Source organism: Bosea sp. (in: a-proteobacteria) (genome assembly GCF_023953965.1).
GTDB lineage: Bacteria > Pseudomonadota > Alphaproteobacteria > Rhizobiales > Beijerinckiaceae > Allobosea.
In genome coordinates this window covers 1,269,000-1,326,670 of record NZ_JAMLIX010000002.1, presented here as the reverse complement: position 1 = coordinate 1,326,670, position 57,671 = coordinate 1,269,000, and the positions used below count along the sequence as shown (strand labels likewise).

Annotated in this window: 45 protein-coding genes and 1 tRNA gene (2 of these 46 cut by a window edge); 28 read left to right on the top strand and 18 right to left on the bottom strand. The window is 68.0% G+C overall.

Annotation, left to right across the window (positions count from 1 at the left end):
- The 3 genes from M9917_RS21390 to purU form a co-directional block, all read left to right on the top strand.
- Window positions 1–32: the 3' portion of a DUF6522 family protein gene (locus M9917_RS21390; protein ID WP_297257027.1), read on the top strand. It extends 271 nt beyond the left edge of the window; only the last 32 of its 303 coding nucleotides appear in the window; the start codon falls outside the window, past its left edge; the stop codon is at window positions 30–32.
- 147 nt (window positions 33–179) lie between these two features.
- On the top strand, window positions 180–1,406 hold the full coding sequence (locus tag M9917_RS21385; RefSeq protein ID WP_297257026.1) for a pyridoxal phosphate-dependent aminotransferase: 1,227 nt from the start codon (window positions 180–182) through the stop codon (window positions 1,404–1,406).
- Window positions 1,407–1,458: 52 nt separating this feature from the next.
- The gene (purU, locus tag M9917_RS21380) at window positions 1,459–2,343 is read left to right on the top strand and encodes a formyltetrahydrofolate deformylase (RefSeq protein ID WP_297257025.1); all 885 of its coding nucleotides are present in this window, start codon (window positions 1,459–1,461) and stop codon (window positions 2,341–2,343) included.
- Window positions 2,344–2,428: 85 nt separating this feature from the next.
- Here the strand turns inward: purU and M9917_RS21375 are convergent, their stop codons facing one another.
- Complete coding sequence (locus M9917_RS21375; protein WP_297257024.1) at window positions 2,429–4,129, bottom strand: MBG domain-containing protein; 1,701 nt, start codon at window positions 4,127–4,129, stop codon at window positions 2,429–2,431.
- A gap of 33 nt (window positions 4,130–4,162) precedes the next feature.
- Between M9917_RS21375 and istA the strand changes: the two genes are divergently transcribed.
- Together istA and istB are read left to right on the top strand one after the other, a co-directional pair.
- Window positions 4,163–5,662, top strand: coding sequence for an IS21 family transposase (gene istA / locus M9917_RS21370; RefSeq protein ID WP_297250232.1), 1,500 nt, complete (start codon window positions 4,163–4,165; stop codon window positions 5,660–5,662).
- On the top strand, window positions 5,659–6,522 hold the full coding sequence (istB, locus tag M9917_RS21365) for an IS21-like element helper ATPase IstB (protein WP_465246306.1): 864 nt from the start codon (window positions 5,659–5,661) through the stop codon (window positions 6,520–6,522). The genes istA and istB overlap by 4 nt, the downstream gene beginning before the upstream one ends.
- Window positions 6,523–6,700: 178 nt before the next feature.
- Here istB and M9917_RS21360 read toward each other — a convergent pair.
- Together M9917_RS21360 and M9917_RS21355 are read right to left on the bottom strand one after the other, a co-directional pair.
- A tRNA-Gly gene (locus tag M9917_RS21360) sits at window positions 6,701–6,774 on the bottom strand.
- Window positions 6,775–6,885: 111 nt separating this feature from the next.
- Complete coding sequence (locus tag M9917_RS21355) at window positions 6,886–9,006, bottom strand: caspase family protein (protein ID WP_297257023.1); 2,121 nt, start codon at window positions 9,004–9,006, stop codon at window positions 6,886–6,888.
- Window positions 9,007–9,374: 368 nt separating this feature from the next.
- Between M9917_RS21355 and M9917_RS21350 the strand changes: the two genes are divergently transcribed.
- The 3 genes from M9917_RS21350 to M9917_RS21340 all read left to right on the top strand — a co-directional run bounded on the left by M9917_RS21350 (window position 9,375) and on the right by M9917_RS21340 (window position 13,096).
- Complete coding sequence (locus M9917_RS21350) at window positions 9,375–10,928, top strand: methyltransferase domain-containing protein (protein ID WP_297257022.1); 1,554 nt, start codon at window positions 9,375–9,377, stop codon at window positions 10,926–10,928.
- Between the two features lie 66 nt (window positions 10,929–10,994).
- Entirely contained in the window at window positions 10,995–12,761 is a 1,767-nt protein-coding gene (locus M9917_RS21345; protein WP_297257021.1) for a transglycosylase SLT domain-containing protein, read from the top strand.
- A gap of 56 nt (window positions 12,762–12,817) precedes the next feature.
- A complete protein-coding gene (locus M9917_RS21340; protein WP_297257020.1) occupies window positions 12,818–13,096 on the top strand; it encodes a hypothetical protein in 279 nt (92 codons plus the stop codon).
- Between the two features lie 11 nt (window positions 13,097–13,107).
- Here the strand turns inward: M9917_RS21340 and M9917_RS21335 are convergent, their stop codons facing one another.
- From M9917_RS21335 to tssK, 6 genes are read right to left on the bottom strand one after another with little or no spacing between them, the layout of a single operon-like run.
- Window positions 13,108–15,228: a serine/threonine-protein kinase gene (locus M9917_RS21335; protein ID WP_297257019.1), complete on the bottom strand. Its 2,121-nt coding sequence runs from the start codon at window positions 15,226–15,228 to the stop codon at window positions 13,108–13,110.
- On the bottom strand, window positions 15,225–16,019 hold the full coding sequence (locus M9917_RS21330; RefSeq protein ID WP_297257018.1) for a PP2C family protein-serine/threonine phosphatase: 795 nt from the start codon (window positions 16,017–16,019) through the stop codon (window positions 15,225–15,227). The genes M9917_RS21335 and M9917_RS21330 overlap by 4 nt, the downstream gene beginning before the upstream one ends.
- A gap of 10 nt (window positions 16,020–16,029) precedes the next feature.
- A complete protein-coding gene (gene tagF, locus M9917_RS21325) occupies window positions 16,030–16,737 on the bottom strand; it encodes a type VI secretion system-associated protein TagF (RefSeq protein WP_297257017.1) in 708 nt (235 codons plus the stop codon).
- Window positions 16,738–16,740: 3 nt separating this feature from the next.
- On the bottom strand, window positions 16,741–20,379 hold the full coding sequence (gene tssM, locus M9917_RS21320) for a type VI secretion system membrane subunit TssM (protein WP_297257016.1): 3,639 nt from the start codon (window positions 20,377–20,379) through the stop codon (window positions 16,741–16,743).
- An 11-nt stretch (window positions 20,380–20,390) separates the two neighbouring features.
- Window positions 20,391–21,818: a type VI secretion system protein TssL, long form gene (tssL, locus tag M9917_RS21315; RefSeq protein ID WP_297257015.1), complete on the bottom strand. Its 1,428-nt coding sequence runs from the start codon at window positions 21,816–21,818 to the stop codon at window positions 20,391–20,393.
- Window positions 21,815–23,152 carry a type VI secretion system baseplate subunit TssK gene (gene tssK / locus M9917_RS21310; RefSeq protein ID WP_297257014.1) on the bottom strand — a complete coding sequence of 446 codons (1,338 nt, stop codon included), beginning with the start codon at window positions 23,150–23,152 and terminating at the stop codon, window positions 21,815–21,817. The genes tssL and tssK overlap by 4 nt, the downstream gene beginning before the upstream one ends.
- A gap of 174 nt (window positions 23,153–23,326) precedes the next feature.
- On the opposite strand from tssK, the gene M9917_RS21305 reads away from it, so the two are divergent.
- The 3 genes from M9917_RS21305 (at window position 23,327) to M9917_RS21295 (ending at window position 25,092) form a co-directional block, all read left to right on the top strand.
- Window positions 23,327–23,827 carry a PAAR domain-containing protein gene (locus M9917_RS21305; protein ID WP_297257013.1) on the top strand — a complete coding sequence of 167 codons (501 nt, stop codon included), beginning with the start codon at window positions 23,327–23,329 and terminating at the stop codon, window positions 23,825–23,827.
- 69 nt (window positions 23,828–23,896) lie between these two features.
- Window positions 23,897–24,679, top strand: coding sequence for a hypothetical protein (locus M9917_RS21300; protein ID WP_297257012.1), 783 nt, complete (start codon window positions 23,897–23,899; stop codon window positions 24,677–24,679).
- Window positions 24,680–24,738: 59 nt separating this feature from the next.
- Entirely contained in the window at window positions 24,739–25,092 is a 354-nt protein-coding gene (locus M9917_RS21295; protein ID WP_297257011.1) for a RidA family protein, read from the top strand.
- 120 nt (window positions 25,093–25,212) lie between these two features.
- Here the strand turns inward: M9917_RS21295 and tagH are convergent, their stop codons facing one another.
- Genes tagH through M9917_RS21280 form a run of 3 tightly spaced genes read right to left on the bottom strand, consistent with a single transcriptional unit; the run spans window position 25,213 to window position 29,059 of the window.
- A complete protein-coding gene (gene tagH, locus M9917_RS21290; RefSeq protein WP_297257010.1) occupies window positions 25,213–26,598 on the bottom strand; it encodes a type VI secretion system-associated FHA domain protein TagH in 1,386 nt (461 codons plus the stop codon).
- A gap of 27 nt (window positions 26,599–26,625) precedes the next feature.
- Complete coding sequence (locus M9917_RS21285; protein WP_297257009.1) at window positions 26,626–27,174, bottom strand: DUF6931 family protein; 549 nt, start codon at window positions 27,172–27,174, stop codon at window positions 26,626–26,628.
- Between the two features lie 25 nt (window positions 27,175–27,199).
- Window positions 27,200–29,059, bottom strand: a complete 1,860-nt coding sequence (locus tag M9917_RS21280) for a type VI secretion system Vgr family protein (RefSeq protein ID WP_297257008.1) — start codon at window positions 29,057–29,059, stop codon at window positions 27,200–27,202.
- Window positions 29,060–29,178: 119 nt separating this feature from the next.
- Here M9917_RS21280 and M9917_RS21275 point away from each other — a divergent pair, with 119 nt between their 5' ends.
- The 10 genes from M9917_RS21275 to M9917_RS21230 all read left to right on the top strand — a co-directional run bounded on the left by M9917_RS21275 (window position 29,179) and on the right by M9917_RS21230 (window position 41,460).
- Window positions 29,179–29,736 (top strand): OmpA family protein, encoded by a 558-nt coding sequence (locus tag M9917_RS21275; protein WP_297257007.1) that lies wholly within the window; start codon window positions 29,179–29,181, stop codon window positions 29,734–29,736.
- A gap of 67 nt (window positions 29,737–29,803) precedes the next feature.
- Window positions 29,804–31,222, top strand: coding sequence for a type VI secretion system protein TssA (locus M9917_RS21270; RefSeq protein WP_297257006.1), 1,419 nt, complete (start codon window positions 29,804–29,806; stop codon window positions 31,220–31,222).
- 123 nt (window positions 31,223–31,345) lie between these two features.
- Window positions 31,346–31,876, top strand: a complete 531-nt coding sequence (tssB, locus tag M9917_RS21265; RefSeq protein ID WP_297257005.1) for a type VI secretion system contractile sheath small subunit — start codon at window positions 31,346–31,348, stop codon at window positions 31,874–31,876.
- A gap of 120 nt (window positions 31,877–31,996) precedes the next feature.
- Window positions 31,997–33,502 (top strand): type VI secretion system contractile sheath large subunit, encoded by a 1,506-nt coding sequence (tssC, locus tag M9917_RS21260; protein ID WP_297257004.1) that lies wholly within the window; start codon window positions 31,997–31,999, stop codon window positions 33,500–33,502.
- 142 nt (window positions 33,503–33,644) lie between these two features.
- Window positions 33,645–34,127 carry an Hcp family type VI secretion system effector gene (locus tag M9917_RS21255; RefSeq protein WP_297257003.1) on the top strand — a complete coding sequence of 161 codons (483 nt, stop codon included), beginning with the start codon at window positions 33,645–33,647 and terminating at the stop codon, window positions 34,125–34,127.
- An 89-nt stretch (window positions 34,128–34,216) separates the two neighbouring features.
- Window positions 34,217–34,765, top strand: coding sequence for a type VI secretion system baseplate subunit TssE (locus tag M9917_RS21250; protein ID WP_297257002.1), 549 nt, complete (start codon window positions 34,217–34,219; stop codon window positions 34,763–34,765).
- Window positions 34,766–34,777: 12 nt separating this feature from the next.
- A complete protein-coding gene (gene tssF / locus M9917_RS21245) occupies window positions 34,778–36,739 on the top strand; it encodes a type VI secretion system baseplate subunit TssF (protein ID WP_297257001.1) in 1,962 nt (653 codons plus the stop codon).
- 89 nt (window positions 36,740–36,828) lie between these two features.
- Window positions 36,829–37,800 carry a type VI secretion system baseplate subunit TssG gene (gene tssG, locus M9917_RS21240; protein ID WP_465246414.1) on the top strand — a complete coding sequence of 324 codons (972 nt, stop codon included), beginning with the start codon at window positions 36,829–36,831 and terminating at the stop codon, window positions 37,798–37,800.
- An 11-nt stretch (window positions 37,801–37,811) separates the two neighbouring features.
- On the top strand, window positions 37,812–40,553 hold the full coding sequence (gene tssH / locus M9917_RS21235; RefSeq protein ID WP_297256999.1) for a type VI secretion system ATPase TssH: 2,742 nt from the start codon (window positions 37,812–37,814) through the stop codon (window positions 40,551–40,553).
- Between the two features lie 22 nt (window positions 40,554–40,575).
- Window positions 40,576–41,460, top strand: coding sequence for a peptidoglycan-binding domain-containing protein (locus M9917_RS21230; RefSeq protein WP_297256998.1), 885 nt, complete (start codon window positions 40,576–40,578; stop codon window positions 41,458–41,460).
- Between the two features lie 46 nt (window positions 41,461–41,506).
- Here M9917_RS21230 and glpD read toward each other — a convergent pair whose 3' ends face one another.
- Complete coding sequence (gene glpD / locus M9917_RS21225; protein WP_297256997.1) at window positions 41,507–43,039, bottom strand: glycerol-3-phosphate dehydrogenase; 1,533 nt, start codon at window positions 43,037–43,039, stop codon at window positions 41,507–41,509.
- A 155-nt stretch (window positions 43,040–43,194) separates the two neighbouring features.
- On the opposite strand from glpD, the gene M9917_RS21220 reads away from it, so the two are divergent.
- The 3 genes from M9917_RS21220 (at window position 43,195) to tuf (ending at window position 47,666) form a co-directional block, all read left to right on the top strand.
- On the top strand, window positions 43,195–45,045 hold the full coding sequence (locus M9917_RS21220) for a TRAP transporter large permease (protein ID WP_465246413.1): 1,851 nt from the start codon (window positions 43,195–43,197) through the stop codon (window positions 45,043–45,045).
- 67 nt (window positions 45,046–45,112) lie between these two features.
- Window positions 45,113–46,387 (top strand): nicotinate phosphoribosyltransferase, encoded by a 1,275-nt coding sequence (pncB, locus tag M9917_RS21215; RefSeq protein ID WP_297256995.1) that lies wholly within the window; start codon window positions 45,113–45,115, stop codon window positions 46,385–46,387.
- A gap of 88 nt (window positions 46,388–46,475) precedes the next feature.
- Window positions 46,476–47,666 (top strand): elongation factor Tu, encoded by a 1,191-nt coding sequence (gene tuf, locus M9917_RS21210; protein WP_297256969.1) that lies wholly within the window; start codon window positions 46,476–46,478, stop codon window positions 47,664–47,666.
- 135 nt (window positions 47,667–47,801) lie between these two features.
- Here the strand turns inward: tuf and M9917_RS21205 are convergent, their stop codons facing one another.
- From M9917_RS21205 to M9917_RS21185, 5 genes are all read right to left on the bottom strand, one after another.
- Complete coding sequence (locus M9917_RS21205; RefSeq protein WP_297256994.1) at window positions 47,802–48,608, bottom strand: IclR family transcriptional regulator; 807 nt, start codon at window positions 48,606–48,608, stop codon at window positions 47,802–47,804.
- 128 nt (window positions 48,609–48,736) lie between these two features.
- Window positions 48,737–50,305, bottom strand: a complete 1,569-nt coding sequence (locus M9917_RS21200) for an AMP-binding protein (protein WP_297256993.1) — start codon at window positions 50,303–50,305, stop codon at window positions 48,737–48,739.
- Between the two features lie 59 nt (window positions 50,306–50,364).
- Window positions 50,365–51,174 carry an enoyl-CoA hydratase/isomerase family protein gene (locus tag M9917_RS21195; protein ID WP_297256992.1) on the bottom strand — a complete coding sequence of 270 codons (810 nt, stop codon included), beginning with the start codon at window positions 51,172–51,174 and terminating at the stop codon, window positions 50,365–50,367.
- Window positions 51,171–52,133 (bottom strand): serine hydrolase, encoded by a 963-nt coding sequence (locus M9917_RS21190; protein WP_297256991.1) that lies wholly within the window; start codon window positions 52,131–52,133, stop codon window positions 51,171–51,173. Before M9917_RS21190 ends, M9917_RS21195 begins: the two co-directional genes overlap by 4 nt.
- Window positions 52,117–53,472 carry an MmgE/PrpD family protein gene (locus M9917_RS21185; protein WP_297256990.1) on the bottom strand — a complete coding sequence of 452 codons (1,356 nt, stop codon included), beginning with the start codon at window positions 53,470–53,472 and terminating at the stop codon, window positions 52,117–52,119. The genes M9917_RS21190 and M9917_RS21185 overlap by 17 nt, the downstream gene beginning before the upstream one ends.
- Window positions 53,473–53,970: 498 nt before the next feature.
- On the opposite strand from M9917_RS21185, the gene M9917_RS21180 reads away from it, so the two are divergent.
- The 4 genes from M9917_RS21180 to M9917_RS21165 all read left to right on the top strand — a co-directional run.
- Entirely contained in the window at window positions 53,971–55,578 is a 1,608-nt protein-coding gene (locus M9917_RS21180) for an ABC transporter substrate-binding protein (protein WP_297256989.1), read from the top strand.
- Window positions 55,579–55,673: 95 nt separating this feature from the next.
- Entirely contained in the window at window positions 55,674–56,654 is a 981-nt protein-coding gene (locus M9917_RS21175; RefSeq protein WP_297256988.1) for an ABC transporter permease, read from the top strand.
- 1 nt (window position 56,655) lies between these two features.
- Window positions 56,656–57,570, top strand: a complete 915-nt coding sequence (locus M9917_RS21170; RefSeq protein ID WP_297256987.1) for an ABC transporter permease — start codon at window positions 56,656–56,658, stop codon at window positions 57,568–57,570.
- Window positions 57,571–57,572: 2 nt separating this feature from the next.
- On the top strand, window positions 57,573–57,671 hold the 5' end (the start) of the coding sequence (locus tag M9917_RS21165) for an ABC transporter ATP-binding protein (RefSeq protein WP_297256986.1). Its footprint extends 885 nt past the window's final position; only the first 99 of its 984 coding nucleotides appear in the window; it begins with the start codon at window positions 57,573–57,575; the stop codon falls past the right edge of the window.

Sequence of the window (57,671 nt, the reverse complement as noted above, 5' to 3'; positions counted from 1 at the left end):
CTCCCCCGCAAGGCCGCCGGGAGCGGCCCTGACGCGGGACGGCCAGCCGATATGTTTCCGCACCCCTCGATTTCCTGGATCAAACCGATACAAGCGATGGCGATTGTCGGACGGCCCCGTTCGACAGCCTGTCGCAATGACCGGCCCGCTTGCAGATCCCCGTTGAAGAGGCGCATTCGATGACGAACCCGATCCAGAAGAAATTCGCCGATCTGGCCACGGAGAACGCGCCCGGCCAGGAGGTGCGGCAGGCGGGGACGGCGGCCGGCTCCGGCCTGATCGGTGAGACGCTTGCCGGCCGCCCCGTCGATTTTTCGCATGGCGATGTCGATGCGTTCCTGCCGAGCGACGGCGCGCTCGAGACTTTCGTCGAAGGCTATCGCCGCGGCGGCTCGCAGGCCTATACGGAGTATCTCGGCGATGCCTCGATCCGGGCCGGGGTGGCGCAGCGGCTGGGCGATTTCACCGGCGCGGCGCTGACCTCCGGCGAGGATCTCATCATCACGCCGGGCACGCAGGGCGCGTTGTTCCTGGCGATGGGCGCTACCGTGACCCGCGGGACCAAGGTCGCGATCGTCGAGCCCGACTATTTCGCCAACCGCAAGCTCGTGCGCTTCTTCGACGGCGTGCTGGTTCCGATCGCGATGGATTATCTCGATACGCAGGGGCGCGCCGGCCTGAATCTCGACCGGCTGGAGGCGGCGTTCAAGGACGGAGCCGAGGTTCTGGTCCTGTCGAATCCCAACAACCCGACCGGCGTGATCTATTCTCCGGCCGAGATCGACGCCATCGCGACGCTCGCCGGCAGATATGGCGCGACCGTCATCGTCGATCAGCTCTATTCGCGCCTGCTCTACGAGGGCCAAGCCTATACGCATCTTCGCGCGACGGCCATGCCGCGCGAGAACCTGATCACGATCATGGGCCCCTCGAAGACGGAATCGCTGAGCGGCTTCAGGCTCGGCGTCGCCTTCGGCTCGGAAGCGATCATCGAGCGCATGGCCAAGCTCCAGGCCATCGTCTCGCTGCGCGCCGGCGGCTACAGCCAGGCCGTCCTGAAGCTGTGGCTGGCGGAGCCGGAAGCCTGGATGGCCGAGCGCATCGTCAAGCACCAGGCGATCCGTGACGACCTCATCGCGATCCTGCGGCGCATCGACGGCGTCAGGGTGCGCACGCCGGAAGCCGGGAGCTATCTGTTCCCGCAGCTTCCGAAGCTCACGATCGGCGCTCTCGATTTCGTCCGGGCGCTCAGGCTGCAGGCGGGCGTGACCGTCACGCCCGGCACGGAGTTCGGCCCGGGGAGTTTCCAGAGCATCCGCTTCAACTATTCGCAGGACCATGCGGCCGCCGTCGCTGCCGCCGAGCGCACCGTGGCGCTGATCGAGCGATACCGCGCCGGCGCCTGATTGGCGCGGCGCGTCGTATCGAGAAAACCCGCAAACGGATCGCTTATCGCCCATGAACAAATACGTCCTCACGGTCACCTGCGCGTCGACGCGGGGCATCGTCGCCGCGATCGCGGGCCATCTCGCCCGCATGGGCTGCAACATCCTCGACAGCGCGCAGTTCGACGACAGCGACACCGGCCGCTTCTTCATGCGGATCAGCTTCGTCAGCGAGGAGGGGACGCCGTTGCCGGTCATCGCCGAAAGCTTCGCCGACGTTGCCCGGCCCTTCGACATGACCTTCGAATTCCGTGACGAGGCTAAGAAGACGAAGGTCGTCCTGATGGTCTCCCGCTTCGGGCATTGCCTGAACGACCTGTTGTACAGGTGGCGCATCGGGGCCTTGCCGATCGATATCGTCGCGGTGATCTCGAATCACATGGATTACCAGAAGGTCGTGGTGAACCACGACATCCCGTTCCATTGCATTCGGGTCACCCGCGAGAACAAGGCCGCCGCGGAAGCGCGGCAGATGGAGATCATCGACGAGACCGGCGCGGAACTCGTCGTTCTGGCGCGCTACATGCAGGTTCTGTCCGACGAGATGTGCCGGCGGATGTCGGGGCGGATCATCAACATCCACCACTCCTTCCTGCCGAGCTTCAAGGGGGCCAACCCCTACAAGCAGGCCTATGAGCGCGGCGTGAAGCTGATCGGGGCGACCTCCCACTATGTCACCGTCGATCTCGACGAGGGCCCGATCATCGAGCAGGACATCGTTCGCGTGACCCATGCGCAGAGCCCGGAGGACTATGTCAGCCTCGGGCGGGATGTCGAAAGCCAGGTGCTCGCCCGGGCGATCCATGCCCATATCCACCGCCGCGTGCTCCTCAACGGCGGCAAGACGGTGGTGTTCCCGGCCTCGCCGGGCTCCTTCGCCTCGGAGCGGATGGGCTGACGGAGGCCGCCCGCGCCGCTGCAACCCGCCCGTCAGCTCCGCCGCGGCCGGGCCGCGACGGCGCTGATCTCCATCCCGCCCCTCGTCAGAAGCCGCAAACGACGCCCGGCCCGGAGAGCCGCGCTTGCCCGTCCGTGGCGAGCTCGGCCACGATGGCGGCGGGATTGCAGAACCTGAACCCCTCGGGCGGAGCCGTCTCGACATAGCCGGTGCCGGCGGCAGGCGCCTCCCCGGCCTGAACGGCGAACCAGGCCGGCTGCTGGGCGATCAGGGTCCAGATATTGGCCGCCGGCGGCCAATACGACGGCGAAGGCTGCGAGGTCGTCTCCGGAGGCAGCGGCAGCGCCTGCTCCGGAGGCGCCGGCGTCACGCGCGGCGTGATCGTGAAGCTCGCGCCCATATAGCTCAGCGCGTAGTTCGCGCCGAGGCTCAGCGTGCCCTGGCCGATGGCGTAGGCGCCGACGTTCTCGCCGGCCGCGCGGGCGAGCGCGCCGGTGAAGGCGTCCGTCCCGACCAGCGAGCCGGCCGTCAGGCTGTAGGCCAGCGCGGGGTCGGCATCGCCATAGGTCTTGCCCTGGCCGGCGGAGGCGGTGACCGTGACCGCGCGCGGGGTGATGCCGAAGTCCGCGCCGGCATAGGTGAGCGCGTAGTTCGATCCCAGCGCCAGCGAGCCCTGGCCTATCGCATAGGCGCCGACATTCTCGCCGGCGGCGCGGGAGAGCGCGCCGGTGAAGGCGTCCGTCCCGACCAGCGAACCGGCCGTCAGGCTGTAGGCCAGCGCCGGGTCGGCGTCGCCATAGGTCTTGCCCTGGCCGGCGGAGGCCGTGACCGTGACCGCGCGCGGGGTGATGCCGAAGCTCGCGCCGGCATAGGTGAGCGCGTAGTTCGCGCCGAGGCTCAGCGAGCCCTGGCCGATGGCGTAGGCGCCGACGTTCTCGCCCGCCGCGCGGGTCAGCGCGCCGGTGAAGGCGTCCGTCCCGACCAGCGAGCCGGCCGTCAGGCTGTAGGCCAGCGCCGGGTCGGCGTCGCCATAGGTCTTGCCCTGGCCGGCGGAGGCGGTGACCGTGACCGCACGTGGGGTGATGCCGAAGTCCGCGCCGGCATAGGTGAGCGCGTAGTTCGATCCGAGCGCCAGCGTGCCCTGGCCGATGGCGTAGGCGCCGACATTCTCGCCCGCCGCGCGGGTCAGCGCGCCGGTGAAGGCGTCCGTCCCGACCAGCGAGCCGGCCGTCAGGCTGTAGGCCAGCGCCGGATCGGCGTCACCATAGGTCTTGCCCTGGCCCGCCGTCGCCGAGACCGTCACCGCGCGCGGCGTGATGCCAAAGTCCGCGCCGGCATAGGTGAGCGCGTAGTTCGATCCGAGGCTCAGCGAGCCCTGGCCGATGGCGTAGGCGCCGACGTTCTCGCCCGCCGCGCGGGTCAGCGCACCGGTGAAGGCGTCCGTCCCGACCAGCGAGCCGGCCGTCAGGCTGTAGGCCAGCGCCGGATCGGCGTCGCCATAGACCTTGCCCTGGCCGGCGGAGGCGGTGACCGTCACCGCGCGCGGGGTGATGCCGAAGCTCGCGCCGGCATAGGTGAGCGCGTAGTTCGATCCCAGCGAGAGCGTGCCCTGGCCGATCGTGTAGGCGCCGACATCCTCGCCGGCGGCGCGGGAGAGCGCACCGGTGAAGGCGTCCGTCCCGACCAGCGAGCCGGCCGTCAGGCTGTAGGTGTGCAGGGCGGTGAGAAAACCATCCAGTGAAGCGCCTGCGTTTGTGCGGGCGCGGGCGGCGTAAAAGTCGTCCACTGGATAGGCTGATCCCTTTCGGGGTCGGCGGGGATGTTCGCTGTGGAGGTCTACGCGGCGGTTCGCGATTTCGTTTTCAATCAGAAGCAGAGCCGACGGGAAGCGGCTCGCGTGTTCGGGCTGAGCCGCGAAACGATCGCCAAGATGTGCCGGTTCTCGATCCCTCCGGGCTACACGCGCACGAAGCCGGTCGAGAAGCCGAAGCTCGGTCCGCTGCTGCCGGTGATTGAGGCGATCCTGGACGGAGACCGGGCGTCTCCGGTGAAGCAGCGCCATACGGCGAAGCGGATCTTCGAGCGGCTGCGGGACGAGCACGGCTTTGCCGGCGGCTACACGGTGGTGAAGGACCATGTGCGGCTCTGCCGGGCGCGGGGCCGCGAGACCTTCGTTCCGCTGGCCCATCCGCCCGGTCACGCCCAGGTGGATTTTGGCGAGGCGCTGGCGGTGATCGGCGGCGTGCGGCAGAAGATCCACTTCTTCTGCCTGGACCTGCCACAGTCGGATGCCTGCTTCGTGAAGGCGTATCCGCGCGAGACGACGGAAGCGTTCCTGGACGGTCACGTCTCGGCTTTTGGCTTCTTCGGCGGTGTGCCGCTGTCGATCCTCTATGACAACACCCGCATTGCGGTGGCGAAGATCTGCGGCGATGGCCGGCGCGAGCGGACGCGGGCCTTCACGGAGCTGGTGAGCCACTATCTGTTCCGGGATCGGTTCGGGCGCCCGGGCAAGGGCAATGACAAGGGCAAGGTCGAGGGGCTGGTGAAGTATGCCCGCTCGAACTTCATGACGCCGATCCCTTTGGCGGCGAGCTTCGCCGAACTGAACGCGATGTTGGCCGAGCGCTGCCGCCGGCGACAGGACGAGCGGGCCGGCCGGCATGCCCAGACGATCGGAGAGCGGCTTGTTGCCGATCTCGGGGTCTTGCGCCCTTTGCCGGCAGTGCCGCTGGAGCCGTGCGAGAAGCGTGGTGCGCGGGTCTCGTCGACGGCGCTGGTCCGATATCGGTCGAACGACTACTCGGTCCCGACGGCCTATGGCTTCCAGGACGTGGTGGTGAAGGGCTTCGTCGAGGAGGTCGTGATCCTGTGCCGGGGCGAGGAGATTGCCCGCCATCCCCGCAATTACGGGACGGGCGTGTTCGTCTCCGATCCGCTGCACTATCTGGCGCTAATCGAGGAGAAGCCGAACGCCCTCGACCAGGCCGCGGCCTTGCAGGGCTGGGACCTGCCCGAGGCCTTCCAGCACCTGCGCCATCTCCTGGAAGCGCGCATGGGCAATCGCGGCAAGCGCGAGTTCATCCAGGTGCTGCGGCTGCTGGAGGCCTTGCCGCGCGAGGTCGTGAGCTTCGCCGTCGGCGAGGCGATCCGGCTGGGCGCGATCGGCTTCGATGCGGTGAAGCTGATCGCGCTGGCGCGGCTGGAACGGCGCCCGGCCCGTCTGGATCTGGCGGCCTATCCGTATCTGCCGAGGACTACGGTGAAGACGACCTCGGCGGCCGATTACGCCGTGCTCCTGCCGGGAGCCGCGGCATGACGGGCTCGGGGAAAGAGACGATGCCGGCGGGCACGACCGCTGGAACGCCGCAGGTCCTGCTGGCGCACCACCTCAAGCAACTGAAGCTGCCAACCGTCCTGCGCGAGTACGACAAGGTGGCACGGGAATGCTCCCGCGACGGCGTCGATCATCCCCGCTACCTGCTACGGTTGGTCGAGCTCGAACTGATCGACCGGGAGCGGCGCACGGTCGAGCGGCGGATCCGGGCGGCGCGCTTCCCAGCGGTGAAGAGCTTCGACACCTTCGACTTCACGGCGATCCCGAGCCTGAACAAGATGCTCGTGCTGGAGCTGGCGCGCTGCGGCTACATCCTGCGCCGGGAGAACATCATCGCGCTCGGCAACAGCGGCACCGGCAAGACCCATGTCGCCCTCGCGCTCGGGCTGGCCGCTTGCCAGAAGGGCTTCTCCGTCGCCTTCACGACGGCGGCTTCGCTGGTCAACCAGCTCCTCGAAGCCCGCGACGAGAAGCGCCTGCTCAGGCTCCAGCGCGAGTTGCAGGCGGTCAAGCTGCTGATCGTCGACGAGCTCGGCTATGTGCCGCTGTCGCCGACCGGCGCCGAGCTCCTGTTCGAGATCTTCTCGCAACGCTACGAGCGCGGCTCAACCATCGTCACCTCGAACCTGCCCTTCGAGGACTGGACGTCCGTCCTGGGATCGGAGCGCCTCACCGGCGCGCTGCTCGATCGCCTGACCCACCACGTCAGCATCCTCGCCATGAACGGCGACAGCTACCGCCTCAAACAATCGGCCGGCCGCCGGCGCGCCTCCGCCGCGGCGGGGCAAAAACAGACCACCGCCAACGAAGCCGATCCAGAAACCGGCGAGATCATCCCCTGATCAATCCCGACAGCGCGATATGGCAGGGGCCCCGATCGGGGCCCCTGCCATATCCGCCACCCTCAACGCCAGTGGCCTGCTTTTACTCCGCCACGCTGGCCTGGAATCCGACCGCCGTTGACATCCGGCGAAGGTGGCGGTTAAAACGCTGATTCTAATGGCATTTTTTCAGAGGCGCTGGAGCGGGTGAAGGGAATCGAACCCTCGTATTCAGCTTGGAAGGCTGCTGCTCTACCATTGAGCTACACCCGCATCGGGCGCCAAATTCCCCATCGCGCCGGCCGGTGTCAAGAGGCGCCGATGCGGCAGCCCCCGCGTCGCCGCAGGCGCCCCGCCGCGGCGGGGGCTTCGCGAGGGCCGGTTTCAGAAGCCGAAGTTGAAGCCGGCCTTGACGATGTCGCCGGCCGTGCGGGCGCGCATGGTCGCAAACTGCGTCGGCGCGAGCCCGGTATAGTCCTGCAGCGTCAGCTTCTGGTTGCCGAGATCGTAATGGGTGTAGTCGAGCCTGAGCGTCATGCCGGGCGTGATCGCATATTCGACGCCGCCGCCGAGCGCCCAGCCGTTGGCGAGGCCGGAGCGGGAGGCCGTCGCGCCGGAGGTGGTCAGCGGATTGTCGGGCATGATCGAGCCCTTCTGGTCGACGAGGCCATAGGCATAGCCGCCGGAGCCGTAGATCAGGAAATCGCCGAGCACGAAGCCGGCGCGGGCGCGCACCGTGCCCAGCATCGACAGCTCGTTCTCGGCGCGCGTGGTGAAGCGGGTGCCGCCGGGGCTCGCGGAGGCGGTCTGGCCGCCGCCGAGGCGCGTCGCCGCGAGATCGGTCTCGGCGCCGATCACGATCGCGCCGATCTGATAGTTGAAGCCGAACTGGGCGCCGCCGATCATGCCGCTGCCGTCGGGCGACAGGCTGCGCGGCACGGCCAGCGGGTTGATCGCGCCGGGTGCCGGGATCGGCGCCCCGGTCGTGGTGGTGGTCGTCACGACGGTCGTCGGGAAGGGGGTCCCGGGGATCGTCTGCGTCGTCGTGGTGGTGATCGTCGGCGTCACGGTCGGGCCGCCGAAGGGGCCGGCGACCGTCGTCCGCTCGCTCTGCCGGCCGCCGCCGAGCGAGCCGCCGGCGTAGAAGCCGGTCCAGCGCGGGCGCTCGGGAAGGAGCAGCGGCATGTCGGGAGCCTGGGCTTGCGGTGCCGGCGGGGTGTAGGACGGCACGGCCGGGGCCCGGCGCGGCGTCCCGGAGCGCGGCGCGTAATCGGCGCGGCGCGTGCGCGGCTGGAGGGCGGGGCAGACCGGGCAGGTCTGCGCGACCTGGACGCGGTTGCGGCTGGGGGCGTTCGCAGCCAGCCTGAGCGCCGCGACGGTGTGAGCGGACACCGGATAGAGCCGCGCATAGAGCCTGAAGGATTCGGCGTCGCCCGCGAGCACGGCCTCGGCCCAGGCCCGCTCGTCCGTCCGCTGGGACAGGATGCGGGTGAGGCGCAGCGCGTTCTGGTCGTCGGGGTTGAGGGCGAGCGCGTTGCCGTAGATGTCGCTGCGGTCCCAGGCGATGGCGGTGCGGGCGGCGTCGGCCGGCGACATCTCGCGCAGCGAGGCCAGCGTCGGGCGCGCCGTCATGGGCACGTTGCCGGCCATGGCGGGCTGGCCTGCGGGCCCGCCGGCGGGGCGCTGGAAGAAGCTGAACTCGGTGATCAGCGAGGAGGTGTCCCAGGGGATCTGGGTGCCACCGGTGGAATCGTAGACGGCAAGGCGGATGCGGCGGAAGATCTGCTCGACCGCCAGGCCCGGCTCGCGCGCCTCGCGCAGGAAGGCGGTGGTGAAGGGGCTGTTGGGGCCCGTGCCGTCGGCCGCCGTCGAGCCCGGCGAGGTCGCGAAGGCGACGAAGGTGCCGCTGTTGGAATCGACGCGGGCGAGGCCGGCCTCGCTGCTGATGCCCTCATTGGCGCCGTCGACGATCTGCAAGGCCAGGCCGCGGGCGGCCTGGCGCTCGGCGAAGGGGTTGTTGCGGCAGGCGTCGAGGATCGCGATCTTGGACTTGGCGCCGGCGCCCTCCAGGCGCCGCAGGATGTCGCTCAGCGACAGGGACTGGTCGGCGATGCTGGTGGCAAGCTGCGGGCGGACATCGGTCGGCAGGATGTAGTTCGCCCCGTCGAGCTGGACGGCGTGGCCGGCGTAATAGACAAGCGCCGTCGTGTCCGCCCCGCTGCGGCGCACCTTGTCGACGAAGACGTCGAGCGCGCCGCGCAGGCCCGCGAGCGACATGTCCAGCGCCGGGGTGATGTCGAAGCCCGCCTCCTGCAGCATGGTGCGGGTGGCGTTGGCGTCGTTCAGCGCGTTCGGCAGCTTCGTGACGTTGGCGTAGTCGCCATTGCCGATGACGAAGGCGAAACGCTTCTGGGCGAGGGCGGGCGTTGCGCCGAGGCTCAACGCGGCGAAGACAGCGGCGAGGGCGGCGACGAGATAGGTATAGGCCCGGGCTTGTAAGCGCATCCTGCTTCCCCTGCGCGCGAGCGACACGACTCGCTGGACCTGTCTGACGCCCGGGATTCGAACGGGCGTCCGCCATATGATGGAGATTTTCAGAAAGCCGGCGCCCGTGGCAACATCGAATCGACATCGAAAAGTCATGATCGGGAGGCCGGTTCCGTGGCCTGATTCCGCAATATCCGCCTCGGCTTGGCGGTGCCGGCCCCAGCGATGTCTGAACCGGAATCGCGCGACTGTGATTTATTCGCCAGCCTTTGCGGCGGCTTGCCCGGACTTCTGCGGCGAGCGCGGGCGGCCCCGCGCTCCTTCAAATGAAGGAAGCGCGGGGGCCGGGCTTCGGCTCGAATGACGGGGACATAAGCCGGGCGGCCATGACGATTAATCCAGCCATCAATCCCTACGATGCCGTGGCCTATCCGGGCCACTCCTTCGCGCAGACCCATCCGTCGCGGCTGGCGACCATCGCCCATTTCCACGGCATGGACCCGGCGCGGCCGGCGGCGATGCGCGTGCTCGAGCTCGGCTGCGGGCGCGGCGGCAACCTGATCCCGATGGCGGCGCAGCATCCGGAAAGCCGCTTCCTCGGCATCGACCTCAGCGGCGATTCGATCCGGCAGGCGAGCGCCAATGCCGCCGAGCTCGGCCTCGCCAATCTCGCCTTCGCGCAGCGCGACATCCTGACCGTGACGGCCGAGACCGGCAGCTTCGACTACATCATCGTCCATGGCGTCTATTCCTGGGTGCCCGATGCCGTGCGCGAGCGGATCATCGCGCTCTTCGGGGAATTGCTGGCGCCCCAGGGCGTCGCCTATGTCAGCTACAACGCGCTGCCCGGCTGCCGGCTGCGCGACATCGCCCGCGACGTCATGCTGTTCGCGGTCAAGGACATCGCCGAGCCGCGCGAGCGGGTGAGGGTCGCGAGGGCCACGCTCAAGGAGATCGCCGAGGCGAGCGATCCCGATACCTTCCACGGCGCGGCGCTGCGGCAGAGGCTGAAGCAGATCGACGAGCTGCCGGACAACGTCCTCTATCACGACGACCTCAACCCCGGCGCGCGCGCTTTCGCGCTGCACGAGGTGCTCGCGGTCGCCGAGAGGAACGGGCTGCAATTCCTGGCCGAGGCGTCGTTCCCCAATCTCTACGGCGCCGCCAAGGGACCGGCCCAGCAGATGCTCGACCGGATGCCGCTTGCGGAGATGGCGCGGCGCGAGCAGACGCTCGACCTGCTGATCGGCCGGGCTTTTCGCGAGACGCTGCTCTGCCGGGCCGATATCCCGCTCAGGCACGGCGTCCGGCCGGGCGCGCTTCGGCCCTATCAGCTTGCCGCCCATGTGCGCCCGGCGCCGGCCAGGGACGACGACAAGCCCGGCGTCGCGCGCTTCAGCTTCGACGAGGGCGTGCAGCTCGCCGTCGACCTGCCGCTGTGCAAGGCGGCGCTCGCCATCCTCGGCGCGAGCTGGCCGTCGAACATCGCCTGGGAGGAACTGGTCGAGCGCGCCTGCCGCGACGCCGAAGGCGAGCTAGGGCCGGACCGTGACCATGAGATCGCGCGGCTCGACGAGGCCCTGACCGCGATCTTCAAGGCCGGACTCATCGACATCAGGCTCGAGGCGCCGCCGCTGACGACGGCGATCAGCGAGCGGCCCGCCGCCAGCGAGATCGCGCGCTGGCAAGCCTCGACCTCGGCCGAGGTCACGGACCTGCGCCACCGGACCGTGCAGCTCGACGGCGTCGTCGTGCGCAAATTCGTCAGCCTGCTCGACGGCTCGCGCGACCAGCGCATGCTGCTCGACGCGATGAACGCCTTCATCGAGGAGACGAAGGGCTCCGGCATCGCCGTGCCTGGCCTGCCGGAGCGGGCGACGGCGGAGGAGGTGGCGATGCATCTGAAGGACGTCGCGCGCCTCGGGCTGCTGCGGGCGTGACGATTGTCGGGCGCCCGTGGGAGGCGTAACCTTGCGGCAGGAAACGATGGAGCGCGGGCCAGCGGAATGAGCGAGCGCTTCCGGCAATTCCAGGCGCTGTTTCCGGAGGAGGCTTGCCTCGCCGCGCTGATGCGCCTGCGCCATGGCGGAACGAGCCTGACCTGCCCCGCCTGCGGCCGGCAGGCCGCGTTCGAGCCGCGCCCGAAGCTGCGCGGCTTCGCCTGCGAGCATTGCAACTACATGATCCATCCCGCCGCCGGGACGCCGCTGGAAAGCCGGCGCACGCCGCTGCAGCTGTGGTTCTACGCGCTGAAGACGCTCACGGAGCAGCCGGGCAAGGGGGCGGTCGGCGTCATCACCCGCGAGGCGCATGTGCCGCAACTGACGGCGCAGCGCCTCGTCGACGAATTGACGGCGCTCGCCGGCAAGGGCGATGCCGGCTGGCTCGAAGGGCTCAGGAGGCTCGTGACGGGGAAATCGGAAGCCGCTCCTGTGCCGGCGGCCGATCCCGTTCCCGTGCCGCTCCGCGCCCCGCCGCCTGCTCCCGTGGCTGCGAACAGGGCGGCGCCATCTCCTCCCGCCGCGCCCACGCGGCCGGTCGCCGCGGCGCCCGTTCCGGCGGCGTCACCGCAGGCGGCCTCGCGAAAGCCTGCCACGGAAGCTCCGGATGCGGCCGAGGCGCCCGAGAAGCGGCCGAAGAAGGCTTCCTCCGCAGGCCGGGCGATCGCGCTCGTGGCGGCCGGTGTCGCCTGCGTGACGGCGGCGGTGCTCGGCCTCGCCTATGCCCGGCTCCAGCAGCAGGACAGGCCGGAGCCGGTGCGCGGGATCGAGGTCGCGGAGGTCGAGGCGCCGGCGCTGAAGGCGGCGCCGGCCCGGCCCTCGCTGATCCTGTCCTCGGTCGAGCAGGATCTGGAGGGGGCGCGGCAGGCGGCCCAGTTCGCGCTCGACAACGATCCTTCGCTCGCCGCGATCAAGCCGCAGGAGGAGGCGCCGAGCCAGCAGGTGCCGGTCAACCAGCTTCAACTGCCGTCCAACATCCTCCTGGTGCCGCCGAAGATGCAGAGCGGGCCGCCGGCCGGGCCGGTCTCGCCGAGCGGCGCGCCGCAGCCGCCGCCGATGATCTCCAGCGGCGATCCCGACCAGGTCCTGACCTTCGGGCCGATCAAGATTCGCCGCCACCTGGTCGATACGATCGTGCGGGCGAGCAAGGTCGTCGGGGCCGATCCGACGCTCCTGATGGCGGTGGCCGACAAGGAATCCTCGTTCTCGACGGCGGTGAAGGCGCAGACCTCCTCGGCGACCGGGCTCTACCAGTTCATCGAGCAGACCTGGCTCGGCGTGATCTACGAGTTCGGGACGAAGCATGGGCTGGCCGCCGAGGCGAAGCTGATCGGCAAGTCCGGCCGGCAGTTCGTGGTCGGCGACGCCGCCCAGCGCCAGCGCATCCTCGACATGCGGCGCGAGCCCTATATCTCGGCGCTGCTGGCGGCGGAGATGCTCAAGCGCGACACGCTGAGGCTGGAGCGGGCGCTGGGGCGCCATCTCACCGGCGGCGAGATCTACCTGATCCACTTCCTCGGCCCCGATGCGGCGCAGACCTTCATCGAGACCATGGAGGAGCAGCCCGGCGTGAAGGCGGCCGAGCTTCTGCCCAAGCCCGCCCAGGCCAACCGCCCGATCTTCTATGCCGATGCCGGCGGCGAGACCAAGGTGCTCTCGGTCTCCGAGGTCCACAAGAAGTTCAACGACATGATCAAGGTGAGGCTCGACCGCTACAGCGTGGTCAGGCCCGGCCAGGGCCCCGGCATCGCCCGGCCGCAACCGAAGAAATGACGATGTCGCCCGCGCGCGGGCATCCGCTCCAGGGGAGCACCGAAAGGAGAAAGCCCATGCCGGCCAACCGTTTCGAGCAGGTCGACGAACCGCAGGCGGACGCGATCACGCTCAGCCTCAGCGAGCGCGGCGGAGAAGCCTTCGGGCGCGTGCTCTGCCCGGCCGATCTCGCCGCCGGCCATCTGGTCAACGATTTCGTCAGCGACGAGCTTCAGGCAAAGGACGCCTTCCGCACCGCGATCCGCCTCGCCAACGAGATCAGGGCGCCGATCGTGGTCGAGGACAAGGCCGGCGTCTGGCAGGACGAATGGGGCGTGCTCTACCGGGAGGATTGAGGGGCGCGCGTCTACTCGATCCGGAAATACTTGATGCCTAAGCCGAGCTTGCCGGTCTGGCGGGCGAGGTCGAGCTTGAGATTGGCGAAGAACTCGCTCGCCGGGGCGGGGTTGGGTCCCGACAGCGCCGGCAGCGGCTCCTGCGTGACCAGCGCCAGCACGGTCTGCGGGCGGGCGGCGCCGCCGGTCGATTCGAGCTTGAGGTTGAAGGTCACCTTGTCGCCCTCGCGCTTCATGAAGCTTGCGAGGTTGTAGACCAGGCCGTCGTCGCCGATCAGCACGATGTCGAGGTTCCTGCCGCCGGTCGCCTCGACCGTGCCGTTCAGGATCTCGCCGCTCTTCATGTTGAAGGCGCCGATCTGGATGCGCGGGCTGCGGTCGATGCCGATGCCGGGCCGGCGCAGGAACTCGACCATCGGGCATTGCGCCTCGGTCATCGGCCGCAACTGGATCTGCGCCTCGAAGCCATGTGCGGCCTTGAAGGCTGTGTCGAAGGCGACGAAGGGCGCAGACGTGCTGCCGAAGCCCTCCAGCGTCGCCTTGCGGTCGCCGATCTCGAGCGGCCAGAGGAAGAAGCAGGGGCCGCCGTCATAGTCGCGGACATAGCGCTCGATCCGCTCGGCGGGCGTGCGCGGCTCGGGCTCCGGGGCGACGACGGCGGGCTGCGGCGTCGGCGCGGGGAGCTGGCTCGGGGGCGGCTGGGGCGCGACCGCGACAGGGGGCGGCTCCGGCTTCGTCTCGATGGCCGGGGGCGGCGCGGCGGACGGTTGCTGCGCCGGCGGCTCGACATTGATCGCGACCTGCGGCCCCGAGGCGGCGGCCGTAGGCTGGGATTGCTGCTGAGGCTTTGGCTGGGGTTGCGGCGGCGTCTGTGGCTGCGCGGTTTGCGGTGGCGCGACGGGCGGCAGCGCAATGGGGGTCTGTGCCGGGAGCGGGGTCACGGGCGTGACGGGCGCCGTCTCGACGGGCGGGGCCGGTGCCGCCGGAGCGGAGGCTTGCGCCGGGGCCTCGGTGAGCTGAGGCGGGGGTGCCGCCGCCGGCGTTTCGGCCAGGACCGGCGGGGCCTTCGCCTCCGTGACGGGCGCCGTGGTGGGCTGTTCGGCGAGCGGCGGCGGCTCGCTGGTCGCGCTTTGCGGGGCCTGGCTCCCACTGAGGGTCGTCCAGGCATAGAAGCCCCCGCCCGCGATCAGGGCGAGCGCGGCGATGCCGGCGACGAGCGGCAGGGGAGAGCGCCCGGATTTCTTCGGGGCTGCCTTGCCGGTGGCCTTCCGGCCCGGCGCGGGCGGCTCCCAGGTCGCGACCTCGGTCATGTCGGCGGGGCGGTCGTTCGGATCGGGGGCGAGCATCCGCGCGATCAGCGGGCGCAAGGCGGCGTCGACGCCGGAGAGATCGGGCAGGCGGCGGCGCTTGTCGAGGATGTCGGCCTGGGAGCCGCCCATGTCGATGGCGCGGCCGGTCAGCGCCTGCGCCAGCACGAGCGCGAAGGAATACATGTCCGAGCGGCCGCTGACCTCGCCGCCATAGAGGCCGAGCTGCTCGGGCGAGACATAGTTGTATTTCCCGGCGAAGCCGGAGCCGATCACCGTGCCCTCGCCGAGGATGCTGGAGCGGGCGATGCCGAAATCGATGATCTTGGCGCGGGCGGGGTCGCCGCCCGGCAGGATGATGTTGTCGGGCGAGATGTCGCGGTGGATGATGCCGAGCCGGTGGGCGGCGTGCAGGCCCGGCCCCACGCGCTGGCGCAGGATGTTCGCCTCCTCGACCGTCAGCGGGCGCTGCGCGATGCGTTCGGACAAGGGCTGGCCGTCGACGAACTCCATCGCGAGATAGGGCGCCTCGCTGACCGGATCGATGGTGAAGACGTAGTAGCGGACGATCGCCTCGTTATAGAGGTTGTGGAGCGCCGCGGCCTCGCGCCGGAACAGGGCGAGCGCCGCCTCGTCGCGGGCCATGTCGGGGCGGATCATCTTGATCGCCACGGCATCGCCCGTCTGGATCGCGCGGCCCTTGTAGACCTCGCCCATGCCGCCGACCGCGATCAGGCTCTCGATCTCGTAGATGCCGTTCAGCGTCGTGCCGATGCGGGCGTTGCCGCGCGGGGCGAAGACGGTGCGCTCCGGGTCGTCGCTCATGGCGTGCTGCTCCCTCGCTCGGGCCGGTTCGGCATCCAGCGTGTCCTTTCGCTCGCCCCCTGTCGATAGCGCACCACGACGACGGTGACGTTGTCGCGCGCGCCGCGTTCCAGCGTCAGCGCGAGCAGGGCGTCGCAGGCGGCCTGGGCGCCGCCGGCCTCGACCGCCGCCAGGATCTCGCTCTCGACGACATGCTCGGTCAGCCCGTCCGAGCAGAGCAGGAAGGCGTCGCCATCGGCGATCTCGCCGTTCTCGAGGTCGAGCTCCGGCGTCTCATGGGCGCCGATCGCATGGGTGATGACGTGGCGGCGCGGCGAGCGTTTCGCCTCCTCGGGCGTGAGCAGCCCGCGATCGACCATGTCCTGCACCTCGGTATGGTCGCGCGAGACCTGGACGATGCGCCCGCCCCGGATCAGGTAGACGCGGCTGTCGCCCGACCAGAGGCAGGCGAAATGGCGCCGGTGGATCAGGAGGCAGACCAGCGTCGCGCCCATGGTCGCGCCGCGCCGGTCGATCTCGGCGCGCAGTTCCGCATTGGCCTTGAGCACGCTGCCTTCCAGCATGGCGAGGAGGTCCGGGGCGGAGCCCGCCGCCTCGACCGCCTCCAGCGCCGCGACCACCGTCGCGCTGGCGAGCGCGCCGTTCTCGTGCCCGCCCATGCCGTCCGCCACCGCCCAGAGCCCGATCTCGGGGCGCAGCAGAAAATTGTCCTCGTTGGCCTTGCGGACCTTGCCGGTGTGGCTGATGCAGCCGGTCTCGAAACCTGGGCCCGGGTTCGGGGCGTCGTTCATGGCATCGCCCTCATGACCCGGCGCGTGCGGGCGCGAGATGGCCGTCGAACCGGCCGGTGAGCAGGCCGGCGAAGAGATAGGGGTCGGGCAGGGCCTGGCCGGTCAGCGCGAGCGGCTCGAAATTCGGGCCGCCGATCGTCCACAGATACGAGGCATGGGCATAGGCGCGGGCATGGTCCTCGACGCGCAGCGCCGCCAGCCGCTCGGGGAAGCCCGCGGCCGTCGCGGCGCTGACGATGGTGCCGTCGGAGAGGCGCACCATGTCGCGCGGCGGCGCGGCGAGGTGATGGTCGTTGGGGACGGGCAGGGCTGCAAGGCGCTGCGCCACCGCCTCGTAGCTCGCTTCAGGCTCCAGCGCATGCAGCAGGAAATCCTCGATCGCCTCGAACCAGCGGTCCTGCGGATCGAGCTCCGGCGGCGGGATCGCCGTTCCCGGCCCCGCGGCGGCGAAGACGGTCAGCGGGAAATAGCGGCCGACGCCGTCGACGGAGGGCATGAAGGCACCCGCGACCGTCTGCCCGCCATGGGCGCCGCCGAGCCAGAAGCGCCAGATCGGGGCGCTGAGATAGGCGCCCTGCCAGCTCTCGCCGAGCGCAAGCCGGCTCGCGGTCAGCCCGCCCTGCAGCCATTTCTCGTAAGTCCCGAGGAAGCCCGTGGGAGCGTTCAGCGCGATGAAGTCGCGCTTGGCGGGGAGCTTGCCGAAGAGGCCGCAGGCCAAGGCTCAGATTCCCGAAGGGCAGCGGATTTCCCGCAGCGCCGGCAGGATCAGCGGGTTCTTTAGCGAGCCGACGCCGAAGGAATAGCCGACCTGCCGGCCCCCGGCATTGAGCGTGAAGCCGACATTGTCGCCCTGCTTCAGGACCGAGCCGGCATCGAGTAGGCGGAAGAAGGACCAGGTGCCGTCCTTCTCGAAGAGCTTGGCCTCGCCCTGCGCGCCGCCCGATGAGCCCGAGGAGAAGAAGCCGCCGCCGAACATGCCGCCGGACGCATTGCCGCCGCCCAGCGTCAGCGTCACCGCCGTCCTGCCGACGCCGCCGCCCGGCCACATCACCGGGCTCGGCGTGTTGACGCCCTGCTGGCTCGTCACGGTGAAGCCGTTGATCTCGAGCTTGGCGCTCGAGGCATCGGCCGAGAGCGCGGTCGGCGTCACCACCATCTGGAAGGAGGGCAGGTTGCCGCCGGTCGGGAAGAAGGCGTCCTTGATCTCTCCGGCGCGCTGGAACTCGCGCAGCGTCGTCGGCGAGAGCGCGCGCGCCACGCGGCTGTCGACGCGCCAGCTCCATTGCGGCTTGGAGGTGTCGACGAAGGGCTCCAGCCGCTCCTTGTAGAACTTGTCCATGATCTGGCCGGGCGCGAACAACCGGGCGAAATCGGCGAGCGGCACGTCGCGCGCGCTCGCCTTGGTGAAGGGGTAGCGGTTAGTGACGATCTCGTTGCAGACGCCCGTCACCTGCTCGGCCAGCGCCTGCCTGAGCAGCGCGACCGTCGCGCCCGTGGCGTCGCCCTCGAAATCGTTGACCGCCTGGACGATCATGCCGTCGAAGGGGGCGGGATAGCGCGAGGAATTGGCGCGCAGCGTCGCGATCAGCGGCACGAGCGCGGCGTTGGCCGCCGCCGACTGGGCCGGGTTGGTCGCAGCGGTGGCGAGGTTCTGGTTGATCTCGGAGAAGGTCTGGAGGAGCTGGTCGACCGGGCGGCGGCCGAGATCGCCGTCGACCAGGACGTGGAAAGGCTTGAACTGCGCCTCGATATCGGCGCCGAGCACGGCATCGGTGCCGCCGCCGGAAAGGATGCGGTCGACGCCCGGCGCCGCCAGCGGGAGATTGGCGCCGAGCCGGGAGAGCGCGTTGCTGGCGCGGCGGGCGAGGGTGTCGGCGGCGGCCTGCGCCACGGCCTGGGTCGCCGCCTGCGTTGCCGCCTTCCTGGCGTCGGGGCGCTCCCTGGTGAGCTGCGTCTCGTCGCGCAGCGATTCCAGCACCTGCTTGAAGGGGGAGGTCGCGGCGCTGATCGCGCTCAGCGCGACGTAGCGCGGCTTGTCGGCGTTCAGCGGCCTCAGCTTCAGGCGCTTCAGCGTCTTCTGCCAGGTGCCGACGAAGTCGCGGCTGTAGAGCTTCATCAGGTCGGGGAAGAGCGTGGCGTATTGCGCCGTGATCGCCTGCTGGTCGAGATTCTCGCCGAGCACCCAGCGCTCGCGCTCGATCTGGTCGCCGATGTCGCCGAGGCGGGCGATGAAGGCGTTCTGGAAGCCGTCATAGGTATAGAAATAGGGCACGCGGATCTGGTCGAGGTCCTCGCCCGTCACGCCCTCGAAGACGAGGCGCACATCCGAGCCGCCGCGCTGCGAGACGACCCAGTCCTTCTGACTCTCGGAGCGCGACTGCGTGCGCAGCAGCTCATAGGCGCGCTCGGCGATGCTGAGGCGGCGCAAGGTGCGCTGGCTCTGCTCGATCAGCGACTGGTTGAGCTTGACCATCGGTTCGCTGTCGCCCTCGTCGAGGTCGAGCATGGCGGAAAGATGTTCCTCCAGCGCCTCGCGGCCCTTGGCGTTGGCGGGGCCGGGGAAAAGGTTCTCGGCCCAGTCGAGCCGCATCCAGGAGGTGACGAGGTCGCGGTCCATCTTCGCCTGGCCGCCGACCATCATGTAGACCTTGAGCGCCTCGTAGACGAAGCCGGGATTGTTGGCGTTCTGCTCGAGCTGCTCCTCCAGCCGGAAGATGATGCGCGGGCGCAGCATCCGCTCCAGCGCCTGCTGGTAGGTGATCTCGGTGGCGTTCTGCAGGCGATCGCGCTGGCTCAAGCCGAAGCCGGCGAGCATCGGCGTCGGTTCGGCCCTGGTGGCGTAGCCGGCCGGCATGTTCCTGAGCTTGTGCAGCAGCGGCAGGATGCGGCTGAAATTGCGGTCTGAGATCGTGGTCTCCTGCAGGACCGGCGCGGCGGCGCTGCGATAATCGGAGAGGCCGTAATTGGTCGCGGTGATCAGGTCGCTGTTGCGCGAGAAGCTCGTCCACCACAGGCCGAGCGCGGCGAGCGCCGCGAGCGCGACCGCGGCGAAGCCCGTGACGCGGAGCGCGGTGGTGCGGCGGGCGGCGCCGAGATCGGTCGAGACCCAGCCGGATTCGCCGATCACCACCTTCTGGATCAGCTCGGTCAGGAAATAGCTCTTGCCCTTGCCGGAGAAGGAGGCGGCGCCGGCATGGTCGGAGCCGAAATTGCGCGAGAGCGCGCCGATCAGCTGGTCGATCGGCGTGCCTTCCTGGGTGCCGGAGGTGAAGTAGAAGCCGCGCAGCGTGGCGTTGGCATGGTAGCGCGTCGGCTCGAAGACGCGGGTGAGGAAATCGACGATGGAGCGCTTCAGCGTCGCCATCTGGCTCGGGAAGCCGAAGATCTGGGCGCGCGAGGTCGGGTTGTGCTCGTCCTGGAGGCGATCGGGCAGGCGCTCGTTCAGCCGCTCGATCAGCGCGTCGTATTCCGGCGGCACGTCGCCGATCATGTTGCGGGTCTTGTCGGCGGTCTGGAAGGTGTGGCCCCAGACCATGCGCCGCTGCGGCTCGGTCAGCGCGCCGAAGAACTCGTTGAAGCCGGCGATCAGGTCGGCCTTGGTGAAGACCGCATAGACGGGGAAGTCGACCTTCAGCCGCTCGTGCAGTTCGAGCAGGCGGGCGCGGATCGCATCGGCATGGGCGGCGATCTCCTCAGGGCTCGAGGTCAGCAGGTCCTCGACGCTGATCGCGACGAGGACGCCGTTGATCGGCTGGCGCGGGCGGTTGGTCTTGAGCAGGTCGAGGAAGGAGAGCCAGCTCGCCTTCTCGGCCTTGGCGTCGGTATCCTGCGTGGTGTAGCGGCCGGCGGTGTCGATCAGCACCGCATCCTCGGCGAACCACCAGTCGCAGTAACGCGTCCCGCCGGAGCCGGCGACGGCGGCGGGCGTCGATCCGCGCGCCAGCGGGAACTTGAGCCCGGAATTGACCAGCGCCGTGGTCTTGCCGGCGCCGGGCGGGCCGATGATGACGTACCAGGGCAGGTCATAGAGATAATCGCCGCTCTTGCCGCGCGCGCTCTTCAGCGTGGCGAGCGCGTCCTTCATCGCGCTGGACAGCGCCGCGCCGTCGCCGGTGGTCTCCTCCTTCTCCAGCGCCTCGGTCAACGCGGCGGTGGCCCTGCGGCGGCGGATGACGATGAGGGCGATCCAGCCGAGCGCGCCGAGCATCAGCAGCAGGACGATGGGCAGGCGGACCCAGAAGGATTCGAACGGGCGGACCTCGCCGAAGGCGACGAAGGGGCCGCCGAACCAGATCAGCGCGGACAGGGCGAGCGCGCCGATCAGGATCGCGGCGATCTTGAGCCAGGTGGCGAGGTTCATGTTCCTGCCTCCTAGTTCTGCCGCTGGATCAGGATCTCGACGCGCCGGTTCTGGGCGCGCCCGTCGGCGGTGGTGTTGGGCGCGATCGGGACATCGGCGCCCTTGCCCTCGGTCGTGATCCTGTCGGGCTTGCTGAGCTTGGTCCTGAGCACGTCGCCGACCGCCTTGGCGCGGGCCTGCGAGAGCACGAGGTTCGACGGGAAGCGGGCGGTGCGGATCGGCACGTTGTCGCTGTGGCCGACGACCTTGATCGCGCCGCCCTCCTGCTCAAGCACGGCGGCGATGCGCTCGATCAGCGGCTGGAACTCGGCGCGCACCGCCGCCTGCCCCGGCTCGAACAGGGTGATGCCGACGAGGCGCACGATGACGACGTTGGGTGTGACCAGGCAAACGATCGGCGGCTGCACCGCGGCGCAGACCTTCGGCGGCTGCGGCGGTGGCGGGGGAGGCGGCGGCGGGGCCGAAAAGACCTTGCGCATGATGCCGATCTCACCCTTGGGATGGACCGAGAGCAGGGCGGTAGAGGCTGCCTCCGCATTGCCGGCAAGCAGCGCGCGGAAGACGAAATAGACGCCGAGCAGGGCGACCGCCGCGATCGCCGCCACCGACCAGACCGGCACCTTGAAGCCGGCGATGGCGGCTGCGATCGCCTGCCCGCGCCAGCGCGGCGACAATTCGGGATCGGGCTGCTTCACCCGGCGCAGCGTCTCGAACAGGTTGCGCTGGATCGTCTGGAGATTGGCGGCGCCGCCCGAGGAGGTGCGGTGGATGCCCTGGAAGCCCAGCGCCAGGCAGGCATGCATCAGCTCCAGCAGGTCGTAATTGACGCTCGGGTCGGCCTTGGCCTTGTCGAGCATCTCGAAGAAGCGCACGCCGCCGATGCGCTCGCCGAAGAAGCGCGAGAGCATGCTGTACTGCGTCCAGACATGGCGGTCGTCGCCGGGGATGTTCTGGACGATGTCGTCGGCGGTGGCTGAGATGACGTATTTCGCCGTCTGCGCCGTCTCGGCCGGGACGCCGGCGGCGCGGACCTCGTGCTCGAACGCCTCGATCGAATCGCCGACCTGGCCGAGGAGCTGGGCGAAGGGCGCGTTGGAGAGGTTGGCGCGCATCCGCCCGAGCAGCAGGAGGAGGGGGCCGGCGGCGCGCAGCAGCGGATTGGCGTTGGGCGTGAGCAGCTGGTCGCGGCGCGGCAGGGCCTGCCCGCCGGCTGGCGGCGGCGGGGCCTGCCGCTGCGGGACCGGCGCGGCTTGAGACATCCATTCGTCGCCGGTGCCGGGCACGCCCGGCGAGGGCACCTGCGGCGGCTGATAGGGTTGCGGCGCGCTCGGCGCGGCGGGAGCGGGCGGCAGGGGCGCGCGGCGCCCGCCGGGGTTCGGCCTGATGATCGTCCGCTCGGAGCGGCCGAACGGATCTGAGGGCGAACCCGGATCGCTCATCGCCTGCCCTCCAGAACGGCCCAGAGCTCGAGCTCGAGATCGGGCCAGTCACCGGAAAAATGCATGCCGATCGAACTCGCCGTCGAGAATTCCGGCCAGAGCGGCGAGGTGCGGTCGAGATAGAAATAGACATGGTCCGTCAGCGCGCGGATCTGCGGCGGCGGCGTCGGCAGGTGGACGAGAGCGATGCCCGGCAGATGGGCATGGACGATCTCGTTCATCTTGGTGTTGGGGCCGACCTTGAAGAGCTGCGGGAACTGCGCCTGGATCTCGGTCAGCGGCCGGCGTGCCGCGACCTCCAGCACCAGCGTCGCGTTGCGCACGAGGCTGCGGTCGCGGATCGTCGACATGAAGGCGTTCTGCGCCCGCTCGACGATCTCCAGCCGGATCGCCCGGCGGCCGAGATTGGCCGAGAGGAAGTCCTGGATGTCGCGCACCACGGGGGCGAAGCAGTTCTCCAGGTCGTCATGATCGTAGGCGGGATAGTCGCGGGCGCGGCGCTCGGCCGTGGTGAAGGTGGCGAGCTCCCCGGCGAGCGCGACGAAGGTCGAGAACAGCCGCTCGGGATGGACGAAGCGCGAGCGGCGCATGTGCTTCAGCACCGGGATGTTGCGGTTGAGGAGCTGGAGCACGAAGTAGTCCGCGCTCTGCAAGCCTCCGCCGGCGGTCGGGTCGGCGGCGTAGCGGGCGAGCTCCTCCAGCTTGTTGTCGATCCAGCCGATGACGCGGTCGAGCCAGCCCTCGATCACGGGATAGGCTGAGCAGACCAGCACCGGCGGGGCGAACTTCTCGTCGAAGAGGACTGCGCGGTCGCGCACCTCGAGGATGCGGCCGAGCGCGAGGCCGACATAGCCGGCCTTGGCGGTCTTGCGCAGCTCCAGCGTCAGGCGCGGATGGGCGACGTCGATCTCTTCCTCGGTGCGCAGCGAGGCGGTGGAATCGATCAGCATCTCGGTTGCGGGGAGATAGCGGCTGGCCGAGCCGTTCAGCGTGTCCTCGACCTCGCGGGTGTTGGCGGCGGCGAGCGGCAGCGAGAGCCAGACGATCTGGCCGGCGGCGTTCTCCGGCACCTCGATCGCGGCCGGCAGCGGGCTGTTGTCGGGCAGCGCGAAGGGCGTGCCGTCCGGCATCACGCCGACGGCGCGGCGCAAGCCGATGCGGCTCTGCTGGGCGAGGTCGCGGTCGATCTCCAGGACCGAGAAGCCCCAGGGATAGGGCGTGACGTGCCGGACACGGGCTTCCAGCAGGTTCTCGAGATAGCGGTCGTTCTGCTGAAAATGATGCGGCCTGAGGAAGAGCCCTTCCGACCAGACGACCTTGCTGTACCACGACATTCCGGTCTCGCTCACTCGACGGCAGGCGGCTGAGCTTACAACGGGTTTTGCCCAAGCGTCACCAAACGAATGCTAGCGCGCCGGACGGGCGGCGCCATCATTGACTTGAAGGATGCGGCCAGGCGATTTTCGCGGCAGTGCTCGGAAGAGAAGTCCGTTCAGGGGAGGCCCTTCATGCCCACGGGACCGGCCGCGCGCATCCTGGATCCGGTGCTGCATCCGCTGCCGGGCATGCTCATGCCCGGGCCGGGCAGCATGAACGTGTTCATCGGCAGCCTGCCCGCCTGGCGCGGCGTCTCGGCCGCGGCGGCCGCCGCGATCCAGGCGGCGAAGGCGGCGTCCGAAGCGACGCTCGATGCCGCCGCGGCGGCGACGGTGGCGGCGGCCGGGACGCCGGGCGCCCCCGCTGCCGTGACGGCGGAGGAGACAGCCAAGACCACGGCGGCCGCGGCGATGAGCTCGACGATCACGGGCGGGGCGGGCGGGGCCGATATCCATATCTGCGCGACGCTGATGCCGCCGCAGCCGCACGGACCCGGCGTGGTGATCGACGGCTCGCAGACCGTCATGATCAATAACCTGCCGGCCTGCCGGGTGGGCGATACCATCCTCGAGGCGCTGGGGCCGCCCAACAAGATCATGATGGGGCTGCCGACGGTGATCATCGGCGGATGATCCCGGATTGATTCAGGAAAGTGGTGGAAGCCGCTGAGGCGGAATCGTTTTTCTCGTTGGCGGGGTGCGATGTCGAGGCACAGGCGGACGGTTCCGGACCGGGGCGAGGCGAAGAGCGAGCGCTTCCGCCACAAGCAGGTGCAGCGCCTGTCCTCGGACCAGCGGCGGGCGCTCGAGCATGGCGCCGCCCGCAACGGGCGCGTCGCCGAGGCTTTGTGCTTCATGGCGCTGATCCGCGATCCGGCCCGGCGCGTGCGCCCGCTGCTGCCGGTGCCGAACGTCAGCTGCACGGCGGCTGTGCGCCAGTTCTTCCGGGCCGACGACGGCGAGCAGGCGGCGCATCTCCTGCCGGGGCAGATCTCGATCGACGGCGCCTTTGCCTGGCTGTTCCTGTCGGGGCCGGCGGCGCGGCGGCTGGAAAACCTCTTCGCCTATGTCGAGCCGCTGCGGGCCGACTTCAACAAGGCCGATTCGGCCGCCGAGGCGAACGGGCTGAGCGATGCCTTCGCCGATGCCTGCCGCCGGGTGCTGACGGGCCGCGGCGAGGCTGCGGCGGATATCGTCGCGGCCTATGAGCAGGGCTGGGTTTCCGGCGCGCTTGCCGCCTTCGCCGCGGCCGAGGCGCAGAAGCGCAGCAAGCCGGCGCCGCCGCCGATCGTCAGCGGCGTCGGCCCGGAATACGGCATGATCCTGAACATCGACGAGAGGATGGAAGCCTTCGCCGACGATTCGATCTGGGCGACCTATGAGCAGCTCAGCATCCTCGGCTACTACAAGGCCGCGATGGAGGATGCGCCGCCCCAGCTCCGGCCGCGTGCGATCGGGGATATCCTGACGCTGCCGCAGGCTTGACCGGCCGGCGCCGGCGGGCCAAGCGGGCGGCTCCATCCCCCCGCGACAGGATTTGCCTCATGACCATCGACCGTATCGGACTCACTGCCCGCTGGTGCGACGCCGCCATCTTCAACGGCATCGTCTTCCTCGCCGGCCATGTCGCGGAGAAGACCGCGGGCCGTTCGCTGACCGAGCAGACCGAAGAAGTGCTGGCGCTGCTGGAGGAGACGCTTGCCGAAGCCGGCAGCGGCAAGGAGCGCATCCTCAGCGTCCAGATCTTCCTCACCGATATCGGCAAGATCGGCGAGATGAACGCGGTCTGGGACAGATGGGTGGCGAAGGGCCATGCGCCCGCCCGCGCCACCGTCGAGGCGAAGCTCGCCTCGCCCGGCTACGGCATCGAGATCACCGCGGTCGCGGCGAAGCGGTGACCGGTGCGTCATTCTCGGGCGGAGCGAAGCTCCGAGCCCCGAGCATCTCGTGCCGAAAGAGGCGCCTTCTCGTCCTGAGATGCTCGGGCCGAGCCCGGGCATGACGACCCTGCACAGCCGTCACTTGCCGCCGCGGTCGTAGCATTCGGCGAAATAGATCATGAAGGCGTCGACGAGGCCGTTCTCGTAAGGGGCGGTCTTGGCGTCCCAGCGGGCGGTGTAGGTCTCCCACATCTTCGCCTTGCGCGAGCCGATCAGCCCGCCGATGCCGCCCTCCTGCGCCGTCGCCTCGGCGATCGCCTGCGGGTCCAGGTCCTCGACCAGCATCTTCAGCGCGTGCTGCATGGCCGAATAGGTCTTGATCTGGTGGGCCTTGAGATCGCGGAAGCTCTCGTCGAAGGCGCGCCTGGCATCGAGATAGCCGCTGCGCGGCTGGCCGAAGATCAGCTGCAGCGCATCGTCCACCGTCGGCGAGAACTTCAGCGGGTTGTTGTCCTGCGCCTGGATCATCGTCTGGTTGGTGCTGCGGGCGATGCGCTTGCTCTCGGCGCGGGCGGCGAGCAGCCCCTTCAGTTCCTCGGCGATCAGGCGCATCAGCCCGCCGAGCTGTTCGGCGAAGGCGCCGGGGTCCTGCGTCGCCAGCGCCTGCGGCGAGACGCCGGCGCCTTTGGCGAAGCGCTGCATGAATTCGCCCAGCGAGATCGGCGCGCCCGCGCCCGGCTGCGGGGCGGGCTCGGCCGGGAAGGCCGGGGGCGGCTCGAAAGCCGGCATGGGCGGGGGCAAGGGCTCGGCCGGCGCCTCCGGCAGAGCCGAATCCTCGGCAGGCTCGTCCCAGGGGCTCGCGCCCGCCGGGCTGCTCGCCGGCGGGCGGCGCGGCGTCGGGATCGGAACGACCGGCTCCTGCGGCGGGGCGGGCGGCGGCTGGAGCGGCGCCCAGGCGAAGTCGTCGCCCTGCGCCGCGGGGGGCGACCAATCGGGCGCACGCGGCGGTGGCGGCGCGGCGGCGGGGGCCGGGATGTCGGCCGCCCAGTCGATGAAGCCGGCATGGACCGGCCTGGCATGGCTCGGCGGCATCAGGTCGCGGCGCGGGATCGGCGGGGCGGCGCCCTCGCTTTCGGCCCACAGCGCTTCCGGCCGGGGCGCGTAGGCCTGCGGGGCGGGGCCGGGCTCGGGCGCCTGGCCGGCCTCGTCGTCGATCGCAACCGCGATCAGGTAATGGCCGATCTCGAGCCGGTCGCCGTCGCGCAGGCGGTAGGGCGACTGCACGCGGTGCTCTGCGCCATTGACATAGGTGCCGTTGGTCGAGATGTCGCGCAGCCACCAGCCGCCGTCGCGGAAGCGGATTTCGCAATGGCGGCCGGAGACGGCGCGCGTGGGGTCGGGCAGCGCCCAGTCGAGATGCTGGTCGCGGCCGATGTCGAGGCCGCGCCCGCCGCTCGCGGTCACGCTGAGCGGGCCGCCGTCGGGCAGGGAGGTCTCGTTCTCGATCGTCAGTGTCAGCGCCATCGCGGAGGTTCCGTTCCGGTTGGCCCGTCAGCGCTTGCCGGCATCGTCTTGCGCCAAACGAATGCACGCTTCGACGCAGGCGCGCAATGCGCCTTCGCGTTCGCGCGCCGGCAGGCGATTGATCGCATTGAGCACGGCGATGCGGGCCATCTTGGCGGTCAGGTCCGACGGTGTGGGAACGGGATGGCTCTCCGACATGCTGCCGCCGGAATAGCCGGCCGCCCAGGCGACGAAGGTGCCGGGCCGCGCGCGGTCGCCGGCCTGCGCCTGCCGCAGCGCCTCGAAGCGGGTCTTGTCGCCGGGCTCGCGCACCCAGGCTTCCGCAGCGGCGAGGCCGGGGTCCTGCGTGCCGGGCGGCTGCATCGCGCGCACCGCCTGAAGCGCCCACCACACCGTCTCGCGCCGGGGCAGGAGGAAGGCGCAGAAGCCGGCCGCCTCCATCGGCGCCGGCCCTGCGGCGAGGCGGGCGAGGAAGGCGAGCGGCGGCTCGGTGGTCGGCGCCATCGTGACGGCCTGACGGGCCGCGGGATAGGTCTCGAACACTTCGCGGGCGGTGCTGAAGCGCAGGCGTGACATGGAGGCTCCGGCCGTTCTTTCCGTTCTAGTTGATGTTCACCATCGCGCCCTGGATGACGAGCATGGCGTCGCTCCTGACCTCGGTCAGGGCCTGGCCGTGGATCTTGATGGTCGGCGAGGAGATCTCGATCGAGCCCGGCGTCATCTTGATCGTGCTGCCGCCGACCTTGAGGTTGATCTCCGTCAGCGCCTCGACGTCGAGCTTGCCGCTCTGGACGTCGAGCTTGTCGTCGCCGTTCTTCAGCGTGGTCTCGCGCGAATAGCCCCCGCCCGAGAAGATTTCGCCGATCTCGCGGGTCTCGATGTTGTTGACCGTGACCTTGTGGTCCTTCTCGGAGCGCATCTCGAGCACCTCGCTGCCCTTGAGGTCCTCGAACTTGATCTCGTTATAGGTGTCGGGAAAGCCGACATGGTCGGTCGATTCCGATCTGAGGCCGGATTGCGTCTTGTTCGCCGGCAGATCGTAGGGCGGCCTGTGCTGGTCGTTGACGACGGCGCCGACGACGAGCGGCAGGTCGGGATTGCCCTCGATATATTCGACGATCACCTCCTGGCCGATGCGGGGGATGACCTGCCCGCCCCAGCCCTTGCCGGCCCACATCTGCGCGACGCGGGTGCGGCAGGAGGTCGAGCCGTCCTCGCGGTCCCAGTGGAAGCGCAGCCAGATGCGGCCGTATTCGTCGACGTCGATGTCGCCTTCCTCGCCCTTGTTCTTCTCGCCGACGACCTTGGCGGTGTGAGGCCCGTAGACGGTCGGGCGCGGCGTCGTGAGCGGCGCGCGGAAGCGCCGGTCGCTCTTCTGGAGCTCGTAGGAGCCGTGATAGAGCGCCTCGTCGCGCCGCTGCGATGAGCGATAGCTCTGGATGCCGTAGGCATGGGTCGCGCGGACGACGAGGTATTCGCCGTTCTCGGCGCCGGTCGGGTGGTCGGAGAGCTTCATCAGCGCGCCGGGATAGAGGCTGGCGGCATCGCCCGCGGCATGGCGGCGGTCGTCCCGCGCCTGCTCGGCCTGCGCCATGACGCGGGCGAAATGCTCGCCCTGGTCGCGCTTGGTGTAGGCGGCCGGATAATCATAGGCCTCGTAGGATTTCGCCTTGGGGAAGCCCTCCTCGGCGCGGGCGGTGAGATCGGATTCCGATTTCTCGAAATCATAGTCCTTGAGCTCGAACTTGCCGGTGCGCAGGCGCCGGATCGTCGACCACTGCGTCAGATGCTCCACCTGGCTGCGCGGCATGCGGCTGCCCTGCGGCACGAAGGCATAGGCCGAGGCGTCGCCCTTGAAACTCGGCTCGGCCGCCGCCTGGATCAGGTCGTGGGCGGAGCGGGAATCGCAGAGCACGAGCTTGTGATCGCCCTCGCTGTGCTGGAAATAATAATAGATGCCGTACTGCTCCATCAGCCGCAGCACGAAATCGAGGTCGGTCTCGCGATACTGGACGCAGTAGTCGATCGGCTGGAGCGTTTCGCTGGTGCGGTCGTCGAAGCTCGCCGAGCCTTCCTTGCCGAAGATCTCCTTGATGATGTCGAGCGCGGTCTTGTTCTTGAAGATCCGGCAGTCGGCCCGCTGCGAGAGCAGCCAGAGCCACGGCTTGAGCGTGAAACGGTAGATGTAGAGATCGTCCTGCTTGCCGAGCCATTGTGCATCGACCAGCGTGCCGTTCAGAATGCGTTCACTCTTGTTCTTGAGCGTAAATTTTATCGCGCATTTCTCGCTAATGATGCTTTGAAGGTCGGCATTCTCCGTATTGCTCGCTGCTTCAATATTATAGGTGAATAATTCGCTCAAAGCTTCGCTGGCTTCGAACTTGATCAATGTGAATTCGTCTTTTCCCGAAGGTGTCGAGAAGGACGCGGTTCTTCGTTCTTGTCCAAGAGGCGACGGCATCAACTGAACCTTTCGATTCGCGTTGTTATTTTTATATTGACGTAGGAGATTTCCGGAGTCATCCTTCCATCTCTTAATTCCTCAACCGCCAGACGGCGAAACACATCCGGAGGGTTCCCATGCGCAAGCAGCCCGGTTTCACTGCCTTCGTCGCTCTGACCGGCGCTTTGGTTCTCACCATGGCGGGCGCGGCCGGGGCGCAGACCTACAAGGCCGACGACATCATCAAGCATTTCGGGCCGTCGGCCGCGCCCAAGCCCGCCGTCACGCGGGGCCTGTGCGTCGGCACCGAGGCCGAATGCGCCAAGGCCGGGCATGTGGTCGAGGCCTCCAAGCCGCCGAGCGCCTTCGACCTCGTGGTGAAGTTCAAGTACAACTCCGACGAGCTCGAGCCCGAGGCCAAGCTCAATCTCGACGAGTTCGCCAAGGCGCTCAAGACCCCGCAGCTCTCCAGCCAGACCTTCATGGTCGAGGGGCATACCGACGCCGCCGGCAGCGCCGCCTACAATCTCAACCTGTCGCAGCGCCGGGCGAAGGCCGTCGTCCGCTATCTCGGCCAGCACGGGGTCAACGCCTCCAAGCTGGTGGCCAAGGGCTACGGGCAGAGCAAGCCGATCGCGGCCGATCCTCTGTCGGGCGACAACCGCCGGGTCGAGACGCGCCTGCGCGGCGAGTGAGGCACGAGGGGCGACGGCGGCGGCCGCGTCCATGACGAGGCTGCCGGTCCTGTGAGCGGGGAGAGCGATGGCGGGCCTGAATTTCGCCGAACTGACGAAGCCGGTCTCGGCTGAGGAGCCCTGCGGGCCCGATCTCGAGGACGATCTCGACTTCATGAACGCCACGGCGCGGCTCGAGGTCGCGCTGCCGGCTTCGTATTTCCGCCGTGACGACGACGGGCGACAGGTCGCCTTCGACCGGACGAGCATCGAATTCCCCGCCGCCTTCGCCGAGCTCGGCGCGCTGCTCGAGCGCTCGCGCGACTTGAGGCTGTTCGTGCTGGCGGCGAAGCTGACGATCCTCAACCGCGACGTGCCGGGCTTTTCGGTCTGCCTCTCAGCCATGGCCGACCTCCTCGGCAGCCATTGGGAGGCGATGCATCCGCGCGCGATGGACGGCGACTACGTGATGCGCGAGGTCGCCCTGCAAGGGCTCGACGAGCTGGCGACGGTGGTGCTGCCGCTGCAGCACGCGCCGCTCTTCGTCAGCCGGCGGATCGGCCCGTTCATGTTCCGCAGCCAGCTCGTCGCCAGCGGCGAGACGCGCCTCGTCGAGGGCGAGCAGCATCCCGATGCCGGGTCGATCCAGGCGGCGCTGGGCGAGGTCGATGCCGACGACCTCGTCGCGGTGCTCGGTCAGGTCAATGCGACGCGCGACGCGCTCACGCGCCTGCGGACGATCTGGCTCGAGAAGGTCGGTGTCGATCATCCAATCGGCTTTCCGCGCCTGGCGGCGCTGCTGGACCAGATCGCCGCCTTCCTCGACGCCGCGGTCGCGCGGCGTGTCCCGGGCCATCGGGCGGCGGGGCCGGAACCGGTGGCGGCCGACGCGCAAGGGTCGGCAGCAAACACCGCAAGCTTCGGCCCCGGCGGCGTTTCGAGCATCCTTCATGTGAAGGATACGCTCGACGCCTGCCTCGGCTACTTTCGCAGGATCGAGCCTTCCAGCCCGGCGGTCCTGCTGATCGGGCAGGCGCAGCAGCTGATCGGAAAGTCGTTGATCGAGGTCATCCAGATCATGTTCCCCGACCAGGTCGACAAGGCGGTCTTCGAGATCGGCGACCTGCGCCGGTTCAGGCTGCCGCTCGAGCGGCTGCCGGCGCCGGACGGCTATGAGGCGGGCGGCGCATACGACGCCGACGCCGACGCCGAGGCGGACGAGAGCTACGATGACGACGCCGGCGACGGCGCGGAGGCTTCCGACGGGGGCGACGAGGCCGAGAGCATCGTGGAGGCGGCCGCGTCGGCGCCCGCGATCGTGATCGCGAGCCGCGCGGATGCGGTCAGCGCGATGAAGGCGGTCGCCGCCTTCTACCGCCAGGCCGAGCCCTCGCACCCGACGCCGCTGCTGATGGACAAGGCCTGTGCACTGGCGCAGCATGATTTCATGTCGCTCCTCGGCACCATCCTGCCAGATGTCGTGCCGCTGCCGGAGGCGGACAGCTAGGGACGTTTTCCGTCATCGACTTGAACCTCCCGTCGCGATGGCGAGACTATATTGAGGACGGGAGAAATCGGATAGGATGTCACGCAGCGTCAGCGTGGCACGGATGCAAGAGGGGCACGTGACATGGCCGGAGATTCTGGACAGAAGTTCATCCGCCGCAACAGGCCGCCTCGGGTGCACATCACCTATGAGGATCCCTACAACGCGGAGCAGAAGGTCGAGCTGCCCTTCGTCATGGGCGTGATGGCCGATCTGTCGGGCAACGCCTCGGCGATCGAGAAGCCCGACATCTCGCAGCGCAAGTTCCTCGACTTCGACATGGACAATTTCGACCAGCGCATGGCCGCGATCGAGCCGGCCGTCACCTTCAACGTGCCCAACAAGCTGGGCGAGGACGAGAGCGAGAAGCTCTCGGTGGCGCTGAAGTTCTCGAAATTCGAGGATTTCACCCCCGCGGCCATCGCCCGCCAGATCCCGGCGACGGCCAAGCTCCTGGAGGCGCGCGAGCAGCTCGCCAACCTGCTGCGCTACATGGACGGCAAGATGGCGGCGAGCGACCAGATCAAGGCGCTGCTCGCCGATCCCCAATTGATGGCGGCGCTGAAGGACAAGCTCGGCAAGGGCGAGGCTCCAGACGACAAGGCGGCGAACTGAGGGCAGGGCGCGGGCCCGCCCCCGCTGCAGCGCCGAGGCGCCGCCGCGGATGGTGAAACGACCCCGGCCGTGCGCGGCGGGGCTGCGGGTCCGCAGGGCGGTTAAGCGAGCGAGGCGGCAATGGCAGCGGAAGCACAGACCCAACAGCCCGGCGGGGCGGCAGTCGAAACGCGCGAGATCGACGATTTCTCGGCGATCCTGAAGCAGAGTTTCAAGCCAAAGACGGAACGCGCGGCGACCGAGGTCGAGAACGCGGTCGCGACCCTGGTCAACCAGGCGCTGTCGGACCAGACCCTGATCAAGGGCGACGTCATCGACACGATCGAGGAGATGATCGCAAGGCTCGACGCCAAGCTGACCGAGCAGATGAACGAGGTGCTGCATGCGCCGGAGTTCCAGAAGATCGAGAGCGCCTGGCGCGGCCTCAACTACCTCGTCTTCAACTCCGAGACGGATGCGCAGCTCAAGATCAAGGTGATGAACGTCTCGAAGAGCGAGCTCTATCGCAACCTCAAGACGTTCCCCGGCGCGCGCTGGGACCAGAGCCCGCTGTTCAAGCAGGTCTACGAGCAGGAATTCGGCCAGCTCGGCGGCCAGCCCTTCGGCTGCCTGGTCGGCGACTATCATTTCAGCCATGTCCCGACCGACGTGCAGCTCCTGCGCGACCTGTCGAAGGTGGCCGCGGCGGCGCACGCCCCCTTCTTCGCCGGCGCCGACCCGACCCTGATGGGCATGGATGCCTGGACGGAGCTGTCGAACCCGCGCGATCTCGGCAAGGTCTTCGACACGCCCGACTATGCGGCCTGGAAGGGCCTGCGCGACGCGGCCGATTCCCGCTATGTCGGCCTGTGCCTGCCGCGGGTGCTGTCGCGGGTGCCCTACGGCGCCAAATCCGAGCCGGTCGAGGAATTCGCCTTCGAGGAGGATACCGACGGGCACAAGGGCGAGAAATACGCCTGGATGAACGCGGCCTACGCCATGGCGGTGAACATCAACCGCGCCTTCAAGGAATATGGCTGGTGCACGCGCATCCGCGGCGTCCAGTCGGGCGGCGAGGTCCTGAACCTGCCGACCCACACCTTCCCGACGGACGATGGCGGCGTCGACCTGAAATGCCCGACCGAGATCGCGATCAGCGACCGGCGCGAGGCGGAGCTGGCGAAATCAGGCCTGATCCCGCTGATCCATCGCAAGAACACCGACAAGGCCGCCTTCATCGGCGCCCAGTCGCTCTACAAGCCGAAAGCCTTCTTCGGGCCTGACGGCGTGGCGGCGACGGCCTCGGACAACCTGTCCTCGCGGCTGCCTTACATGTTCGCGGTCTCGCGCTTCGCGCACTACCTGAAGTGCATGGTCCGCGACAAGATCGGCTCCTACAAGGAAAAGGAGCCGCTGCGCCGCTGGCTGCAGGAGTGGATCACCGACTATGTCGATGGCGATCCGGTCAATTCCAGCGAAGAAACGAAGGCGCGGCGCCCGCTCTCCGATGCGCGCATCGACGTCTTCGAGGACGAGGAGAACCCTGGCTACTACTCGGCCAAGTTCTATCTGCGGCCGCACTTCCAGCTCGAAGGCATGGATATCGGCCTGAGCCTGGTCTCGCGACTGCCAGCTCCCAAGCAGTGACCGTCACCTGATCGGCCGGTGACGGCGACAACGATGATCTTCGGCGCGCCGGCTCAGTCGAGGGCGGCGCGACAGGAAAAGTGCGTCCGTAAGCGGGCCCGCATCCGCGAGCCTCAAGCAATCCCTACCTTTGGAGGTAAAAATGGCTGCTGACTTCCTGCTCGAGATCGACGGGATCAAGGGCGAAAGCAAGGACAAGATCCACAAGGATACGATCGAGGTCGATTCCTTTTCCTGGGGCATCAGCAATGCGGGCTCGATGGCGAGCAATACCGGCGGCGGCTCCGGCAAGGCGAGCTTCCAGGACATCCACTTCACCTGCCCGGTCGGCAAGGCTTCGGCCAATCTGGCGCTGTCCTGCGCCAGCGGCAAGCACATCAAGAAGGCCGTGCTCTATGTCCGCAAGCAGGGCGAGACGCAGAAGGACTACTATGTGGTGACGCTGGAGGACCTCCTGGTGTCGGGCTACACGTCCGCCGACGCGGCCGGCGGCATCAGCATCCCGACCGACCAGTTCTCGCTGAACTACGCCAAGATCAAGTTCGAGTACAAGCCGCAGAAGGAGGACGGCACGCTCGAAGCGCCGATCACCATGACCTGGGACATCAAGGCCAAGGCCAAGTGAACCGGGGCCGAGTGAGCTGGAAAGTGAGCTGAAGCGCACCGGCCCCGGCGCCCGCCGGAGCCGGTGCCTTGCCTGCGGTGCGATAGGCCATGGTCGATCCCGTCTCGAAAAAGCGGCTGAGGCCGCCCCTGATGTTCGCCTTCCGGGAGGCGCATCTGGAGAAGGATGCCAGGACCGCGCTCGACCTGAGGGACGAGGGCGGCGAACGCGTGATCGCGCCGCGGCGCGCGGCGCCGCGCGCCGCGATCACCGAGCAGAAGCTCAGGCGCGAGATCGCGCTCGATCTCGACGCGCTGGTCAACACCATCAATCTCAGCTCCTGCGTCGATCTTTCGGGACTCGACCATGTGCGCCGCTCGGTGCTCAACCACGGCTTTCCGGATCTCGCCCGGCTCTCGATCGACGAGCATCGCGTCGATGCCATCCGCGAGGACCTCGCCGATGTCCTGGTCGGCTACGAGCCGCGGCTGATCCGCAAATCGGTCGCCGTCGAGCGCGACGACAGCCTCGATCCGGCCGAGCTCAGGATCCGCTTCCTCGTCCGCGCCGATCTCAATTGCGAACCGCTCAATATTCCGGTCCAGTTCGTCGCCGATCTCGAGCTCGACACCGGCAAGATCGCGATCAAGGGCCGGTGAGGTGACGAGGCGATGAACCAGGAGTTTCTCGACCTCTACAACCAGGAACTCCGGCTGTTCATGGAGCACAGCAAGGAGTTCGCCGAGGAATATCCCGGCATCGCCGAGCGGCTGGGCGGCTTGTCCGGCGAGCGCATGGACCCGATGGTCGGCGGCCTCCTGGAGGGCGCGGCCTTCCTCGCCGCCCGGGTCCAGCTCAAGCTCAGGCACGAATTCCCCGAATTCACCAACAACCTGATCGAGCAACTCCTGCCGAACTACCTCGCGCCGACGCCGTCGGCGCTGCTGGCGGGTGTCGCCGCGCCCTATTCGGACCCGGCGCTGCGCGAGGGGCTCTCGATCCCGCGCGGCTCCTATATCGACGCGACCTATCTGGAACGCGAGCGGCGCGTCGCCTGCCGCTACCGGCTCGGCGGCGAGGTCACGCTCTGGCCTTTCGAGATCACCGGGGCGGAATATATCCCGGCGCCGGGGCCGCTGCAGGCGCTGGGGCTGCACACCGGACCGCGGGCGCTGGCGGGCCTTAGGCTCACCCTGACCCACCGGGTCATGGCCGATTCCGAACAGGAGCCTTCCGCCGCGCAGGCGCTGAAGAACCCGGCGAGCTGGTTCGCGGGCTGCCGCACCCGCACGCTGCCCGTCCATCTGCTCGGCGCCGAGGGCGATGCGGTCGCGCTCTACGAGCAGCTCTTCGCGAACTGCATCGGCATCCATTTCCGCCATCTCGACGAATTCGGCGATCCCGTCGTGACGCCGGGCGAGGGCTGCCGGCTGGAGCAGATCGGCTTCGACGAGGACGAGGCGCTGCTGCCGGCCGATACCCGGATCTTCCGCGGCTTCGAGCTTTTACGCGAACTGTTCTGGTTCCCGCGCAAGTTCCTCGGCTTCCGGCTGGAGGGGCTGGGCAGCGTCATGCCGAAGCTCCAGGCCAAGACGGTCGACATCGTCTTCGTCTTCGACGAGGTCAATGCGCGGCTGCCCGGCGCCGTGCGCAAGGAGATGTTCGCGCTCTACGCGGCGCCTGCCGTCAATCTGTTCGAGAAGACGGCGGACCGCATCCCGGTCCGGACGAACCAGCACGAATTCCATGTCGTGCCCGACCGCAGCCGCGCGCTCGACTACGAGCCGCACAGCATCCTGTCGGTGCATGCGCATTATGTCGGCGGGCGCGAGAAGCAGCCGGTCCATCCGCTCTATTCCTCGCCGGAGGGCGCCTCGCCGGCGCATGGGCTGCACTATACCCAGCGCCGCCTGCCGCGCCGGCGCTCCTCGGCCGAGCGCCGGCAGGGCAAGGCGTCGGACTATACCGGCACGGAGATGTTCATTTCGCTGGTCGAGCCGGCCGGCCTCGCCGACACCGCCTCGGTCGCCGAGCTCAGCGTGCGCGCGCTCTGCTCCAACCGGCACCTGACCGAGCATCTGCCGACGGGGCAGGGCGGCGCCGATTTCCGGCTGATCGACAATGTCTCGCTCGACATCGCCTGCCTTTCCGGGCCGACGCCGCCGCGCGAGCCGGTCGTCTCCCAGCTCAAGCTGCGCTCGGAGACGGCGAGCACCGGCATCGTGACCTGGCGGCTGGTCAATCTCCTCAGCCTCAACCATCTCGGCCTCGTCCAGCGCGGGGCGGGCGAGAACGGCGAGGCGCTGCGCGAATTGCTCTCGCTGTTCGCCGATCTCGCCGACAGCGCCACCGAGCGGCGCATCCGCGGCATCAAGAGCGTCGACAGCCGCGCGGTCGTCCGCCGCTTCCCGCAGCGGGCGGGAACGGGCGCGGCGCGCGGGCTCGAGATCACCGTGCTGCTCGACGAGAAGGCGTTCGAGGGCTCTGGCGTCTTCCTGCTGGGGGCGGTGCTCGACCGCTTCTTCGCCGAATACGCGGCGATGAACCATTTCACCCAGACGGTGATCCGCACCGTCGAGCGCGGCGAGGTGATGCGCTTTGCGCCGCGCGCCGGATCGAGGCGGATCCTGTGACGGACGAAGCCGCCACCCCGCTGGAGAAGGCGCCGAACTATCAGGCGCGGCTCGAGGCCGAGCCCTGGCGCTTCGATTTCTATGCGGTGATGCGCCGGCTGGAGCGCAGCTTTCCCGATCGGCCGCGGCTCGGCGACGTCGCCTCGCGGCGCGAGGAATATGTCGCGCTGGGCGAGCAGCCCTATCTCGACTTCCCGGCTTCCAGCCTGGCGGAGGCCGATCGCGACGGGCAGGGGCGCCTGCGCCTCTTCGTCAAGTTCCTCGGCCTGCTCGGGCCGCAGGGGCCGCTGCCGCTGGCGACGACCGAGGAGAGCTATCACTGGACGCTCACGCGCGACGACGCCTTCCCGCGCTTCCTCGACATCTTCAACCATCGCTTCCTGCAGCTCTTCTACCGGGCCTGGGCGGATTCGCGCCCGATCGCGCAGCATGACCGGCCCGATCTCGACCGCTTCGCCGCCTATATCGGCAGCATGATCGGACTGGGCTCGAAACCCTATCTGAAGCGCGACACCGTGCCGGACGCCGAGAAGCTTAGCCATGCCGGGCTGATCGGCGCGCAGGCGAAATCGGCCTCGAGGCTCAGGCGCTTCCTCGCCGGGCTGTTCAAGGCGGATGTCGAGATCGAGCAGTTCACCGGGATGTGGCTGGTCTTCGATCCGGCCGACCGCACGCGGCTCGGCGGCGCCCATTGCACGCTCGGCGGCGACGCGCTGCTCGGTGCCGGCGTCTACAGCGTCGAGGACAAGTTCCGCGTGAAGATCATCGCGCGCGACCTTTCCGAATTCGAGCGCTTCCTGCCGAACGGCGATCGCTGCGAGCCCTTGGCCGACGCGGTCTTCTTCCATCTCGGCGAGCAGTTCGAATGGGATGTCGAGCTTGGCCTTCCGGTCGGCGCGGTCAAGCCCGTCCGGCTCGGCCAGTCGGGCCATCTCGGCTGGACGAGCTGGATGGCGCCGAACTGGGACGCCGAGGAAGGCGCGCTGCGACGCGACGCGCGCTTCCATCCCGCCGAAAGCCTGCGCCTGAAACGAAGCCGCACCGCAGCCACCGGACATTGAAGGGGACGATCATGGCCGATATCAGCCTCGAAGCCGTCACGGGCAAGCTCAACCGGGTCGGCTACGATACCTTCCTCCAGGCGCTCAGGCAGGCGAAGGGGGCGGGCAACCGCAATGTCGAGCTGGCGCATTGGCTGCTCCAGATCCTGCAGGGCACCTCGAACGACCTGACCCTGACCGCCGACCACTACAAGCTCGACCGCGCCAGGCTCCTGATGGATCTCGGCGGCGTGGTCGAGGGCTTCCGCCGCAACGAGACGGAGATGCCCGGCATCGCCAACGCCATCGTCGATATCCTCGACCGTGGCTGGCACTACGCCACGCTGTTCTTCGGCGAGACGCAGATCAGGACCGGACACCTCCTGGTCGCGGCGCTGAAATCGACGGAGCTGCGCCGGACGCTGACCGGCCTCTCCAAGGAATTCGCCAAGATTCCGGTCGAGGAACTGGCCGCAGGCCACGGCAAGATCTGGGAAAGCTCGGAAGAAGAGAACCTCAGGCCGATGGATGGCTCGGGCCTGCGCGCGGCGGGAACGCCCGGCCCCGAGCAGGCCGAGGGCGCCAAGGGCACAACCGCGCTCGACCGCTTCTCGCAGGACCTCACCGTCAAGGCCCGCTCCGGCACGATGGACCCGATCCTCGGCCGCGACGACGAGATCCGCCAGGTCATCGACGTCCTGATGCGCCGGCGCCAGAACAACCCGATCCTCACCGGCGAGGCCGGCGTCGGCAAGACCGCGATCGCGGAAGGCTTCGCCCAGCGCGTCGCTTCCGGCGACGTACCGCCGCCGCTGCGGGGCGTGCGTGTCTGCGCGCTCGATATCGGGCTGATGCAGGCCGGCGCCTCGATGAAGGGCGAGTTCGAGCAGCGGCTGCGCTCGGTGATCGACGAGGTGCAGTCCTCGCCGACGCCGGTGATCCTGTTCATCGACGAGGCGCATACGCTGATCGGCGCCGGCGGGCAGGCCGGCACTGGCGATGCCGCCAACCTCCTGAAGCCGGCGCTGGCGCGCGGCACGCTGCGTACCATCGCGGCGACGACATGGTCGGAATACCGCCAGTATTTCGAGAAGGACCCGGCGCTGACCCGGCGCTTCCAGCCGGTGCAGGTCGACGAGCCCGACATGGTGCGCTGCTGCACCATGCTGCGCGGTCTGATCGGGCCGATGGAGAAGCATCACAAGGTGCGCATCTCGGATGCGGCGATCGTCGCGGCGGTCTCGCTGTCGCATCGCTATATCCCGGCCCGGCAACTGCCCGACAAGGCGGTGAGCCTGCTCGACACGGCCTGCGCCCGCGTCGCCATCAGCCAGAGCGCGACGCCGGCCGCGATCGAGGACGCGCGCGTCGCGATTGCCTCGCTGGAGCAGGAAAAGGCGGCGCTGACGGCGGATGCCGATCTCGGTACCGACAGCGCCAAGCGGCTCGGCAAGATCGAGGCCGAGATCGCCGAGCGGCAGCAAAAGCTCGGGGCGCTGGAAAGTGCATGGGCGGGCGAACTCGCCATCGTCGAGGAGATCAAGGCGCTGCGCGCCAAGCTTGGCGAGAAGGCGCCGGGCGGGGAGGCGAAGGCGGCGGATGCGAAGCCGGCCGAGGATGGGCAGGCGGAGGAGGCCGCCCCGGCGCAAGCGAGCGCCGATCCGGAAGAGCCGGCCGCTGCCGATCCGGAGGAAGCCCGTACCACGCTCAACGCCAAATTCGCGGCGCTGAGCGAGATCGATCCGGCGAACCGGATGATCTACGCCCATGTCGACGAGCAGTCGGTCGCTTCCGTGGTCTCGGACTGGACCGGCATTCCGGTCGGCCGGATGGTCAAGGACGAGATCGAGACGGTGCTCAACCTCGCCGAGACGCTGAACCGGCGCGTCGTCGGGCAGGGCCACGGCATCGGCATGATCGCCAAGCGCATCGAGACCAACCGCGCCAGGCTCGACAACCCCAACAAGCCGATCGGCGTGTTCATGCTCTGCGGCCCCTCCGGCGTCGGCAAGACCGAGACGGCGCTGGCGCTGGCGGAAGCGCTCTATGGCGGCGAGCAGAACGTCATCACCATCAACATGAGCGAGTTCCAGGAGGCGCATACCGTCTCGACCTTGAAGGGCGCGCCTCCCGGCTATGTCGGCTATGGCGAGGGCGGGCGGCTGACGGAAGCGGTCAGGCGCAAGCCCTATTCGGTGGTGCTGCTCGACGAGGTCGAGAAGGCGCATCCCGACGTGCACGAGCTGTTCTTCCAGGTCTTCGACAAGGGCCAGATGGAGGACGGCACCGGCCGGCGCATCGACTTCAAGAACACGCTGATCATCCTGACCTCCAACGTCGGCACCGACGAGATCATGAGCATGGCGATGAACGGCGCCGCCAAGCCGGATCCGGAGGCGATGGCGGTGAGCCTGCGTCCGGCGCTGCTCAAGGTCTTCCCGCCGGCGCTGATCGGGCGGCTGGTGACGATCCCCTATTACCCGCTGTCCTCGGACATGCTGGCGGGAATCGTCAGGCTCCAGCTCGGGCGCATCGGCCGGAGGCTCAGCGAAAACCACAAGGCTGCCTTCGTCTATGACGACGCGGTGGTCGAGCACATCGTCGGCCAGTGCAACGACCCGGATTCGGGCGGGCGCATGATCGACAACATCATCACCAACTCGATGCTGCCGGCGCTGTCGCGCGCGATCCTCAACCTGCAGCTGGAGAAGAAGCCGCTGACCGAGGCGAAGATCACGGTCGAGGACGGTGCCTTCGCCTACGCCTGCGTCTGACGTTCAATCGAAGGAGGGTGCCATGGCACTGAAGTCGCCGCGTTTCGCCTCCAATGCCGCCTTGCAGAATGCCGCGCGCAGCGCCCCGCCGATCCGGCGCGGCGCCAACGGTCAGCATGTCGCGGCGATCCAGCAAGCCTTCATCGATCTCGGGCTCGGCATGGCGATCAGCACGAAGAAGGCCGGCAAGGCCGACGGCATCTTCGGCGGCGAGACCGAAAGCCGGGTCTGGCAGTTCCAGGCCCGGATGGGGCTGACCCGCGACGGCATCGTCGGGCGCGACACCATGGCCAAGCTCGACGAGCTCCTGCCCACGGCGGGGCCGCCGCCGAAGCCGCTGCCGCCCGCGAAGATGACCCACAAGATCAACGTCCACATGCGCTCGATCGACAATCCGACGGTGCCGGAATTCACCCAGCTCAAGGTGATGGAGGAGATCTATGCGCAGTACCTGATCCGCGTCGACGTGCTGACCGGCCAGAGCGTCGGCCTAACCCCCGGCGAGCAGTTCACGCTGAATATCGTCGACGGCGATTGCAAATGGGACCAGGTCTCGGACGAGCAGCGCCTGCTTCAGAATTCCGGCAGCAACCAGGGGGTCGGCGTCAACGATATCGTCGTCTATTTCGCGACGGTGCTGCGCGAGAAAAACGGCGAGACGCTGCAAGGCTGCGCCGGTCATGCGCCGACGCGCCCGGCGGTGATGATCGCGGCGAGCGCCACCGACAAGACGACGATGGCGCATGAGGTCTGCCATGTCCTGCTCAGCTCCAGCTTCACGCCGGTGCATGTCGGCGAGGACGCGAACCTGATGTGCAGCGCGCCGATGTGCACCGGCCAGCCGGCCTATCTCAGCGTCGCCCAGCTCAACCGCGTCTTCGCCAGCAAGCTGCTGCACAAGCTGTGACAAAAGCTTGGATCGCCACTTCGCGTCCGATGGGATGCGTGGCGATCTATGGACCGACGGACTGCATGAAATCGTCGAGCGCCGCGCTCTCCCGCGGCGAGAGCCTCAAGCCCAGCTTGCCGCGGCGCCAGAGCACGTCTTCGGCCCGGCGCGCCCATTCCGCCGCCATCAGGTAGCGCACCTCGCGCTCGTAGAGATCGGCGCCGAAATGCCGGCCGAGATCGGCGATGCCGGTCGAGCCCGCGAGGATATCGCGGGCGCGGGTGCCGTAGGCGCGGGCGAGCCGCGTCACGGTGCGGCGCACGAGCCATGGGTAGGCGGCGGCGATCGCGTTCACCAGCGCCGCGAAGCCCCCGACCGGGAAATCGCCGCCGGGCAGGGCGCCAACTTCCGTCCAGGTGGCGCGGGCGGCCCAGGGCGCGTGAGGCGCGAGCCTGGCGATGGCTGCCTCGGCGAGCCGGCGATAGGTCGTGATCTTGCCGCCGAAGATCGAGAGCAGCGGGGCCTGCCCTTGCGGCGCATCGAGCGTCAGCACGTAGTCGCGCGTCGCCTCCTGCGCCCTGGAGGCGCCGTCGTCATAGAGCGGGCGCACGCCGGAATAGGTCCAGACCACCGATTCGGGCATCACGGCCGAGCGGAAATACTCGCTCGCGGCGGCGCAGAGATAGGCGATCTCCTCGGGCGTGGCCGCGACCTGCGCCGGATCGCCATGGTAGTCGCGGTCGGTGGTGCCGATCAGCGTGAAGTCGTGCTCGTAGGGAATGGCGAAGACGATGCGGCCGTCGCCGTTCTGGAAGATGTAGCAGCGGTCGTGGTCGTAGAGCCTGGGCACGACGATATGGCTGCCCTGGACCATGCGGACACTGGCCTTCGCATCGGTATGGATGACGCCGTTGAGCACCGCGCCGACCCAGGGGCCGGCGGCGTTGACGAGGCTGCGCGCCCAGACCGTCCCGCCGCCTTCAGTCTCGAGCCGCCAGAGACCGTTCTCGCGCCTTGCCGCGGTGATGCGGGTGCGGGTGCGGATCGAGGCGCCGCGCACGGCTGCGTCCATCGCGTTCAGCACGACGAGGCGGGCGTCCTCGACCCAGCAGTCGGAATATTCGAAGGCTTTCGCCGCGTCATCCTTGAGCGGCTTGCCCGCGGCGTCATGGGCGAGGTCGAGCGTGCGCGTCGCCGGCAGGAGCTTGCGGCCGCCGATATGGTCGTAGAGCAAGAGGCCGAGCCGGAGCAGCCAGGCCGGGCGCAGGCCCGCGTGATGCGGCAGCACGAAGCGCAGCGGCGCGATGATGTGCGGTGCGATTGCCCAGAGCCGCTCGCGCTCCATCAGCGCCTCGCGCACCAGCCGGAACTCGTAATGCTCGAGATAGCGCAGCCCGCCATGGATCAGCTTGGTCGAGCGCGAGGAGGTGGCGCTGGCGAGGTCGTCCTGCTCGAACAGAACGACGCAGGCGCCGCGCCCGGCCGCGTCGCGGGCGATGCCGCAGCCATTGATGCCGCCGCCGATGACTGCGAGGTCATAGGGTGCGTCGGGACTCGTGCCGAAGCCGGCGGCGGGCGGGTTGGTTGCGGAAGCCATGCTCGTCTTCTGTTTCGAAGGCGCGCCATCCAAGCGCGCACCGGACGGCGCCGCAAGCCCGCTCCCGTCGCCAATTGGTCGGGGATGCCGATCAGCGACGCTTGACGAAAGCCGGGCCGGGCGGCCACTGGGCGAAGGCAGATGCGGGCAGCCGGATGAACGAGGCAGGACAGGGCCGGGACTGGCGGCGAAGGGCGGCGCGGTTCGAGGCCGCCTTGCGCGCCGTTCTCGAAAATACCGGCGCGGCGATTCTCGCGGCGCTGTTCCTCGTGGTCATGGCCGCGGTGCTGCAACGCTATCTCTTCGGCGGCGGCTTCGTCTGGTCGGACGAGCTGGCGATCTGGCTCAATCTGGCGCTGATCGCGGTTGCCGCGCCGCTCGCCGTCACCGGCACGCTGGCGATGCGGCTCGACGTGCTGGTCCGCCTGCTGCCGGCGGGGCCGCGCCGCCTCGCGGGCGTCGTCGCGGAGGCCGTCGCCTTCCATGGCGCGCTGGTGCTGGCGGCCGGGGGGCTGAGCGTCGCTACGCTGGTCGGCGGGCATTCCACCGTGCTCGGCCTGCCGGAAGCTTTGCGCTTTACCGCCTTCGCCTGCGGCGGCGCGCTCACGCTCGCGGCGCTGTTCCTGCGGGCCGGGCTCGAACGGGGGCTTGCGGATGCCGTGGCGTCGCTCCTGCTCGGCTGCGGCTTCTATGGGCTGGCGCAGCTCTCCTTCGATCTCTTTCCGACGCCGAGCCTCGTCGCGGCGCTGGTGGCGGGCGCGGGGCTCCTGCTCGGCGCGCCGCTCCCCTTCGCGCTCATCGCCGGCGTCTCGCTGACCGGGCCGTTCGGCGGGCTGATGCCGGAGCCGGCGATCGTGCAGACCATGGTCGGCGGCGTCGGCAAGTTCCTGCTGCTGGCGATTCCCTTCTTCCTGCTCGCCGGCGAGGTCCTGACCGAGGGCGGGCTCGCCGAACGGCTGATCCGCTTCGCCGCGACGCTGGTCGGCCACCGGCGGGCGGGGCTGGCGCAGACGGCGCTGGTCGCGAGCGCGCTGTTCTCGGGCGCGTCCGGCTCCTCGGTCGCCAATGCGGCCTTCGGCGCCAAGGTGATGGCGCCGACCTTGGTGGCGCGCGGCTATCCGCCGGCCAATGCGGCGGCGATCGTCGCCGGCGTCTCGATGCTCGACAACATCATCCCGCCCTCGATCGCCTTCCTGATCCTGGCGAGCGCGACCAATCTCTCGGTCGGCGCGCTGCTCGTCGGCGGCTTCGTCGCCGGCGGGGTGCTGACGCTGGCGCTCGCCATCGGCATCCATCTCAGCGTCCGCGGCGTCGTCGACGCGGCGCCGAAGGCGAGCGCGGCCGAGCGGGGCAGGGCGCTGATCGGGGCTGTTCCCGCGATCGGGCTCGGCATCGTCGTGGTCGCCGGCATCCGGCTCGGCATGGTGACGGTGACGGAGGCCTCGGCGCTCGCTGTCGCCTATGCCGTCCTCGCCTGTCTCGCGCTGCGCAGCCTGAACGGGCGCGGCGTCTGGGCGGCCCTGCGCAAATCGTCCGCCGAGGCGGCGGCGATCGGCCTGCTGATCGGGGCCTCGGCGCCCTTCGCCTTCCTGCTCGCGGTCGACCGCGTCTCGGATGAGATGGCCGGGCTCGTCACCCTGCTGGACGCCGGACCATACGCCGTGACGCTTCTCGCCAATCTCGTGCTGCTGGTGGCGGGGCTCTTCCTCGACATCGGCGCCGCGATCCTGCTTCTGGCGCCGCTCCTGCTGCCGGTCGCGGTCGCGGCGGGGCTCGATCCGATCCAGTTCGGCGTGGTGCTGGTGGTCAACCTGATGATCCACGGGCTGACGCCGCCGCTCGGCATCCTGGTCTATGTCGTCAGCGGCATCATGCGGGTGCCGGCGGGGGCGGTGTTCCGGGCGGTGCTGCCGCTTCTGGGCGTGCTCATCGTCGCCCTCATGGTCCTGTCGCTGGGCATGGCTGCGTGGCCCGCGCTTGCGCCGGGGCTCAAGGCGTTGTTCTGATGCCGCCTCTCCCGCCCGGCGCCCGCGCCGTTCCATCGCCTTCGCCCAAGTGCCTCTGGATGCCGATATGATCTTCACCGATATCGCGCGGCGGACCTACAACCATGGCTGGCGGCTCGACCCGATCATCCGCAGCCTGCTCGACACCGATTTCTACAAGCTCCTGATGCTCCAGATGATCCGGGCCTTTCATCCGGAGGTCAGCGTCACCTTCTCGCTGATCAACCGCTCGAAGCATATCCGCCTCGGCGACCTCGTCGACGAGAGCGAATTGAGGGCGCAGCTCGACCATGCCCGCTCGCTGCGCTTCTCCAAGAAGGAGCTGATCTGGCTCTCCGGTAATACGTTCTACGGCAAGACGCAGATGTTCTCGCCGGATTTCATGGCCTGGCTCGCCGATTTCCAGCTGCCCGATTACGAGCTGCGCAAGGTCGACGGCCAGTACGAGCTGCATTTCGACGGCCCGTGGACCCACACCACGATGTGGGAGGTGCCGGCGCTCGCCATCATCAACGAGCTGCGGGCCCGCCGGGTCATGCTCGGCCAGAAGCGCTTCTCGCTCGACGTGCTCTATGCCCGCGCCAAGGCGAAGATGTGGGACAAGGTCGAGCGGCTGCAGAAGCTGCCCAACCTCAGGCTCTCCGATTTCGGCACGCGCCGGCGCCACGGCCATCTCTGGCAGCGCTGGTGCGTCGAAGCGCTGAAGGAGGGCTTGGGCCCGGCCTTCACCGGCACTTCGAACGTGCTGCTCGCGATGGACACCGAGCTCGAGGCGATCGGCACCAATGCGCATGAGCTCCCGATGGTGCTGGCGGCGCTGGCCGATTCGGACGAGGAATTGCTGCGCTCGCCCTATCGCGTGCTCGACGAGTGGCGCCAGGTCTATGGCGGCAACCTCCTGATCGCGCTGCCGGACGCCTTCGGGACCAGGAGCTTCCTGCGCCATGCGCCGGACTGGGTCGCCGACTGGACGGGCTTCCGCCCCGACAGCGCGCCGCCGATCCCGGCCGGCGAGACGATCATGGCCTGGTGGCGCGAGCGCGGCCGCGACCCGCGCGAGAAGATGCTGGTCTTCTCGGACGGGCTCGACGTCGAGGCGATCGAGCGGGTCTATCATCATTTCGACGGCAAGGTGCGCATGGCCTTCGGCTGGGGCACGGACCTGACCAACGATCTCGTCGGCTGCTCGCCCGACGGCTCGCGCGATCTCGACCCGATCTCGCTGGTCTGCAAGGTCACCCGGGCGAACGGCCGCCCCGCGGTGAAGCTCTCCGACAACCCCGAGAAGGTCTCGGGCGATCCGGAAGCCGTCGCGCGCTACCGGCGGGTATTCGGGGGCTGATGCCTGCCGCCTTGCATCGGCGGCCCAAAACCCCTAATGCGACCCGTGTTTCTAGGCCCGAAGGGCCGCCTTCGAGGACAAGGGTGTCATGGCCAAAGAGAAGTTTGCTCGGACGAAGCCGCACTGCAACATTGGAACGATTGGTCATGTTGACCATGGCAAGACGTCTTTGACGGCTGCGATCACGAAGGTTCTGGCTGAGTCTGGCGGGGCGTCGTTCACGGCGTATGACCAGATTGACAAGGCACCTGAGGAGAAGGCTCGCGGGATCACGATCTCGACGTCGCATGTCGAGTACGAGACGGCGAACCGTCACTATGCGCATGTCGACTGCCCCGGGCACGCCGACTATGTGAAGAACATGATCACGGGCGCGGCGCAGATGGACGGCGCGATCCTTGTGGTTTCGTCGGCTGACGGTCCGATGCCGCAGACGCGCGAGCACATCCTGCTGGCGCGTCAGGTGGGTGTTCCGGCGCTTGTGGTGTTCATGAACAAGGTGGACATGGTTGACGATCCGGAGCTTCTCGAGCTTGTCGAGCTCGAGATCCGCGAGCTTCTGTCGAAGTATGATTTCCCCGGCGACGACATTCCGATCACCAAGGGCTCGGCGTTGTGCGCGCTCGAGGATCGCGAGCCTGCGATCGGCCGCGATGCGGTCCTGGCGCTGATGAAGACGGTCGACGAGTACATCCCGCAGCCGGAGCGTCCGATCGACCAGCCGTTCCTGATGCCGGTCGAGGACGTATTCTCGATTTCGGGCCGCGGCACGGTCGTGACGGGCCGCGTCGAGCGCGGGATCGTCAAGGTCGGCGAGGAGATCGAGATCGTCGGTCTGAAGGACACGGTGAAGACGACGGTGACCGGGGTCGAGATGTTCCGCAAGCTTCTGGACCAGGGGCAGGCGGGCGACAACATCGGCGCGCTGTTGCGCGGCACGAAGCGCGAGGACGTGGAGCGCGGCCAGGTCCTGTGCAAGCCGGGCTCGGTGAAGCCGCACACGAAGTTCAAGGCCGAGGCCTATATCCTGACGAAGGAGGAGGGCGGGCGCCACACGCCGTTCTTCACCAACTACCGGCCGCAGTTCTATTTCCGCACGACGGACGTGACCGGCGTGGTGACGCTGCCGGAAGGCACGGAGATGGTGATGCCGGGCGACAACATCTCGATGGAGGTGACGCTGATCGCCCCGATCGCGATGGAGGAGAAGCTGCGCTTCGCCATCCGCGAAGGCGGCCGCACGGTTGGAGCAGGGGTTGTTGCTTCGATCATCGCCTGATCGAACAGGCGCAGGGTTTCGGGAAAGGGCGGTGGCGACACCGCCCTTTTTCTTTGGGGATCATGTCCGCCGCAATCCACGCCGATCAGGTGATATGTCTCAGGAAGAAATCCGGCTCAACGTCTGGTCTTATTGTCAATTAAACAGGTGCTTTGAAGCAAGAACTCGGCTGTCCATTAACTCTTCTAGGAGGACAGTCTCGGTTTTTTCTCGCGAGAACCGTGATTTCAGCGCGGATATATTTATAGCTCCAACGGCATTTCCTTGAAAATTCATCACCGGGACGGAAATGGATATGCTGTCGTAATCTTCCGTCTTCTCTGTAATGGAAAAACCATTCCTGTGGACGGTATTGAAATGTTTCAGGACCGATTCGTCGGACATCACCCCGAACCGGGTCCGCGAATATTCGTTCGAGTTTCTATAGATCCTCAGGATATCACTGTCCGACTTGGACGCGAGCAGCACCTGGCCCGACGCGGCGGAGAGCGCGGCGAAACGCTTTCCGACCGGCAGGTTTACGGAACTGTGATGCGTGCTTGGAATGCTTCTGAGGATGACGACCTCAAGATCGTCCAGTTCGACCCAGGCGACCGTCTCCTGGGTCCTGCGGGCGATTTTCTCCAGGACGGGCGCGATGCGGTCGGCTTCCGTATTTGTTCCGATGACGCTTCTCGCCAGGCTGAGCACCTTGTACGAGACGCTATAGTGCTTGCTGGTGGCGTCGCGGCGCAGGTATCCCAGCTGGTGGAGCGTATAGGTGAAGCGCTGCGCGGCGCTCCTGCCGAGCTTCGTCCGGGCTGCGATCTCGGTTATCGACAAGGATTTCCCGTCGGCATCGAATGCGTTGAGAACCGTCAGCGCGCGCTCCACCGACGTCACGAAGAGCCGGGGATCGGGTTCGGTCGCTCCCGGGGCCTGCTGTCTTCTGGCAGTCGTCAACGCGAAACTCCAATATGGGTCGGTTCAATCCCGACAATCGGGCCCGCTCATCCGTTCGTGCCTCTCCTGAATAGCCTGCGGCCACGGAGTTTGTGAAGGTAGGGCGAAAGACGGCGCCGCCCGTCACGTTAGATAGCCAGGCCGGATTTCTCGTAGTCCCAGCAGCCGCTGGTCTCTCGCGACAGCTCCAGCTTGCGGATACGCTGTGTCGGCGTGCGCGGAAATTCCTCCACGAAAGCGATATATCGCGGCATCTGGAAACGCGGCAGCCGTGGCTCGCACCAACGTATCAGCTCGGACGGCGAAAGATCCGCCCCTTGCGCCTTGCGGACGAATATCTTGATCTCGTCCTCGCCAAGCTCGCTGGGCACCCCGATGAGCGCGACTTCCTCGATCGCCGGATGGTCGAGCAGCACGCGTTCGACTTCCCAGGCCGAGATGTTGATGCCGCGCCGGCGCACCGCGTCCTTGGCCCGTCCCGCGAAGAAGAAATAGCCGTCTTCATCCTGGCGGACGAGGTCGCCGGTGCGAAACCAGTCGCCGCGCATGGTCTCCCGCGTCGCCTTCTCGTTGCGGAAATAGCCGAGGAAATGCAGCCCCGGCACGGTGGCGCGCAGGCACAGCTCCCCCACTTTGCCCGCGGGGCACGGCTCGCCCTTCTCATCGGCCACCATTGCTTCGTACCAGGACAGGGGCTTGCCCACGGAGCCCACCCTGCCGTCCATGTTGATCAGGCAGAAGGTTATCAGCTCGGACAGGCCGTAGCCTTCGCGGATCTGGACGTTGAAGCGTTCTTCGACTGGGCGCCACAGTTCGAGCGGGCAGCCGCCTCCCCAGGCGATGGTCGCGCCATGCGACCTGTCCCCGGGGCTCTCAGGCTGCTTCAGCACCATCGGCAGGACGCTGCCCAGATAGTGGACCCGGGTGGCGCCCACTTCCCTGGCCTGCGCCCAGAAACGGGAGGCGCTGAAACGCTCGACCATGCCAAGCGTCAGCTTGCCCAGCACGGCCGCGATGCACACGGCGACGCCGGCACCATGATGGAGCGATTCCCAGAAAAGCAGCGTCTCTCCCGGTCGGGCGCCCGTCAGGCGCAGCACCGCCATCGGCCCGGCCCGCAAGGTCCGGTCCGACTTCAGTACTCCTTTCGGCGCTCCCGTGGTTCCGGAGCTGGGGGTGATGGCGATGATGTCGTCCGGTCCGGGCGCGACGGCAGGCGCGCGGGGGTCTCCCGCCGCTGCCAGCTCCTCGTAGCGGAGGCCTGCGCGGACACTGGCCGGCAGGCCGGAACGCCAAACGACCGCCTTCAGCCCATGGCTCTCCAGAATCGGGGCGAGCGGCTCCGCATAGGCGCTGTCGGCAATCAGGGCATCGACGGCGAAGGTGCTGAACGGATAGTCGAGGGCCGGCCCCTTGAGGCTCGTGTTGATGGGAATCCTGACCAGGCCGACCTTCGCCAGCGCGAAGATCGTCACGATATGATCGGGATGGCCGGGCAACATGACGCCGACATGATCGCCTTTCTTCAGCCCCAGCCCGAGCAGGGAATTCGCGAGCCGGTTAACCTCCTCGTTCAGCTGGCCGAAGGTGATGCTCTGGCCCTTGAAGGTGCAGTAGACGCGACCCGGATCGGAAACAGCCTCCTCATCCATCGTTTCCCGGAATGTCTTGTCGGGGACATTGGCCATGAGGGTCATCGCGATCTCCAGACGTGGTTGCAGCGTTTCATGCTGCCGGGCGTGACGAGGCGGCGATCTCACCGTCCCTTGAATGTCGGCTTGCGCTTTTCGAGGAAGGCGCGGGTGCCTTCCTGGAGGTCTTCGCTGGTCTCGGCCTTGCGCATCAGCGCGGCGATCTCGGCCGCATGGCCGGCAAGATCACCGATGGCGAGCGCCTGGAAGATGCGTTTGCTGGCATGGATGCTGAGCGGCGCCTTGTCGATCATGCCCGAGCCGAAGGACAGGGCCGCCTCCACGGGATCGGCTTCCGCCAGGCCGTCGAGAAGGCCGCTTGAAAGGCCCGTCGCGGCATCGATGCGCTCACTGCTGAACAGCATGGAACGGGCACGGCTCAGGCCGACCAGCGTCATCAGGCGCGAACATTGCGCGGGCGGATAGGTGACGCCGAGCCTGGATGCGGGAATGCCGAATTCGGCCGTCTTGGCCCCGATGCGAAAATCGCAGCACATAGCCAGGCTCAACCCGCCCCCGATGCAGTAGCCGGAGATTGCGGCTATCACCGGAAAGGGCGCCTCGGTGAGGGCGCCGAAAGCAAGCTGGATGTCACGGGAATAGGCCTCCTCGCGCGTCGGGTCACGGCGCGCGGCGGCGGCGTCCTTGACATCGTCGCCCGCGGAGAAATGCCCTCCCGCTCCGGTCAGGATGGTGAGCCGGGCCGCGTGGGCTGCCCCCGCCGCAGCCAGCGCGGTGCGAAGCCCGCGCCAAGCCTGCTGGTTGCAGGCATTGCGCTTTTCGGGGCGGTTGATCGTTATGAGCGCCACGTGCTCCCGGATCCGGTCGAGCAGGATCTCGCCGTTGTCTCCGAAACGTGCCGAAGCCGGCTTCATGACCGTCCCTCCCGCTCCTGGCCGGGGGGAGGCGGGTGCCGTTCGGAGGTGATGATGAAATAGTCGGCGATCAGCCGCGCGATGTCGGCGATGATCCTGTTGCGTGACGCCATGTCGAGCGGCGAGGCCTTGACGAATATGGCCAGCGCCACCGTGCCCTGTCCTGGCGGCAATGTCAGATAGCCGACATCCACGGCCGTTCCTGCCCCGCTTCCTCCCTTGCTGGCGAAGGGGATGCCGAAGGGCAGCCGGGCTTGCACGCGATCGACGGCGGTGACGGTTCTCGACATGATCTCGAGCAGGGCCCGGCGGGCTGCCTCGCTCACGCCATCGGCTTCCCAGATACGCCGCAGCAGCTCGAGCATGGCTGAGGGCCGGGCCTGGTCGCGCCGGTCGTGGTGGAACGCCGCGTTGGTGCGGTTGCGGGCATCGAGCACATGTTGCGGCTGGCCGGCCAGATACTGGACGACCGACACATCGTCCGGCGGCAATGGCAGTTCATGCAATATGCAAAGCGCCTCACGCATGGTGCGCGTGCATTCGAAATCCGTAACGCCGAGGCGTTTCAGATAGTGGGCGACCGCCTTCGGCCCGCCCGCGACGCGGAAAAGCACGTCCGTCGAGGTGTTGCAGCTTCGGGTGATCATGCCCTCGAGAAGGTTGCGGATCGAAAGCGAGACGCCGGGGCGGAAGAACAGGTCGCCGATGCCGGCGATCTCCGACGGGTTCATCTCCTGCGTTTCGACATCCACCATCCGCTGGAGCGACAAGTCTCCGCGATCGACAGCGTCGAGGATGGCGAGGGCGAGGGCGAGCTTCACGGTGCTGGCCAGCGGATAGATCCGGTCGTCGTTGATCGTGAAGGAGCGCCCGCTTTCCATGTGGCGCGCCGCCACGCCGACCTCCCCTTCGGAGGAAGAGGCGATGCGCCGGATCTCCGCTTCAAGATTGGCCCGCATGGCTTCCTCCGGATTTCGCCTGTCGCAGCGCGGCGAGCAGGCTCTCCAGCGCGCCGGCCCCGTCGATCGCCATGATCCGCCGGATGATCTCGTCGGCATGGGGGGCAGCCACCAGCGAGCGGAATTTCGCGATGATATCGGCGTCGTTGGCCCGGGGAGCCTCCCGCTTGACCGCCCGCTTCCCGAAAGAGCGGCCTTCAGCCGTGCGGATCTCGACGGAGCAGGCGCCTTCCGGATCTGCCGCCGACGGCCGATGCGCCTCGATGGAAACGATCTGCCGCAGCCTGGCGATGCGGGGCTCGGCCGCCAGCGCCGCTGATTGCCACATCGGGCCGGGAGGAATGCGGGCCATCAGCATGGCCAGATTGTGCGGCATGCTGAATTGGAGGCTGACCTGCGTGCGGGGTTTGGGGTTGGCAAAGCGTTGGACCAGGATCGACGGGTCGGCCCGCACGCTGACGCCCGCTATGGAATCGGCGTCGAGATCATGGCGGAGGAGCAACTCGTGCGTCAGGGTCATTGCGTCGTCGAGGAGCCCGCAGCATGGCCACCGCTTGTAGATGACCGCGCGCAGCCTCCACTGCTGGCCCAGATCGGCAGAGAGCGCGGCCGGCGACGGATTGGCGGCGCCGATCATGGTCAGAAGGCCGTTCTCGTCGTCGAGGAGATCGGTCAATCCCGTCGAGCCCGTTTCGGCGAAAAGAGCGCCCATGACCCCGGTCAGCGTCGCCCAGCCCGCGTCGCAATATTTGGTATTGGGCAGCGCCACGGCCTGGGACCATTTTGCGCCGGCAGGGATAGGCGAGTTTGCGCCGGCGAGGCTGAAGGCTTCCACAGCGGTGGTGCCCTGCAGGTTCATGAGGCGGGTCGCCGCCGCGACCGCCGCGTAGACGACCGGCGTGGCGATGCCCCACACGCGGGAAAACTGCTTCTTCCCGTCGATGACGGCAAGATAGGGGCCGATCGCATCCATGACACGGGCACCGGTCTCGAAGCCCGATACCACGGCGGCCATGAAGTCCTGTCCGCTTATGCGCCTTGTGCTGGCGAGTGCCAGCGCCACCGCCACCGCGCCGCAGCCAAAATGCGCGCCGCCATAGCCCTCATTGAAATCCATGAGATCGGCCAGACGCGCATAAAGATAGGAATCGGCGGCGATGCCGGGCGAGAGGAAACCCGCTGCCGCCTCGATCGCCGGCGCGCAGTCCGTCGCCCTCGCGGCAATGATGCAGCCGATCGTGTCGAGCACCATGCGCCTGGCCTCCGCAAGGACGTCGGGCGGAATCGCATCGTAAGGCAGGGCTGCGGCATAGTGGATGAGGTCGGCATGAGGGTACATGGTTCGCTCGCAAAACGTGGCGGCTCGGCTGGCGCGTGGTCCTGATCTCCGCGGGGGTGCCTTCAACTCTCGCTGCTTGGGCTTCGGCTGGAGCGAACAACGGCACGGCCATGCCTGGAAATCAGCAAGCGAGTCCAAGATTTAATCGATATACGATTTTAATAATTGATAGTTAGATGCCAAATTTTTCGCCTGTCAAGTGGCGGCCACGGCGACTGTGCAGGCAATGGCAGCTTGACAGTGTTCGCGTTTGAATGTTCAAATCGCAATGTTGATAATTGCAATTCAATAAAAACTCATGCGGCCCCTATGCTCGACCACCTGTTTTCCAGTCGTGGCTGCCGCTGTCACGAGACCTGTCCGGGTGCCGACGCCGCAGGTCGCGCATAAGCACATTTCCGCACAGGCCGCCGAACGAAGCCTGCCGATTGCCGCGCCCTTTGATTTTAACGGCCGATGGAGGCGTGGGGCCTCATGTCGATCATCAGGGAGGAAGAAATGTACAGACGCATTGGAGCCGGTCTTCTATCCGCAAGTCTCGCCGTCATATCCTCGATGGGCATGGCCTCCGCTCAGACGCTCACGATCGGGCTTGCCGCCGAGCCGACCTCGATGGACCCGCATTTCGTCAATCTCACTCCGAATAATTCCCTCACCCAGCACATCTTCCCGCCGCTGATGGAGCGCGATGCGCAGTCCAGGCTGATGCCGGGCCTCGCCACCAAATGGGAGCCGGTCGACGATACGACCTGGCGCATCACCTTGCGGCAGGGGGTGACCTTCTCCAATGGCGAAGCTTTCACCGCCCGCGACGTGATCTACACGATCTGCCGGGTGCCGCAGGTGCCTGAATCGCCGTCGCCCTTCACGCAGTTCACCAGCGCCATCACCGGCATGAAGGCCGAGAGCGATCATGTCCTGCTGGTCTCGACCAAGGAGCCGACGCCGCTTTTGCCCGCGAACCTGTCCAATATCGGCATCTTGTCCGCCTCGGCCTCCGGCGGTGAAAAGCAGATCACCTTCAACACCAAGGGGTGTGAAGGCTTTGGAAAGCCGCCGGTCTCGACGGCCTTCGGCAATCCCGGCTTCGCGATCGGCGCCGGTCCCTACCGTCTCGTGAGCTTCGCCCGCGGCGAGACGATCAAGCTGGAGCGCAATCCCAAATACTGGGGCACGGCGCCGAAGTGGGAAACCTTGGTCTTTCGTCCGCTGACCAATGCGGGCGCGCGCGTCGCAGCCCTTCTGGCCGGAGAAGTCGATCTGATCGAGAACCCGCCGACGCAGGACCTCGACAAGATCAATGGCGCCGGCTTCACCATCTCGTCGGGCCTGTCGAGCCGGGTGATCTTCATCGCGCTCGATCAGGGCCCGGCCCCGACACCCGGCATCGCCGGCGACAAGAACCCCTTGCAGGACGCGCGGGTGCGCGAAGCCCTGTCCATCGCGATCGATCGCGGGGCGATCCGCGACCGTCTGATGCGGGGCCAGTCCGAACCTGCGGGGCAGCTCCTGCCTTGGCCCTTGTTCGGCGCCGAGGAATCGCGGGGGGCGGTTTCCTTCAACCCCGACCGTGCCCGCGCGCTCCTGGCCGAGGCTGGCTATCCGAACGGCTTCCGGATCGTCCTGGGCGGCCCGAACGACCGCTATGTCAACGACGGCCAGATCATACAGGCGGTCGCCCAGATGTGGTCCCGCGTGGGCGTGCGCACGGAGGTGGACGCGAAAACTTTCACGACCTTCCTCACCGACCGCAACGCATTCAAATATTCGGCGTATCTGCTCGGCCTCGTCGTGACGACGGGTGAGATGTCGATGCCGCTGCGCACCCTGATGACCACCCGCGATGCCTCCCGCGGCCTGGGCGCGACCAATTATTTCCGCTACTCCAACCCCGAGGTGGACAAGACCTTGCTGACCGCGCTGGCCACCGTCGACGATGCCAGGCGCGAGAAGCTGCTGCAGAAGGCATCCGCATTGGCCATGGATGATCATGGGATCATCCCGCTGCATTTCGAGCTGTCGTCCTGGGCGTTGAAGCCCGGCCTCAAATATGAGCCGCGCATCGATCAGCATACGCTGGGCTTCATGGTCACATCGTCGAACTGAGCTCGACGTTTCGCGATGGCAAGGCGCTGCCTCGGTAGTCGGAGCGGGCCGGGCAGCGCTTTCCTTCCATCGGGTTTTGCCGCCGGAGCACTGAAGTGGCAGCGTATTTCCTGCGACGATTGGGGCAGAGCCTGCTTGCCGTTATCGCGATGGCCGCCCTCGTCTTCGTGGGCGTCTACGCCATCGGCAACCCGATCGACATCCTGATCAGCCCCGACGCGACCGAGAACGACCGGCTGCAGACGATCGCGCGCCTCGGGCTGGACCGGCCGCTCTGGGAGCAGTTCTTCAGCTATTTCGGGAACCTGCTGCGCGGCGATTTCGGCAATTCCTTCGTGTTCGGCGACAGCGCGATGAGCGTGATCCTGCAACGCCTGCCCGCGACGATGGAGCTGGCATTGCTCGCCCTGCTGCTCGCCATCGTCATCGGCGTGCCGCTCGGCGTGCTGGCCGGCCTCTATCCGGACTCGATCGGGGGCCGCTCCATCATGGCCGGTTCCATCCTGGGCTTTTCGCTGCCGAATTTCTGGCAGGGGCTGATGCTGATCCTGATCTTCGGGGTCTATCTCGGCTGGCTGCCCTCGGGCGGGCGCGGCCCCACCACGGAACTTTTTGGGATACGGGTCAGCTTCCTGTCGCTCGAGGGGCTGAAATACATGGTCCTGCCCTCGATCAACCTGGCGCTTTTCAAGATGGCGCTGGTGATCCGGCTGGCGCGCGCCGGCACCAGGGAGGTGATGATGCAGGACTACATCAAGTTCGCGCGCGCCAAGGGCCTTTCCAGAAGCCGTCTCGTGACGGTCCATGTGCTCAAGAACATCATGATTCCGATCGTGACCGTCCTGGGGCTCGAACTGGGCTCGATGATCGCCTTTGCCGTCATCACCGAGACGGTGTTCTCCTGGCCGGGCATGGGCAAGCTTTTGATCGACTCGATCAACCGGCTCGATCGGCCGGTGATCGTGGCCTATCTGATGCTGATCGTCGTCATCTTCGTCATCATCAATTTCCTGGTGGACCTGCTTTATTCGGCGCTCGACCCTCGTGTCCGGCTGATGCAGCGGGGCGCGCAGTGAGATGACGAATACCGCCCTCGACGCTGCGAAAAGACCCGTTCGGGCGGTCAGCCCGCTTCGCGCGGCCTTGCGCGAATTCGTCGCGAGCCGGCTGGCGGTGCTCAGCCTCGTCGTCATCGCGCTGATCGTGGGGGCCGCGATCCTCGCGCCGTGGATCGCGCCGCAAAACCCCTACGACCTCGCCGGGCTCGACATCATGGACAACAACCTGCCGCCCGGATCCCAGAGCATGTCGGGCCTGACCTATTGGCTCGGCACCGACAACCAGGGCCGCGACATGCTGTCGGCGATCTTCTTCGGGCTGCGCACCTCGCTGGTCGTGGCGGGCCTGGCGACCTGCCTGGCGCTCGCCATGGGCATGGCGCTCGGCATCGCCGCGGCCTATTTCGGCGGCAGGACCGACACGACGATCATGCGCATCGTCGACCTGCAATTGTCCTTTCCCGCGATCCTCGTGGCGCTGATCCTGCTGGCGATCCTCGGCAAGGGCGTCGACAAGGTGGTGATCGCGCTCGTCATCGCGCAATGGGCCTATTACGCGCGCACCGTGCGCGGCTCCGCCCTGGTCGAGCGCCAGCGCGACTACATCGCCGCCGCGCGCGGACTGGGTCTCGGCCATGCGCGGGTGATGTTTCGCCATCTGCTGCCGAACTGCCTGCCGCCATTGATCGTCGTGGCGACCATGCTGGTTGCGCAGGCGATCGCGCTGGAGGCGACCCTGTCCTTCCTCGGCGTCGGCGTGCCGGTGACGGAGCCGTCGCTCGGCCTTCTGATCGCCAACGGCTACTCCTACATGCTGTCGGGCGTCTATTGGGTCAGCGTCTATCCGGGCATCGCGCTTCTGGTGACGATCGTCACCATCAACCTCGTGGGCGACCAGCTTCGCGATGTGCTCAACCCTCGGCTGAGGCGTTGACCATGAGCCGGATTCTCGAGGTCCAGGACCTGAAGACGCATTTTTTCACGAGTCTCGGCACCGTCCGGGCCGTGGATGGGGTCAGCTTTACCGTCGAGCGC

What these genes read in the sequence shown, in the direction of transcription:
- M9917_RS21385 (WP_297257026.1), top strand. Translation starts at nt 180, where the DNA reads ATGACGAACCCGATCCAGAAGAAATTCGCCGATCTGGCCACGGAGAAC.
- purU (WP_297257025.1), top strand. Translation starts at nt 1,459, where the DNA reads ATGAACAAATACGTCCTCACGGTCACCTGCGCGTCGACGCGGGGCATC.
- istA (WP_297250232.1), top strand. Translation starts at nt 4,163, where the DNA reads ATGTTCGCTGTGGAGGTCTACGCGGCGGTTCGCGATTTCGTTTTCAAT.
- istB (WP_465246306.1), top strand. Translation starts at nt 5,659, where the DNA reads ATGACGGGCTCGGGGAAAGAGACGATGCCGGCGGGCACGACCGCTGGA.
- M9917_RS21355 (WP_297257023.1), bottom strand. Translation starts at nt 9,006, where the DNA reads ATGCGCTTACAAGCCCGGGCCTATACCTATCTCGTCGCCGCCCTCGCC.
- M9917_RS21350 (WP_297257022.1), top strand. Translation starts at nt 9,375, where the DNA reads ATGACGATTAATCCAGCCATCAATCCCTACGATGCCGTGGCCTATCCG.
- M9917_RS21345 (WP_297257021.1), top strand. Translation starts at nt 10,995, where the DNA reads ATGAGCGAGCGCTTCCGGCAATTCCAGGCGCTGTTTCCGGAGGAGGCT.
- M9917_RS21340 (WP_297257020.1), top strand. Translation starts at nt 12,818, where the DNA reads ATGCCGGCCAACCGTTTCGAGCAGGTCGACGAACCGCAGGCGGACGCG.
- M9917_RS21335 (WP_297257019.1), bottom strand. Translation starts at nt 15,228, where the DNA reads ATGAGCGACGACCCGGAGCGCACCGTCTTCGCCCCGCGCGGCAACGCC.
- M9917_RS21330 (WP_297257018.1), bottom strand. Translation starts at nt 16,019, where the DNA reads ATGAACGACGCCCCGAACCCGGGCCCAGGTTTCGAGACCGGCTGCATC.
- tssM (WP_297257016.1), bottom strand. Translation starts at nt 20,379, where the DNA reads ATGAACCTCGCCACCTGGCTCAAGATCGCCGCGATCCTGATCGGCGCG.
- tssL (WP_297257015.1), bottom strand. Translation starts at nt 21,818, where the DNA reads ATGAGCGATCCGGGTTCGCCCTCAGATCCGTTCGGCCGCTCCGAGCGG.
- tssK (WP_297257014.1), bottom strand. Translation starts at nt 23,152, where the DNA reads ATGTCGTGGTACAGCAAGGTCGTCTGGTCGGAAGGGCTCTTCCTCAGG.
- M9917_RS21305 (WP_297257013.1), top strand. Translation starts at nt 23,327, where the DNA reads ATGCCCACGGGACCGGCCGCGCGCATCCTGGATCCGGTGCTGCATCCG.
- M9917_RS21300 (WP_297257012.1), top strand. Translation starts at nt 23,897, where the DNA reads ATGTCGAGGCACAGGCGGACGGTTCCGGACCGGGGCGAGGCGAAGAGC.
- M9917_RS21295 (WP_297257011.1), top strand. Translation starts at nt 24,739, where the DNA reads ATGACCATCGACCGTATCGGACTCACTGCCCGCTGGTGCGACGCCGCC.
- tagH (WP_297257010.1), bottom strand. Translation starts at nt 26,598, where the DNA reads ATGGCGCTGACACTGACGATCGAGAACGAGACCTCCCTGCCCGACGGC.
- M9917_RS21285 (WP_297257009.1), bottom strand. Translation starts at nt 27,174, where the DNA reads ATGTCACGCCTGCGCTTCAGCACCGCCCGCGAAGTGTTCGAGACCTAT.
- M9917_RS21280 (WP_297257008.1), bottom strand. Translation starts at nt 29,059, where the DNA reads ATGCCGTCGCCTCTTGGACAAGAACGAAGAACCGCGTCCTTCTCGACA.
- M9917_RS21275 (WP_297257007.1), top strand. Translation starts at nt 29,179, where the DNA reads ATGCGCAAGCAGCCCGGTTTCACTGCCTTCGTCGCTCTGACCGGCGCT.
- M9917_RS21270 (WP_297257006.1), top strand. Translation starts at nt 29,804, where the DNA reads ATGGCGGGCCTGAATTTCGCCGAACTGACGAAGCCGGTCTCGGCTGAG.
- tssB (WP_297257005.1), top strand. Translation starts at nt 31,346, where the DNA reads ATGGCCGGAGATTCTGGACAGAAGTTCATCCGCCGCAACAGGCCGCCT.
- tssC (WP_297257004.1), top strand. Translation starts at nt 31,997, where the DNA reads ATGGCAGCGGAAGCACAGACCCAACAGCCCGGCGGGGCGGCAGTCGAA.
- M9917_RS21255 (WP_297257003.1), top strand. Translation starts at nt 33,645, where the DNA reads ATGGCTGCTGACTTCCTGCTCGAGATCGACGGGATCAAGGGCGAAAGC.
- M9917_RS21250 (WP_297257002.1), top strand. Translation starts at nt 34,217, where the DNA reads ATGGTCGATCCCGTCTCGAAAAAGCGGCTGAGGCCGCCCCTGATGTTC.
- tssF (WP_297257001.1), top strand. Translation starts at nt 34,778, where the DNA reads ATGAACCAGGAGTTTCTCGACCTCTACAACCAGGAACTCCGGCTGTTC.
- tssG (WP_465246414.1), top strand. Translation starts at nt 36,829, where the DNA reads ATGCGCCGGCTGGAGCGCAGCTTTCCCGATCGGCCGCGGCTCGGCGAC.
- tssH (WP_297256999.1), top strand. Translation starts at nt 37,812, where the DNA reads ATGGCCGATATCAGCCTCGAAGCCGTCACGGGCAAGCTCAACCGGGTC.
- M9917_RS21230 (WP_297256998.1), top strand. Translation starts at nt 40,576, where the DNA reads ATGGCACTGAAGTCGCCGCGTTTCGCCTCCAATGCCGCCTTGCAGAAT.
- glpD (WP_297256997.1), bottom strand. Translation starts at nt 43,039, where the DNA reads ATGGCTTCCGCAACCAACCCGCCCGCCGCCGGCTTCGGCACGAGTCCC.
- M9917_RS21220 (WP_465246413.1), top strand. Translation starts at nt 43,195, where the DNA reads ATGAACGAGGCAGGACAGGGCCGGGACTGGCGGCGAAGGGCGGCGCGG.
- pncB (WP_297256995.1), top strand. Translation starts at nt 45,113, where the DNA reads ATGATCTTCACCGATATCGCGCGGCGGACCTACAACCATGGCTGGCGG.
- tuf (WP_297256969.1), top strand. Translation starts at nt 46,476, where the DNA reads ATGGCCAAAGAGAAGTTTGCTCGGACGAAGCCGCACTGCAACATTGGA.
- M9917_RS21200 (WP_297256993.1), bottom strand. Translation starts at nt 50,305, where the DNA reads ATGACCCTCATGGCCAATGTCCCCGACAAGACATTCCGGGAAACGATG.
- M9917_RS21195 (WP_297256992.1), bottom strand. Translation starts at nt 51,174, where the DNA reads ATGAAGCCGGCTTCGGCACGTTTCGGAGACAACGGCGAGATCCTGCTC.
- M9917_RS21190 (WP_297256991.1), bottom strand. Translation starts at nt 52,133, where the DNA reads ATGCGGGCCAATCTTGAAGCGGAGATCCGGCGCATCGCCTCTTCCTCC.
- M9917_RS21185 (WP_297256990.1), bottom strand. Translation starts at nt 53,472, where the DNA reads ATGTACCCTCATGCCGACCTCATCCACTATGCCGCAGCCCTGCCTTAC.
- M9917_RS21180 (WP_297256989.1), top strand. Translation starts at nt 53,971, where the DNA reads ATGTACAGACGCATTGGAGCCGGTCTTCTATCCGCAAGTCTCGCCGTC.
- M9917_RS21170 (WP_297256987.1), top strand. Translation starts at nt 56,656, where the DNA reads ATGACGAATACCGCCCTCGACGCTGCGAAAAGACCCGTTCGGGCGGTC.